We start from the raw sequence: 57,043 nt of genomic DNA, 5'->3' as shown, positions 1-57,043 counted from the left end.
AATACAGCACCGGCTTGCCTTCTTTAAAGCGCGCAATGGTGTCGGCCATCATGGCGGAATAGTTTCCGTGATTCACCGTGACGGTATCAGCCAGCTTATAGGCTTCGTTCTGGTGATTGATAACCGCTTCACAGCCCCAGCCCGGCGTACAGCCCATCATATCGGCTTTGCCGTCGCCGTTGCTGTCGAACAGTTTGGCGATTTTGGGATCTTTTAGCTGCTCAACATTGGTAATGTGATACTTGTCAGCGGTTTTTTTATCAATCAAATAACCCTGTGCAGCCCCGGTAACATACACACCTTCACGATAGAATTTCTTATCGCCACCCGCCGCGGCATACATATCGTCATGCAGCGGCTGCCAGTTCACCGCGATAAAAGTCGCATCGCCAGAAGCAATGGAGGTGTAACCGACGTTGTAATCGACTTCGCTTGGTTTATTCACGCTATACCCAAGCTTTTCCAGCGCGCGGCTGACGAGCTCTGTCTGGAACGTTTCTTCAGAAATGGTGCTTTGAATCGGCTGAACGGTAATGCCCTTACCCGGTAAATCAGCCGCAAAAGCGCTGGTGGTAACGAGTGTGGCAAGCGCCGTAGCTAAAATAGTCGTGTGTCGCATCGTTAATCCTTGTGTCATGGTGATGGGGCGAGAGGCGGCATATCAATGCCGCACTCAGGCTTATTTAATGAAGGGGCGAGTCAACAAACCGATTGGGCCGGAGTTATACCAGCGGCGGTTGCCACGGCTGCGTGAATCGCGGCCAATGGACTGCGTTAAGCGGTCAAGAATAATGGCAAGGATAACAATGCCCACGCCGCCGACGGTCGCCAGACCCATATCGAGGCGGCCAATCCCGCGCAGCACCATCTGACCCAGGCCACCCACGGCAATCATCGAGGCGATAACCACCATCGAAAGCGCCAGCATCAGCGTCTGGTTAACGCCCGCCATAATGGTTGGCATTGCCAGCGGGAGCTGAACTTTGAATAGCATCTGACGAGGGCTGGCACCAAACGAACGCGAGGCCTCAATCAGATCTTCCGGGACCTGTTTAATGCCCAGAATCGTCAGGCGCACAATCGGCGGCAGGGCAAAGATAATGGTGACCACTACGCCCGGCACGTTGCCGATCCCGAACAGCATGACGATTGGCACCAGATAAACAAACGCGGGCGTGGTTTGCATCGCATCAAGCAATGGGCGAATTATCTTCGCGGCCCGTTCGCTGCGGGCAAGCCAAATCCCTAGCGGCAGGCCGATAACCATGCAGAACAGCAGCGCGGTCAGTACCAGAGCGAGCGTCACCATAGCCTGTGACCAGGCACCAATCGCGCCGATCGCTATCAGTGAAACCAGCGTCGCGATACCCATTCCGAGGCTCGACATCTGCCACGCAATCAGCGCGAACAAGATGATAGCAACCGGGGCAGGCATGCCCAGCAAGAAGTGCTGGAAGCCGCTGAGGATATAATCCACCGGCACGCGAATGCCCTGGAACAGCGGGCGAAAATGCATCACGACCCAGTCGATGCCGCTTGTCACCCAGCTATCGAGCGGAATAAGCGTTTTATGGAAAGGATCGAGAAGAGTGAAATGCTCGGCCTGCGGCGCAGGGGCGGCATTCAGCCAGTCTGCGCTGCTTGCGGCTGGCGTTGAAGCCGCCTGGCTTCCCCACGCATCGGCGCTTGATGCGGCCTGTTGTGTTGTTGTGTCAGCTGTTGCTGCGCTACCGGTATCCCACGGATTTGCTGCACTCATTGGTTTGCCCCCTCACGATCTAACGCCTGTAGCAGCACCCCTTTTGAGATGATGCCCACGTACTGACTCTCTTCCCCAATCACCGGAACCGCACACGGCGCCTGGCCGACATGGGTTAGCAAGTCACTCAGTGAGGTTTCTGCGCTAACGGCGGCAGGGGATTCGAGGTAAGCACGTTCCAGACCTGCGCCTTCTGCGAGTGCGGCTTTCAGCGAGTCAGTAGAGACAATGCCGAGGAATTTTTGCCCACGCTCAATAACATAACCGTATTCACGGTCTTCATCCTGCAACAGTTTCAGCGCGGAACGCGGGCCAAAACCGGCGGTTTTACGCAGCAGGCCGGCAGGGCTTCGACGCGCAATATCTTTCGCGCTAAACACCTGGCTAATATCCACGCCGCGGAAGAAGGTGCGCACGTAATCATTGGCCGGGTTATTCAGGATTTCATCCGGCGTACCGACCTGTACCACTTCACCGCCTTGCATAATGGCAATGCGGTCGCCAATACGCATGGCTTCATCCAGGTCGTGAGAAATAAAGACAATGGTACGCTGGTGTTTTGCCTGCAATTTAATTAGTTCATCCTGCATTTCCGTGCGAATTAATGGATCGAGAGCAGAGAAGGCTTCATCCATCAATAATATATCGGGATTAATTGCTAACGCACGGGCCAAACCAACGCGCTGCCGCATACCGCCGGAAAGCTCATCCGGGTAGGCCTGAGCATAATTTTCCAGCCCCACCTGGCGCAGCGCCTCAAGCGCTTTTTCCTGCCGTTCTTTAACCCCGACTCCGGCCAATTCCATGCCGAATGCCGTGTTATTTAACACCGTCATATGGGGCATCAGAGCAAATGACTGGAATACCATCGAGATTTTATTTTTGCGGACTTCACGGAGTTCTGCCTCTGATATTCTGGCAATATCGACACCATCAATCAGCACCTGCCCACGGGTTGGTTCAATCAGGCGATTGAGAAGGCGAACCATGGTGGATTTACCGGAACCCGATAACCCCATGATGACAAAAATCTCGCCTTCTTCAATGGCCAGACTGGCGTCTTTTACGCCAAGCGACAGCCCTGTTTTCTCCAGTAATTCAGCTTTTGAAATACCTTTCTCAATATATTTGAAGGCGCGCTGTGGATGTTCGCCAAATACTTTATATAAATTCTTTACTTCAAGTTTAATTGCCATGCAATAAAGTTATTCCTGTATTTATATATTTATACATAATTCCTGCTGGAAATATTCACTGCATATACCCTAACATACTCAGAATCTGAGACAACCCTCGATTTTCGCTATATGCAATATCCGCGTGGCCAGTGTGGGCTGAATTTCCCATGAATAAAGGGCTGAGAGCAAATCAGCCAGGGGTGATATTTTTTGTAACGGCAGGAGAAATTTCCCTGCATAGCGTGAGATTTCGGCGGAAATGTAAGAGATTATTTTGTATGATTTACCGGAAATAAAGGCCGCGAGATCTCGTCAAATATTCGGGTGATTTTGCGGCGTTAAATAGCAAATATAAAGGTTTTAAAAATCCCAGTCTTCGTCCTGTGTTTCCACCGCCTTTCCCATCACATACGACGAACCTGAACCTGAGAAAAAATCATGGTTTTCATCAGCGTTGGGCGAAAGCGCGGCCAGTATCGCCGGGTTAACCTCTGCCATTTCTGGTGGGAACAGCGCGTGATAGCCCAGGTTCATCAATGCTTTATTGGCGTTGTAGCACAGGAATGCTTTCACCTCTTCTTGCCAGCCCACGCCACCATATAGCGCATCGGTATACGCCACTTCGTTATCGTAAAGATCCATCAGCAAATCGAGGGCGAAATTCTGTAACTCGGTCTGGCGTTCAGCGCTTTGTTGGGCCAGCACTTTCTGGAATTTATAGCCGATATAATAACCATGCACCGCTTCGTCGCGAATAATTAAGCGAATGAGATCTGCGGTGTTGGTCAGCTTGCCGCGACTCGACCAATACATCGGCAAATAAAAGCCTGAATAAAAGAGGAATGATTCCAGAAATACACTGGCGATTTTCTTTTTCAATGGGTCCGCGCCATGATAATGGGCGAGAATAATTTGTGCCTTACGCTGCAACGGCTGGTTTTCTTCACTCCACGCATAGGCGGCATCCACATCCTTCGTCTGGCAAAGCGTGGAGAAAATCGAACTGTACGAACGCGCGTGTACCGCTTCCATAAAGCTGATATTCGACAGCACCGCTTCTTCATGGGGCGTAATCGCATCGTTCATCAGCACTGGCGCACCCACCGTATTCTGAATGGTGTCGAGCAGCGTCAGCCCGGTAAAAACGCGAATGGTGAGCTGTTGCTCTTCATGCGTAAGGGTCTGCCAGGCCGGGATATCGTTCGACAACGGGATCTTCTCCGGCAGCCAGAAGTTGCTGGTCAGGCGGTTCCACACCTCGAGATCTTTTTCGTCTTCAATCATGTTCCAGTTGATGGCGCGCACGCGGGTTAGCTGAGTCATCTTCTCTCCTTATAAAGCGCAGGACACGCAGCCCTGCACTTCGGTGCCTTCCAGCGCCATTTGACGCAGGCGAATGTAATACAGCGTTTTAATGCCTTTCTTCCAGGCGTAAATCTGCGCCCGATTAATATCGCGCGTGGTGGCGGTATCGCGGAAAAATAGCGTCAGCGACAGGCCCTGATCGACATGGCGCGTGGCCTCGGCGTAAGTATCAATGATTTTTTCCGGGCCGATGTCGTAGGCGTCCTGGTAAAACGCCAGGTTGTCATTGGTCATAAACGGAGCCGGGTAATAAACGCGTCCGGTTTTGCCTTCCTTGCGGATCTCAATACGCGACACAATCGGGTGAATGCTTGAGGTCGCGTGGTTGATATAAGAGATAGAACCGGTTGGCGGGATCGCCTGCAGGTTCTGGTTATACAGCCCAAATTCCATGACATCGTCGCGTAACTGCTGCCACTGCTCGCGGGTGGGGATTGCCACGCCCGCTTTCGCAAACAGTTCGCGTACTTTCTCAGTTTTTGGCTGCCAGTTTTCTTGCAGATATTGGCGGAAATATTCACCGCTGGCATAACGCGATTGCTCGAATCCTGCGAAGCGCTGTTTACGTTCGCGAGCCAGCAAATTTGAGGCGCGGACGGCGTGCCAGGTGACGGTGTAGAAATAGATGTTAGTAAAATCCAGCCCTTCCGGGGAGCCGTAAGCTATACCTTCGCGCGCCAGATAGCCATGCAGATTCATCTGCCCGAGGCCAATGGAGTGGGAGGCGGCGTTTGCGGCCGCAATCGACGGCACTGAACGAATATGGCTGAGATCGGAAACCGCCGTCAGGCCACGAATCGCCGTTTCTATGGTTTTGCCAAAATCGGGCGAATCCATGGCGTGGGCAATATTCAGCGAGCCGAGATTACAGGAGATATCTTTGCCCACCTGCGCGTAATCGAGGTTTTCATCATAGGTCGAGGGGCTATTAACCTGCAGAATTTCCGAACACAGGTTGCTCATATTAATGCGCCCGCAAATCGGGTTGGCACGGTTTACCGTGTCTTCAAACATGATGTACGGATAGCCGGACTCAAACTGAATTTCCGCCAGCCGCTGGAAGAACTCACGCGCGTGAATAAAGGTTTTGCGGATGCGTTCATCAGCCAGCATTTCTTCATAGCATTCGCTAATTGCAATATCGCTATACGGCTTGCCGTAAATCCGCTCGACATCGTAAGGCGAGAACAGCGCCATCGGTTGATTATCCTTCGCCAACTGGAACGTGATATCCGGGATCGTCACGCCAAGCGACAGAGATTTAATGCGGATCTTTTCGTCAGCGTTTTCGCGTTTGGTGTCGAGGAAACGCAAAATATCCGGGTGATGGGCATGAAGATAAACCGCGCCCGCCCCCTGGCGCGCGCCCAGTTGATTAGCATAAGAAAACGCATCTTCGAGCATTTTCATCACCGGGATCACGCCGGATGACTGGTTCTCAATGCGCTTAATCGGAGCGCCTGCTTCACGTAAATTTGAGAGTAAAAACGCTACGCCTCCGCCGCGTTTTGACAGCTGCAATGCCGAATTTATCGCGCGTCCAATGGATTCCATATTGTCTTCAATACGCAATAAGAAACAGGAAACCAGTTCGCCGCGCTGCATCTTTCCGCAGTTGAGAAAGGTGGGGGTCGCAGGCTGGAAGCGCCCGCTGAGCATCTCTTCCATTAACCGTAGCGCCAGCTTTTCATCCCCCCGGGCCAGGGTTAGCGCCACCATGCACACGCGGTCGGGGAAGTGTTCCAGAAGCTCTTTACCGTCGTAAGATTTTAACGCGTAGCTGGTGTAATACTTCCACGCGCCGAGGAAAGTCTGGAACTGAAAGCCGCTGCGCTGCGCCTTCTCAACCAGCTCAATCACAAAACGGCTCGGGTAACGTTGCAGCACCGCACTGTCGTAATAGCCTTCAGCCACCAGCCAATCCAGGCGCGCCTGTGGAGTAGCAAACTGGCGCGAGCGGGGCAGGACATATTGCTGATGGAATTGCTCCACCGCCAGTTTGTCTTTCTCAAACTGGATGCGGCCTGCGGAATCATACAGATTCAGCATGGCGTTAAGCGCGTGATAATCCGCGTTTGCGTTTGCGTTCGCCGTCAGGCGGATAGCCTCTGTCGTTGCCAAAATTCGTTCACTCCCTTACGCACGTTTTCAAGGTCCTGCCCGGTGCCGAGTAACTCAAAACGATAGAGATACGGCACCTGGCATTTTTGGGCTATCACATCGCCCGCCCGGCAAAACCCTTCGCCGAAGTTTCGATTACCGCTGGCAATCACGCCGCGCAGCAAGGCCCGATTATTAGGGTTATTTAAAAATCGGATCGCTTGCGCGGGAACGGCACCGGCAATGCCGCCGCCGCCATAACTCGGCACAATCAGGATGTAAGGCTCCGTCACTTCCAACCGTTGTTTGAAATCCAACGGAATGCGCAACGCGGGCAATCCCAGGCGTTCGATAAAACGCAGAGTATTTTCCGAGGTGCTGGAGAAGTAGACGAGATTGCTCATGCTGTGGCCCGGGGGCGCAGGCGGTTAATCATATCCGGGCGAAACCCGCTCCAGCTTTCCTGCTCGGTGATCACAACCGGCAACTGGCGATAACCCAAAGCACGCAAATCGTCGGCCGCCTCCGGGTTTACATCGAGATTAATCATCTCAAACGTGAACCCACGGCTTTCGATAGCACGCCTGGTAGCATGGCACTGAACACAGTCATTTCGAGTGTATATGGTAATGCGCATGATTCGTATTCTCTCTGTGGTTGAGAATACGAATACTAGATGTGGGTTAAAAAATTATCAACCACGCAATATATAGTATTTTTAGATAAGACCAGCAAAGGTGATGAGCGGGGCGTGAAGCGATTAGCGGAGGCCAGAAAATAAAAACCCCGGAATAAATTCCGGGGTCAGACGCATCTTTGTTATCACTACACTTGTAGCGACTCTAGCGACGCGATGCTAACAACGCACCGATGAAGATACCGACAGCGGCGCTAATCCCCACGCTTTGCCACGGTTTGTCGCGCACATAAGTGTCGGCGCAGCCCATTGCATCGCACGCTGCCTGTTTGACTCGGGTGCGACCGTGAAGGCGAGCACGCGTCTCTTTCAGCAGAGACTCCGCTTTTTTACGGGCGGCTTCACCTTCTTCCTTAACATCGCTACCGAACGATTTAAGAACCTCTTCCAGCGTGTCCGCCAGCTGGTTCACGTCACGGTTAATATCATCAACGCCTTCGTCTACATCATTTCGATTTACGCGGTTAAACATTGGTTTCTCCCTTTTTGCGATGTACAACTGAGTGTAGACCATAATTTTTAGTCATGGCTCAGCTCAGGGCCTTTATGGACTAATCTGAAAGCGCTGCTAACGGGGTATAAGGTAAGGTTGCGCAGCAACAGAAGATGACGAGGAAAAATTATGTATCTACGACCTGATGAGGTGGCCCGCGTTCTTGAAAAAGCCGGTTTTACTATGGATATCGTGACGCCAAAAACTTACGGATACCGCCGTGGGGAAAACTACGTGTATGTAAACCGGGAAGCGCGTATGGGGCGCACGGCGCTGATTATTCACCCGACGTTAAAAGAGCGCAGCCAGACGCTGGCCGATCCGGCGACGGACATTAAAACCTGCGATCATTACCAGCAATTTCCCCTCTATCTGGCAGGCGATACCCATCAGCATTACGGTATTCCGCACGGCTTTAGTTCACGTATTGCCCTTGAGCGTTACCTGTCTGGCTTGTTTGGCGAGCGCTGATCTGCAACAGGCGTTGCCGCACTTACGCTGCAACGTTATCAAAGCTCCACATTTGCGTTCCGCTAGCTAAACCGCAGGCTGGAAGCCACAGGTGCGGAACGCCCCGGCAGCTTTATCCTCAATTGATGGCGTAAATAATTTTCTTCGCGATTTAAGTGTTCCCTTATTCCGGTCGTTTTACTTTGATGAAGTGTGAAACTCTGGGGTCAATGGCATCAGACCCGTAGTATGGCGTGTTGAAAATGGAAGTTAGACATGGAAGTTAATAAGAAGTCCAGCACCGTGAATCGTTTGCTAACCGTGCTATTTGTAGTGATGTTAATTCCTTTTATGCTGGTCTCGATCTGGTCGTTTGACCATATCCGTAAGGGGAATATTGAAACATTTGATACCAATCTGATGCGCTTTACCCATAATACCGCTATGGAAAGCGTTAACCGGCAGTTAGAAGAGATTGGTCTTGTTTTCCAGATTCTCAATAGCCGGATGACACACGAAGGAGCCAGGATTTTTATTAATGAAGAGCACGGTACTCCTCATTCAATTATTGCCTCAATAGTTAATACATTATCCTTTTTTGATGCGGCGATAGTTTCAGATATTGACGGAAACTATCGTACTTATCCCGGCATTAAAAAAGATGACTATTTCCCACTCCAGCGCCCCTGGTACCCGACGATTAAACATCAGAAGGGGATTTATTATTCTGAACCGTACTCAGATGTTCTTGCTTTGCCAACCGACTTAGAAGGCCGGGCGATTACAGTTAGCATGAATCTTTTTGATGAAGAATTGCAAAAATATGGCAACATAGCTTTCGATCTTGATATGGATGCGATGAGCTCAACGCTGAAAAACGTGGTAGTGCCTTTCGACGGTAAATTTCTTGTCGCCGCGAAAGATGGCACTATTATCATGAGCGACAATATTAATAAAATTTTCCGCAATACGGTCCCATTAAAATGGGTTAATAATGCTATCAACATTGAAGGGGAGTTTTATGATGAAGAATCTAATAGTTATATCTTTTATCATTCATTTTCGAATCCAGATTGGGTAGCGTTTACTATTGTTAATGGGGGAAAGTATGATGATTTTATTAACAAAGCGCCACAGACGTTAATTTTTATTATTTCATTATGCTTGATAATTTATATTGTCTTAATCTGCTTGTGTCGTGTCTACATCAGAGAGATCATTGGCCGTCTGTATATGGGCGTGCATGGAATTAACTATGATGGCCAGTCACAAGATTTGGAAAAAATTTATAAAAATATTAAAAGTAGCCAGTTAGAGCTTAAAGAAGTGCGCCGTATCTCTGGTGAAGATGCGTTGACTGGGATCGGCACCCGGCGCAAGTTTGATGACCGCATGGCTGAGTTAATTAACAGCGAAACTCCTTTCTATCTGGCGATACTGGATCTCGATGATTTTAAAAAGATTAATGATACTTTCGGTCACGCGGTTGGCGACTCGGTGCTCAAATATGTCAGTAAAGCCGGTAAAGCAATTATTGAACCCGAATATGATATTTATCGTTTTGGCGGTGAAGAGCTGGTGGTGTTGTTCCCGGGCGGTGAATATCACCTCTATTTCGATTTACTCGAAACCTGGCGTGCCACCATCTGCCAGCGCCAGTGGCGCGAAACAACATTAAAAGTCTCCTTTAGCTGTGGCATCGCCCGCTGGAAAATGGGTGAAACCTCACAGGAGATTATCACTAAAGCAGACAAAGCATTATATGAGGCGAAGCGCGCAGGGAAAAATGCCATTCGCACAGCAACTGATTAAATAATGAGGTGAATGATGCAGAAAGGGTCCGCTTCATATTTAGTCTTTATCAAGCAAGGAAAGTAACATGACGGTTGAGAATGAGGATATTAGAACCCTACTGGCTAATATTGCTGAGGGCAAGCCAGCGCAAGCTCTGACCGTCTATTTACAGCCCATTATTAATATGGTTGACGGGCGCTGTCAGGGCGCAGAGGCGCTGGTTCGGGGAATGGTGGAAAATAAGCTAATCTTCCCCGACCGCTTTATCGGTCTGCTTGAGCAGAACAGTGATATCCGTAAAGTGGGGGTTTTTGTGCTGCAAATGGCGATCCATTTCGCCATTGAGAACCAGCTGCATCAGCAGCCTGATTTCACCCTGAGCAGCAATTTTTCACCGATTGAGATAAACGATCGTGCGGTGGTTGAGAAGATCAAAGCCATTACTGAACGGTCGGGTTATCCACGGCATAAAATTACAATTGAAATCACTGAAACTGAGGTTGCCCTGAGCGATTGCGGGCAGGAGAATGCCCGCTGGTTACAGCAGCAGGGTTTTGTGATCGCGTGGGATGATATACGTAATCTGGATGATTTGAAGAAAAACAGCCAGCAGTTTTGCAGCGATGTCATCAAGCTGGATCGTAGCCTGCTTAATCAAGAGTGCCTGAGCGTGACGCAAGAGATTATCGCACGCTGCCAACGTAAAAAATTACAGCTGGTTGCCGAAGGGGTGGAATATCCCTGGCAACGGGAGTGGTTACTTGAGCAAGGCGTAACGACCTGCCAGGGATATTATTACTCCCCTCCGGTGGCGCTCCAGACTTTTGCCCAGCGCTATATTAGTTAGCGTAATTATTCATCTCTGGATACCTGCCTCTACCCCGGCATCATATATAGGTAAGCGAATGATCGACATTAGTTCCAGTACCATTTTAAGAAAAATAACCCATCGTGATTACTCAAGCGTGGTAGATTTTTTTGTGCAGCCGATTTTTAATTTGTCGAGCTTCCAGTGTGTCGGTGCCGAGGTGTTGTTGCGTGGCGTCCATCGCCACAATATTATTCAGCCCGCACAGTTCTTACAACAGCTGGAAGAAAATGACGGCATCATTAATGTCGGAAAATACATCGTCGGTAAAGCTTTTGAGTTTATGCAGCGCGATATCCTGCCGATAAAGCCTGATTTTTTCTTTAATATCAATTTGGCTACCCATCAGCTTAATGATGAGGATTTTTCTGAGAGTATTTTGCAGCTGCAAAGCCAGTATCAAATTCCAGCAACCTCCGTGACTTTTGAGATCACACGTTCTGCAGAAGCGCTGGCTGAAACGGGTGAAAAGAACATTCAGCAGTTACAGGATGCGGGTTTTACTTTCGCCTGGGATGATGTTGGCACCCTTGATGATGTACAAAATAAGATGGCGCAGGCGGCCTGTGACTTTATCAAATTAGATCGCGAATGCCTGAAAAATGGGCATAGCGAGAAAACCCGGGAGCTTATTGCCGAGGCGCATAACATTGGCATCTCAATCATTGCTGAGGGGGTGGAAACGATGGCGCAGACTTCCATGCTGTTAAAACATAACGTCATGCTGGCCCAGGGGTTCCTCTTTTCCCGTCCGGTGAAAAAAGGTGAGTTTTTGCAGGCTTATATTCTGAAATAACCCAACGCTGCATATCTCAGACGCTGGGTTGTTACGGCTGAAAAGAAGGAAAATCAAGCAATTGATTTTCCTTCTTTTTTATCGCAGGCATCGATTCGTTTAGTGAAACAACCGGCTGAGATTACGCCAGGGTGCCGATGATATTGAGATCGGCTTCATCAGGCACTTCGTTATAGGATAAAACGTGCAGGCCGGATGCAAACAGGCGCCCATAGCGAGAAATTAGCGGGCGTAATTGCGGTGTAACCAGCAGCAATGGTGCCATTCCCTGGGCCTTCATATGCTCCTGAATCATCGGCATGGTATTTTGTAATTGCGTCAGAATATTCGGGTCTACCGGGAAATTATCCAGCCCCACTTTGCCACTCTGCTGGGCGTGATTGAGCGCGTTGAGCAGGATATTCTCCAGCTCATTATCCAGGGTATATGCCTGCAGGCTGCGTTTGTCGCCGTTAATATTGTGAATAATGGCGCGGCGTAGAGCAAAGCGCACATCTGATGTCAGCAGTACCGGGTCTTTCGTCAGCGCCACGCTTTCGAGCAACGTTGCGGCAATAGTATTAATGTCTTTTAGCGAAATCTGCTCCAGCAGCAGCTGACGATAAACGCGCAGCAGCAGGCTGTAGTTAAGCTGCTGGACAAGATCCTCTGCAAGCTTAGGAGCCTGCTGGCTCAGACGATGATGCAGATGAGTGATGTCATCATAATTAAACAGTTCAGGCAGGTAATTGCGGGCGATTTTATTAACGTGGGTCGCCACCACGCTGGCGCAGTCGACCACCTGATAGCCCAGATTCAGCGCCTTTGCTTTCTGCTCCGGTAAAATCCAGGTGATGGCCATGCCATAGGCCGGGTCCGTATCCAGCACCCCGTCAATTTCACCATACAGTTCAGCCCCGGGGATCGCCATCAGCTTGTCGGCATGAACTTCCCCCGTGGCAATACGAATCCCGTTGATATGAATGGCATATTGCGAAGGTTTAAGACGGAAGTTCTCGCGGATGCGAATTTCCGGCAGCAGCACGCCGCAGGTTTCGGAAATCACCTGACGTACCCCGCGAATACGCTGCGACAGCGGGCTGCCCCGGGTGGCATCCACTAAGGTCACCAGCTTGTAGCCGAGATTCAGGCCAATAGGCTCTACTTGCGGAATGCTGTCCCAGTCAATAACCGGCGCGTTGTCGTGAGAGATGGCCTCATTGATGGCTTCAATTTCCACTTCCGGCTGCGGGGCCGATACCCGCTTACTCTGTTTCCACGCGGCGAAAATGAGCAGGGCGCTGAAGCTCAGGAAGGCAATGTGCGGCATCCCCGGAACGATTGCCAGCACAAACATGACAAACGCGGCGGTATACAGAATGGAAGGGCGCGCCAGCAGCTGGGCGTTAATCTCGGTGCTGATGTCGTTACCGTCACCAACGCGGGTGACGATAATCGCCGCGGCGGTGGAAAGCAGCAGCGACGGGATTTGCGCTACCAGGCCGTCACCGATCGACAGCAAAACGTACTGCTGGAAGGAGTGGCCGACGTCCAGGTTATGGGCGAAGACGCCGATGCAGATACCGCCAATAATGTTGATTATCAGGATCATGATCCCGGCAATCGCATCGCCGCGCACAAATTTCGAGGCGCCGTCCATCGCGCCATAAAAATCTGCTTCGCCGGAAACATCTTTACGACGGATGCGCGCTTGCTCCTGGTTGATCAAACCCGCATTGAGGTCCGCATCGATAGCCATCTGTTTGCCTGGCAGCGCATCAAGCGTGAAGCGGGCAGAAACTTCAGAAATACGCTCCGCACCCTTGGTGACCACCACAAAGTTGATGATCATCAGGATGATAAACACCACGAAGCCGACGACGAAGTTACCGCCAATCACCACCTGGCCAAAGGCTTCAATCACCTTACCGGCGGCCCCTTCACCCTCGTGCCCGTGCAGCAGCACCACGCGCGTTGAGGCGACGTTAAGGGTCAGACGCATCAGCGTGGTAATCAGCAGGATGGTCGGGAAAATGGCAAAGTCGAGCGGGCGTTTACTGTTAACGGAAACCAGTAAAACAATTACGGCCAGCACGATGTTAAAGGTGAAAAGAATATCGAGGATCAGTGGCGAGAGCGGCAGCATGACCATCGCCAGCACGCACAGCAGCAGCAGAGGAACCCCCAGGTTGCTTTTGCGTATCAGATTGTAGTAGTTGGTAAATTTACCGTTTGCCATCTAATTTCATTACCTCTTTTGGGATGTCCATATGCTTATTGAGCTGCGGCTTGTTAGCGCTACGTCCTTGTCGCCACTCTTTAATTTGCATCACGTAGGTGAGCACGTGAGCAATGGCGCGAAATAGCTGAGAAGGAATCTGTTGGTTAACGCGCGTGCTGTAATAAATCGCGCGGGCGAGCGGGGGAAACTCCACCACTTCAACCTGGTGTTGGGCGGCGACCTCGCGGATATATAGCGCGATATCATCGGTGCCTTTGGCGAGGATAAAAGGCGCCTGCGCTTTATTCGGGTCATATTTCAGCGCCACGGCGTAATGCGTTGGGTTAACTAAAATCACATCGGCCTCAGGCACCACTTTATTAATCTGCCCCTGCGCCATCTGCCGCTGCAGCTGGCGTATCCGGCCTTTTACCTGTGGGTTTCCGTCGTTATTTTTATGCTCATCGCGCACTTCTTGCTTGGTCATACGCATTTTTTTCATAAACATAAAGATGGATAGCGGCACGTCAATAAAAGCAAAGACTACGATCACGCCCAGCAGCCACCAGAACGACTGGCGCAGAATCAGCAATCCCTCTTCAATTCCCTGACGTAACCATATTCGCTGCAAGCCTAACAGTTCGGGTAAGTTATCCTGAATCAGCGACCATAACACCGCCATTAGGACGCTGCATTTGAGCAGCATTTTCAGCACGTCGACGTAGTGGCTGGAAGAAAACATACGTTTCAGGCCGCTAATCGGGCTGATTTTTTTAAAGTCCGGCAGCAGCTTATTGGGCGTGAAGTTCCACCCGCCGGGGATAAGCGTTGAAATCACGCAGACAAATGGGATCGGCACCAGCGTCAGAATAAATTTCAGCAGCAGCCAGACATGGTGCAGCAAAAATTGTTCGAGTGCGGCATCGTCGTTCAGTTTGCTGGCCATCGCGCTGACCGAAAAAAAGGAGTCCTGAACCAGCTGTTGGTAGTACGGGAAGAAGATCATCAAGGTGATAAGCGATGTGACCAGCCCTGCCGCCATGGTTAAATCTTTTGAGCGTGGAATATCCCCTTTTTCACGCGCCTTGCGAAGCTTGCCATGGGTGGCCTTTTCGCTTTTATCTCCTGAACCCGACATCAGTAAATCCGTATCGAATCAAGTTTGCCGAGAATGTAGTTCGTCAGATTGAGATAGTGCTCGGGAATATTGCTCACCATTAATGCAAGGCAGAGCAGGCCGAACAGCATGCTAATCGGAAAACCTAACGAAAACAGGTTCAGGGTAGGGGAGATACGGTTCAGTAAGCCAAACGAACCCTGCACCATCAGCATCACAAAGCCGGTCGGCAGCGCAATAAGCACGGAGGAGGAAATCAACCAGCCGAGGCTTTGCACCAAGGTTTTTAGCGTCAGCGCGGCGATGGCCTGCCCCGGAGGCCAGTAAGTGAAGCTTTTATAAAGGATGGTAACCAGCAGCAAATGCCCGTCCATGGTGAAAAAAAGCAGCACGCTGTAGACAAAAATGATTTGTGAAATCACCGTGGTGGAGTTGCCGTTGCTGGGGTCGTTCATCATCGCCATGCCCAGCCCCATATTCATCGAAAGAATATGCCCGGCGGTCTGGAGCACCACAAAAACCAGCTGCAGCATGGCACCAAATAAAAATCCCCACAGAATCTGTTCGCCGATGAGCATAACGCTGCGCATGGAGAGCAATTCGGTTAACACCACCGGCTGATGCAGCATCGGGGCGATGACCGCCGTGAGCGAAAGCGCAAGGCCAATTTTGATGCGCCGGGAAATCGATCGCTGATCGAAGACCGGACTAAAATGGATAAACGAAAGAATGCGCACAAACGGCAGAAAGGCGGCCATCAGGGGAGCGATCAGTGTCTGGATGTCAAAGCCCATAGTGATTTAGCCAACCAGCCGTGCGGCCTGATGAAAAATTTCAATGGTGAAATCAGAGAGTTTGATCAGCATCCATTTTCCCGCCACCACCAGCACCAGCAGGGTCACCACCAGGCGCGGTAAGAAACTGAGCGTTTGTTCGTTAATTTGCGTCGTTGCCTGGAAAATACTGACGACCAGCCCGACCAGCAGGCTTGGCACGATCGCCACCACGGAAATCACCAGCACCAGCATGATGGCGCCGGACATGATTTCGCCGGCGGTATCCATGGTCATCATCCGGAAACTCCCTGTACGCTGGTGGTCAGCGTACTGACAATCAGGTTCCAGCCATCGCAAAGCACAAACAGCATCAGCTTAAAGGGTAATGACACGATCAGCGGCGACAGCATCATCATCCCCATCGCCATCAGAATACTGGCAACGATCAGGTCGATAATCAGGAACGGAATGTAAATCATAAAGCCTATCTGGAACGCCGTTTTCAGCTCGCTGAGCACAAACGCGGGAATGACGATACTGAGATCCATCTGCGTGGCATCGCCTTTTTCGCCGGCGATAGTCATGATCTGCGCCATTGACGTCTTACTGGTTTGCGCCAGCATATAGTTCTTCAGCGGCACTTCCGCGGTACTCAGCGCCTGTTTAAGGGTGATCGCATCATTCTGATAAGGAACAATGGCCTGATCGTAAACCGTGGTCCAGACCGGCCGCATAACCAGCATGGTGAGCGCCAGCGCGATACCCGTCAGGATTTTATTGGGTGGGCTCTGCTGCAGGCCCATTGCCTGGCGCAAAATAGCCAGCACAATAATAAAGCGCGTAAAGCAGGTCATCATCAGCACCATGATCGGCAACAGGCCGAGCAGGGTCATCAGGATCAGAATTTCAATCTTGACGCTATAGTCCTGGCCGCTGCCGTTGCTGGTCGTGCTCAACAGGGTAATATCCCCGTTAGCCGCCAGCAGGTGAGGCGAGATCAGCAGCCCGGTGAACAGCAGCAGCCCCAGGCTCGTGGAGCGTAAAGTGTGGCTCATTGCGTTAGCTTGCCTAAATCATGGTTGCTGAATTCAATAATACGCAGGCCGTACTTATCATTGAGCACCACCACTTCTGCCTTGCCGAACTGGATACCGTTGACTTTCAGATCCAGAGGCTCGCCGGCCATTTTGTCCAGTTCAATCACGCTATCGTTGGTAATGGTCATCAGCTCGGCAAGAGAAATGCTCACCGACGCCACTTCTAAAGTCAGATTGACGGGAATACGGCTGAACAACGCCATTTTGCGCAGCTGCTCGCTGCGGCTTTCGGTGGCCGGTTTTTCAACGGGTCGGGTGGCGGACATCTCTGCATTCTGTTCCGCACTTTCCGGCAGCTCGATTTCGTCCAGATTAAAATCTATGGACAGGTCATTTTGATCACTCATACTTCATCTCTGGAGTTTTTATCATTAAATTCAGATAGATATAACCGTCCTCGTTCTTCGGCGACGACTGAGCTAAAAATCTGTTCTTTTTCGATAAACACCGGTAGCGGTTCATTTAACGAAACGGGAATAATGTCGCCGGGCCCAATATTTAACAGTTGGGCGACGGTAATATTAATGGATACCAGACGGCCGGTGAGGGTTAACGGCATATTGGTAAACATGTGCTCTACTTGTTCAGGAGAGAGGTTTTTAGCCTGTGGCTCACTACTCTCATTGTCGGCACGCGAAGTAGCCAGTAGCAGATCAACGTGATGCGCATCCAGCAAAATTGAAAAACAATATTCATCATAGCCTTCCAGCCAGAAGCGAACGGAATAGGACCATTGATGAATCACCGCAGTGTAATCGTTTTTTAATTCCAGGGTTTCATTTAAGACTTCCTGAACCATAATCAGCTGCAGTAGCTCATGACCCAGTTTTGTTTTTAAACGGTCTTCGGTTTTCGTCACCGGCTGGGTGAGATCTAAAGAAACAGGGTTGCCTTCTTTGCTCAGCCCGTAATAGGTGTGCAAAATACTCAACAAAAACTTGCGGTTAATTTCGAAGCCAATATTTCCATGGGGGGTGGAAAAAATTTGTGCATTCTTGTAATGACAATCAATATCAAATGTCATGTTATTCAATAACGCATTGAGGCGGTATTTTTTTAAAAAGAAAATACCTACCCTGGCTTCGAGGTTGTCGAATTTGGCACTGATTATTTTGGGTATCTTATGATAGGCCCGGCCGAGCTTGCTGACATCCAGTCGAGTGAGTTCAGGACAATCAGCGGCCTGATAAACACGAATTCTTGGCGATGCGTTCTGCATGATTTGTCCATTATCATTCAGGGTGCTGACGTAAAGGTTTTTTTACCTTTTGGCTCCGCTGTGGCGTGTGAGTAAATATCCATTTATCACCATAATTCGCCATTGCAATTGACCTGTGCAGCATAATATTACGGCCGTAGAGTATGTCTGCAGCTAATGTTTAGTTCAAGGTGCTGGCGATCATTAAAAAATTAATTATTTAAGTTATTGGTTAATTAACGACTGTTGGTTAATTTTTAAGTGATTGATTTTTATGTATTATGTTGTCGGTGTTGTTAATTGTTGTTTAATGAATATTAATGAGGAGACAAGCGGCTAGCGGCAAGTGTACCGTGGTTGGGAAAATTCCTATTGGGTTTTCCAGTTCAACACTTCTATACATTTTTTATGTGCTGTTGACCAGGATGGTCGGTTAGCCACTGCGGCTTTTTTAACGCGAAGGGAAATTTGTGGGCTCAGATATGAATGGTTTCACTCAGGATAGCATTGCTAACAGTCATAGCTTTATTGCTCATGCCGCTGCCAGTGTGAATGCTTTTAATTTGGCAAAAAGAGTCGCCGAATTTAATGTTGCAACAATTATTACTGGTGAAACTGGAACCGGTAAAGAGTGTATTGCACGTACCATTCATCATTATAGCGTGGGTCAGAATGCGCCTTATGTCGCCGTCAACTGCGCGGCAATTCCTGAAACCATGCTGGAATCTATTTTATTCGGCCACGTCAAAGGCGCATTTACCGGGGCGCTGAGCAGCATGCCGGGCAAATTTGAGCTGGCAAATAATGGCGTATTGTTGCTTGATGAAATTGGCGATATGCCGCTGAATCTGCAGGCTAAGCTATTACGGGTTTTACAGGAGCAGGAAGTTGAGCGCCTGGGGAGCCATAAAAAAATTCCTCTCGATATTCGTGTTATCGCCTCGACCAATAAAGACCTGCTTAACGAAATTTCCGAAGGGCGTTTTCGCCAGGACTTATACTATCGTCTGGCGGTAGTGCCTATTCATGTTTCCCCGCTGCGGGAACGGCCAGAAGATATTATTCCGCTGGCGCTGAGCTTCATCAAAAAATATCAGACAAGACACCAGCAAAATAAAAAACTCAGTGAAGACGCACGCTTTGCTTTATTGAAATATTCATGGCCTGGCAACATCCGTGAGCTGGAAAACGTCATTCAGCGCGGGCTGATTCTGAGCAGCAGCGAGATTATTCACGCTGCGGATTTGTCGCTACCGGTTCAGCATGCCAGCGCATCGGTGCACCATCAGTGGAGCGAAAATCGCGCCGCTGTGGCTCCTGTTGCCGATGCGATTCGCGGCGTTAAAGTCCACGGGCGGCTGGCTGAGTATCAGTACATCATTGATTTACTTAAACAACACAATGGAAATAAATCGCGGACGGCGCAATCACTGGGCATCACGCCGCGAGCGTTGCGCTACCGTCTGGCGACAATGCGTGGCGATGGTATCGACATGAGCTGCTACGCCTGAACGCGATAAGTTTCACAGGAAGAATTATTAAATGGATAAAATTCAGTCGGTTGCTATCTCTCCCGCCCAACTCTCGATGCTGCAAAAAATGCAGCAAAACGCGCTGAGCGCCTCTCAGGGTTTTATTGCCCCTGCACAACAGATCGGCGGTGAGCTGCTTGCATCACCGGCCTCCTCCTCTTCGGGTTCATTTAGCCAAATGATGAATGAAGCCGTGAATCGCGTAGATATGATGCAGCATACGGCTTCAGCGAAGCAGACGGCGGTGGAAACGGGCATCAGTGATGATTTAACGGGGGCGATGGTTGAAAGCCAGAAAGCCAGCGTCGCTTTTTCGGCGATGGTGCAGGTGCGTAACAAGCTCACCTCCGCCCTCGACGAAGTCATGAATATGGCCGTGTAAGGTTACGATGTGATTGATAAATTAAAACAAAAATTCCCGATGAGCTTCGAGAGCGGACTTACGGGAAACAAGAAAAATATGCTGCTGGGCGCTGCGGGGCTGATCCTCGCCAGCGCCATTGTCACATCGCTATGGATGACCAATCATAACTACGTGGCGCTGTTCGGTTCCCAGGAAAACGTGCCGGTAAAACAGGTGGTTGACGTGCTGGGGAGCCAGGCCATTGATTACCGCATCGATCCTGCCAGCGGCATTATTATGGTCGATAGCAGCAAGCTGGCAAAAGCGCGTATGGCGCTGGCGGAGCAGGGCGTCACCGCGATTATGCCCGGCGGCTATGAGCTGATGGATAAAGATGAATTACTGGGCAGCAGCCAGTTTATCCAGAACGTGCGTTACAAACGCAGCATCGAAGGCGAGCTGGCGCAGAGCATCATGGGGCTTGACCCGGTTGAGTCGGCAAGGGTGCATCTTGGGCTGATGGAGTCCAGCTCGTTTGTACTGACTAACCAGCCGGAGAGCAGCGCCTCGGTAATGGTGCGTTTACGGCCCGGAAAGCAGCTTAACCAGCAGCAGGTTTCCTCCGTGGTGCAGCTGGTTGCCGGTAGCGTGCCGGGCCTGAATGCGGGCCAGGTGCGGGTCGTCGATCAGAGTGGCAATCTGCTTTCTGAAGGTATTGAAACCGAAAGCGGCCAGATGGCGGGTATTAGCCGGGTTCGGGACATCAGCCAGCAGATCAAAGGCGAAACCGAGAAGAATATTGCCAATCTGCTTAACTCGCTGGTTGGGCAGGGTAACTTCCGTACCAGCGTCGTGCCTAAGGTCGACTTTAGCGCCGTGGAGGAGACTCAGGAGCGTTATGCCGGCGACCCACGCATTAGCGATGAAAATATTAATCAGGAAAACTCCACCGATGAACTGGCGATGGGGATCCCTGGCTCTCTGAGCAACCGCGCGCCAACGGCAGCTCCCGCTGCGACTCCGGCTCAGCCTGGAGCGGCAACGGCCGCGACTACCACTCCGCAGGCGCTGTCGAGCCGCAGCCAGACCCAGCGTAAATATGCTTATGACCGCGACGTGCGCCACATTAAACACCCGGTCTATAAACTTGAAAAACTGTCCATTGCCGTAGTGCTCAACCAGGATGCCCCTGCGCTGGCGAAATGGACGCCGGAACAGTTCACGGCCCTGAATAAGCTCATTGAAGATGCGGCTGGCATCGACAAGCAGCGGGGAGACTCACTGACCCTCGATCGCCTGGTCTTTACGCCAACTGGCACCATCGACTCGCCGTTGCTCAAATGGTGGCAGGACCCGGATATCCGCGATTGGGGACAGATGGGGGGCATTGGCTTCCTCGCCCTGCTCCTGCTGCTGCTTGGGGTTCGCCCGCTGGCACGGCGTTATTCAACAACCTCCGGGCAACAGATTGCTGCCTTAGCGGATGAAACCAGCGGCGTGCTGCTCGAAGGCGATACTTCCAGCGAAGATGACTCCCTGGTACAGGCGTTGCCGAAGTCCTCCTTCCAGGTTGAGGACAATCTGCCGCCACAAAGTTCAGGGCTTGAGACGAAAGTGGAATTCTTACAGACGCTGGCGCAGAGCGAAACCGAGCGCGTAGCTGAAGTGTTAAAACAATGGATAAATAGCAATGAGCGAAATAGCGCAGCCGCAACCACAAGCAAGCAAGAGTAATCGCACCCCGGCCAACGGTGCCAATAACGGGCGCAGTCGGCTGGAGCAGGCGGCTATTTTACTCCTCAGCGTTGGCGAAGAGGCCGCCGCAACGGTAATGGCGAAATTAAGCCGTGAAGAAGTGGTGCGCGTGAGTGAAACCATGGCGCGTCTGCACGGTATCAAAGTCACCCATGCCCGCAATGCGATGAATAATTTCTTTCAGGATTACCGCGAGCAGAGCGGGATTAACGGCGCGTCCCGCACCTATCTGAAGAATATTCTCGATAAGGCTCTGGGCAGCGAGATTTCGCGCAGCGTGATTAACGGTATTTATGGCGATGAAGTGCGTTACCGCATGGCGCGTCTGCAATGGGTTGATACGCCGCAGCTCGCCAGCCTGATTGACCAGGAGCATTTACAGCTACAGGCCGTGTTCCTCGCCTTCTTGCCGCCGGATGTGGCCGCCAGCGTGCTGGGCTGCCTTGAAGAGTCGCGCCGCGACGAAATCATCTACCGCATCGCGCGCCTGGACGACGTTAACCGCGATGTGATCGACGAGCTGGACCGCATTATCGAACGCGGCGTAGCGGTGCTGTCGGAACATGGTTCAAAACTGGTGGGCATTAAACACGCCGCGGACATTGTTAACCGTATTCCCTCCAACCAGCAGGAGCTGCTGGAGCAGCTACGTATTCGCGATGAAGATGTGGTTAACGAACTTAAAGATCAGATGTATGAGTTCTTTATCCTCAGCCGTCAGACCCCTGCGGTTCTGCAACGCCTGATGGACGAAATTCCGCTTGAAGAGTGGGCGGTGGCGCTGAAAGGCACCGAGCCGGTTCTGCGCCAGGCCATCTATAGCGCGATGCCAAAACGCCAGGTACAGCTGTTACAGAGCACCGGAACGCGTTTAGGCCCGGTTCCGGCAAGCCGTGTTGAGCAAGTGCGCAAAGAGATTATGGCCACGGTGCGTGAACTGGCGGAAGAAGGCGAAATTGAGGTGCGCCTCTTCTCTGAACTGACGATGGAGTAAGGCATGAGCCAGCAGACCAAATCACGCTTTGCCAAACCGCTGACCTCAGCCGCCACCCCAAGGCCGAGAGTACATAAATTTCCGCCGCTGCACCGCAGCCGCCATCTGCTTGATGCCACGGCGGGTGAGAATGGCTTTGCCGCCCCTTTCCTGGATAACGCCAGCCTGCAACAGCAGCTTGCCGACGGCTTTCAGGAGGGGATGAAGCAAGGATTCGAGCAGGGGCTGGAAGAGGGGCGCGGCGAAGGCTATCAGGAAGGCGTACGTTTAGGCTTTGATGAAGGCATGCGTAAAGGCCATGACGAAGGCAAACTCGCAGGGCATCAGCTGTTTATGGATGCCGCGCAGCCGCTCGACTCCATCACTGAACAGATCAAAGAGTACCTGGCCGATTATGAATCACGCCGGCGTAATGAGCTGCTGCAGCTGGTAGAAAAAGTCACTCGCCAGGTGATCCGCTGTGAGCTGACGCTGCATCCTACGCAGTTGCTGACGCTGGTGGAAGAAGCGCTGACCAGCCTTGCTAAAACGCCATCACAGCTGAAAGTGAGCCTGAATCCGGAAGAGTTCCGCCGTATCAGCGAAGCGGAGCCAGAGCGTGCAAAAGAGTGGGGCCTGTGCGCCGATCCGCAAATGCTACCGGGGGAATGCCGGGTGGTGACTGAAACCACAGAAATGGATATTGGCTGTGAACATCGTATGCAGCAGTGCATGGATGTGCTGAAAGAAACCCTCCTGCCGGAGACGCAGGATGCATAAACTGGATTTCGAACAGGCGCTCAAATCGATCGAGAATATTAACCTCGCCCGTGTAGCGGGGCGCCTTGTTCGAGTCAACGGTCTGCTGCTGGAGTGCGTAGGCTGCGTGCTGGCGGTGGGGCAGCTGTGCCGCATAGAGAGCCACGACGGCAGCATGATGGATGCGCAGGTGGTGGGGTTTGACCACGAAATCACCCATCTGATGCCGTTTAAGCATCCGGTGGGGCTGATTGCCGGGGCGAAAGTCTACCCGGCGGAAAAAGAAGAGTCGGTGCTGGTGGGCATGCAGTGGCTCGGTCGGGTGGTTAACGGCCTGGGCGAGCCGCTGGATCAAAAGGGAAAGCTGCAGGGTGAAACCCCGCTTCCCCGGCATATCGCACAAATTCATCCCCTTACCCGCCGCTCGGTTGATGAACCGCTGGATGTCGGCGTGCGCGCCATTAATGGCCTGCTCACGATTGGCAAAGGCCAGCGCGTTGGCCTGATGGCGGGCAGCGGCGTGGGGAAAAGCGTCTTGTTAGGCATGATCACCCGCTATACCCGTGCCGATGTGGTAGTAGTGGGGCTTATCGGCGAACGTGGCCGCGAAGTGAAAGAGTTTATCGAACACTCGCTTGGGGAAAGCGGGCTGGCGAAATCGGTGATTGTTGCCGCTCCGGCTGATGAATCGCCGCTGATGCGCCTGAAAGCCACCGAATTATGCCATGCGATTGCCAGCTATTACCGCGACCGTGGGTTAGATGTTTTGCTGCTGGTGGATTCTCTGACGCGCTATGCGATGGCGCAGCGTGAAATTGCGCTCTCCCTTGGCGAGCCTCCGGCCACCAAAGGCTATCCACCCTCTGCGTTTGGCCTGATCCCAAAGCTGGTCGAAAGCGCGGGCAACAGCGAAGGGCAGGGGACGATGACGGCGATCTATACCGTGCTGGCGGAAGGCGACGATCAGCAAGATCCGATCGTCGACTGCGCCCGTGCGGTGCTTGATGGCCATATTGTGCTGTCGCGCCAGCTGGCGGAAGCGGGCCATTATCCGGCCATCGATATTTCCCAGTCGATCAGCCGCTGTATGTCGCAGATCGTGACGAACGATCACCAGCGCGCGGCGCGTACCGTCAAACAGCTGTACGGCGAATATATGAATATCAAGCCGATGTTACCCCTGGGGGGCTACGTCGCGGGAAGCGATCCGTTAGTGGATCGAGCGGTTGGCATAGCGCCCGCCATTCACCACTATTTACAACAGGAAGTTGGCTTTGGGGCGACGCTGGAAAATACCATCGAAGATTTGCAGTCGCTGGTGCAGCGTTCATAAGCCCGGAGAAGATGAGGTAAAGGATGCCAAAAACCATCAGCACGCTCGAACAGCTGGTACAAATTCGTGCCCGCACGGTGAAAGATCTGAGCGGCAAATTATCTTCCCAGAAGCAGATGTGCCAGCGCTATGAAAACAATATCCAGGCGCTGAATAATCTGGCGGTCACGCCTGCAAGCCCCGGAAATACCCATGCCGCAATGATGACCAATCAGGCGCAGTACAAGAAAAATATTCAGCGCATTATCAACTGGCAAAAGCAGGAGCAGGCGCTGGCGGATATGAAAATGCAGGAGATCCAGCAGAACTTACTGCATGAGGCGCGCCGTGAGCGCGGTTATCAACTGGTGCTTGAGCAGCGGCGGGATAAGTTTGCCGATGAGGCAACGCGTAAAGAGCAAAAAACCACGGACGCAATGTCTACGCAGAGCTGGATGCGTCGCCAGCGTCAGAGATAACTCATGAAGTCGACAAAAAATAGACCTAATTTGATGGGGTCGCTACTAAATAAACAGCTATCAAAGCAGGCTCAGGAACGGAAACCATTTGTGAGCGTTATTTCTCCAAGCTACAACCGGAGAGATTTTTTGCCATATTTGATTTATCAATTTTATTACCAGGACTATCCAGCGGATCGTCGTGAGCTGATCATTCTGGATGACTCTGCTGAAAGTAATGAAGACTTGGTCAATATGCTGACGATGAACAATAGCGACAATGTGCGTTATATTCATAGTCCGCGTCGTTTGCAGTTGGGTGAAAAAAGAAACATGCTCAACGAACTGGCCACGGGTGAGTATATAATTTGTTTCGATGATGACGATTATTATCCTGCGAATAAGGTTAGCTACCAGGTCGAACAAATGATGCACCATAAAGCGGTGTTTTCTGGCTGTGATCAAATTTATATATGGTATAGCCACCTCGATAAAATTTATCGCACCACCTCTTTAGGCAAGAATCATGCTTTAAACGGCACTTTTGGTTACCACCGCAATTACCTGAAAAAACATCGTTACCGGGACGCAGATATGCTGGCCGAGGAAGGGCCGTTCCTGAATGGTTTTACTGCACCTGTGCTGCAAGTGGAGCCACGGAACGCGATTCTTTGCGTATCTCATAGTGCCAATACTTACGATAAAGACTTTGTTTTAGGAACCTGTGAAGCCGTAGATTTAACGCTTGAGGATTTTGTTACTGATGCAAATTTGCTCACGCATTACCGTCGTTTGAGCCATGCTCCTGTTACACAACCGGTTAACTGGCAGGTATTTGAGCAGATAATTGTTCTGCAAAATAGCGGTGACACGAATACCGAAACGATCAGGCATAGTCTGGTAGATTTTGGTATCAAACCGCAACAGTTAATTTTCCAGCAAAAGAGCCCGGATGAGTTAGAGACTCATCTCGTGGTATTGAAATGGGCTAAAGAACAAGAGTGGAAAAATATTCTTATTATTGATGGCGCTATTCAATTTGTGAAAAAAGAAAATTTCGTTAAAAATGTAAATGGCTTACTCAATAATATTGAATCAATTGACTGGAAAGTCATACTGCTGGGCGCGCAGCATGATTCATTACGACCAATGCAATCCCTGCCGGGCGTCGCTCGTATTACGGGGGCTGATTGTGCTTGTGCGTATGCCGTTAATTCAAGCTATTACCAGGCTCTGATAGAACTCTACACCATGGCTAAAGACGAAAAGGCATCCTTAAATGCCGCCTGGCAGATAAAAATGAAAGAAGATCTGTGGTTAGGTTTCTATCCAAGCTTTGCGTATTTGTCACATCAGGGGAATTGTACCGACGTTGTCGGTGCGGACATAACCCATACTTTTTCAGAAAAAACATAACTAATTTACACGTTATATAGGAGAGTATATAAATGGAGCTTATTGATAATTATCAGCCTGAATATGTTAAAAGGTTTAACGCCGATCATGAGAAATGCAGATGTCAAGCTTGCAAAAGTGGAAAGGAAAATTTCCCAATTGTAAATTTGCGTTGGAAAAATCAGCATCGGCAAAGTCTTTCTATATCATGTTTAAAGGCAGCAAAAGAAATTTTGCTAAACCCCCAATCATTTATTTTACATGAAAGTAAAATTTCCAGTGAGTCATCTTTATTATTAAATACTAGTTTAGAGATGATTAATCAGTTGTGTATAAATTTTGCTATCTATCCCGGAATCTCATTAGAACATAAGATTTATCTAATCGGTGTTTTGTTGAGTAAAGTACATAAAGACAATAGTAAAATTACTTCCGATATAAGTATGCTTGATGAACTTTCTCGCAATTTATATTCATTGGCAGATAATAACCAAATTCAACAGCAGATGAATCAATTGCCAGAAATCATTCAAATTAGATTACAAGCGCTAAAGGAAATTGGTAAGATAAAATTAGATATTAATCTTCCTTTTGAACATAAAATGGCATTTATGTTGAAGCTAAGTGAGCTAACGATCTTAAATGATGAACGTCTCACTGAACGACTACATCAGATCCAGGTTGCGTGGGAACACGGTGATGAATTTTTTAAATCAAATCAAGAGATTTTCAATAACCTATTGATTTATATGATATACAATACTACATTTCCTGATTCTAATGAGAGCTATGGGGCCTCTTTTTTTTATTTGGCAGAACATATTTTTCGCTTAAAAATGATTATTGCTATTTACTGTGAAGAAATAGCATGTTTTGAAAAGGAGCAAGTTGTTGCTTTAATTAGTGCTTATTTTGAATGGAATGAGAGAGTGAAAACTATTGAAGTTAATATAAATCAGGATTCTGAAAATCTTTTACTCAGTGGTTTCGCTTTATTATGATTATCATGCGGGCACAATATGCCCGCTATTGAATAATAGCGTAGGATGATCTCTGCTATCAGAATAATTAATGTTATGCGAATGTAATTTTTTGTTAGGTAAGCATCAGATAAACACAATATGCTAATGTATCCAATTAAAATTTTTGTTAAATATTGGATCGCTTTAAGCAGCATCAGATTATGAATGATTTTTGTTGTTTGTCTTTATTATACATTTCCCATTTATTAATAAGGCTATGTTACATGAACGTTGACCCCAATTTAAAAAATCTTGCAATTGATGATAAAATTAAAGTTATAAAAGATGAATTTAGCAATGATGTATTTAACATTTTGGAATTTACTCACAATTACAAAAAGGTAAAACTATTTCATCTTGATGATGACTATCTCCCATCACGCATAATTGCTGATAAAAAATTTTATGAGTGTGACTTTTTGAATTTTTTTAGCTTTTTCAATGCAGATGATCATTTGGTTATAGATGTTGGAGCTAATATTGGAAATCATAGTATATACTTTAGCTTGGTAAAAAATTGGGATGTTATCGCTTTTGAGCCTGTGCGGAAAAATGCACTTTGCTTTTCTATAAATGCAGATTTGAATAATGTTTCAGAAAAAGTAACTTTATTGGAAACTGCACTGGGAAAATGTGAAGGTTCTGTTTTATTGTCTAAAAGTATTGGTGATAATAATGGGACGTTTAGCCGTGATGCTAATAAAAATAACAGTACCATAAAAGTTTCGATTATGGTACTTGATGATATTTCTCAGATAAAAAATAGTGAGCGTTCTATAGGATTGATTAAAATAGATGTTGAAGGTATGGAATATGATGTTTTGCAAGGAAGTGTTAATACGCTAAAAAAACATAAGCCAGCCTTGGCTTTTGAATGTATCACGCATAAAGATTATACTGATATAATGAATTTACTTTCACCACTCGGATATTTTCCAGTAGAGGTACTTAATGCTACCGCTACGTTCATTTGCCTCAATAAATATAATAACATACATATGGAAAAAGTTTCTGAGTATCTCACAATGTATACTGAGCAGCGAAAAATACAAGAATATAAAATGTTCTAACCCTATATATAAGGTGATATTTATAATATTCAGTTAATAATGGTAAGTAATTGGTGGGTCTAATATTTTTCGGTAATCATCATTTATGCTGAATAGCATGTGAGAAACTATCCCAAAAGGAATTTTTAGTTACTGAATAAAAGGCAGTTTTTGAGAGTAAACTATGGTAGACAGTAAGTGGAAATCAGCGATAAATCCGGGAAAAAATGGATGTTCTTATTCCTGAGCACAAATAAGAAAGTCGAAAATTATGAAGCGATGCTGCTTTTTTCCTGCGGCGCTATTGTCTGGAATAAAATCCTATTGGGATGGTGTTTTATACCTTTTTATATGGAGGTAATAAGCTATGAAGGTGTTGCGATTAAATTGTTTGATGGGAATTAATTTTCTCTTAGAATATGTGCGTGACGTATAAAATTAGCTTCTCATATTGAATTGCATGAAAATGTCATTAGAGTTTTTATAAAGATAATATGTTGTAATAATTATAGGTTTTGTTGTCTCAGCGTATACTCATCTATTTTTTTGACAACAAAAGAAAAAGAGAAAAAAAGGTTTAAGTTTTTTTCTCTCTGTGTCGCCGGTAATAGGTATGTCTCATATCCGCTAGCTTTCTGCGGTTTACTCAATACCTCTTAGAAAATTAAAATGTGGTCTGATAAATGAGTTTACAAAGCGTTATTGCGGCTGATATGCCGATAGAGTCCTTACTCGCCCTCGTCGATGAAAGTGTGAAAATTAGAGCACCACTGCGACTCGAAGGTGCAAATTTAGACAAATTTTCCATAGTTTCATGGCACCTGAATCAAAAGGGTTATGCTTGTATCGGGCAAACCGATCAGCCCAGTACTTATCATTTCGTTGCATTAGGTGAAGGTAAACAACGCATTGTTGTTAATGCTACCAATGATAATTTCCATTTTATGCAGCCAGTGATGCGGCTTATGCGTGAACAAGGGCATTCCGTCAGTGAACTCTCTAGTGCCAATCTTACTCAGCAAGCGTTGCTTAATGCGCTGCGCCATTGTGATGTCGCATGGTTTGAGTGGGGTGACTCGGCAATCATCGCTGCCAGTCAACTACCTAAATATTGCCGAATTGTTTGCCGAATTCATAGATATGAACTTTATGGTGATGCGATTGCGCAAATAAATTGGGAAAACGTCGACGAAGTTATTTTAGTTAGTCAGGCAATGAAGAAACGCTTTATATCGCTGTTGGGTTCTAAATTACCCCAATATCTTAAAGTGACTGTACTCGCCAATCTGACAGGTCATCAGCCTGTTACACATATATCAAAAAGACGTAATCCATATTACATCGCCTGTGTGGCCCGTTTTGCGCCGCAAAAAAACCTGGTGATGCTTCTACCTATTTTGCAAACACTCGCCAAGAAAGACCCACGTTATAAGCTTTTTATTGCCGGACGGATTGAAGATCAGTGTCTGTACGACAGTTTTTGTCAACTCATTGATATTTATGGCCTAAAGCACAATATCGTCATTTGTGGCAATCTTGCGGCGTCAGAGATGGCAGCATGGTATTCAGACAAGTCGTTTTTGTTGTCAGTAAGTTATAATGAATCTCAGGGTATGGGGATATTCGAGGCTATGCTGGCTGGGTTAAAACCAGTCGCATTCCACGCGCCCGGTGGCCTGAGTGAATATTTACCCGCGAACTATCTGTTCACATCGATTGATGAAGCGGTCACGCATATCAGCGAGGGCAACCAGGCTCCAAAAAACTATGCGCAAGAGGCCCAGACACTGTTACGCCAACAAGAATTGCCTGATGAATATCTTAAAATCTGGCAACCGGTAACGACGCTATCGCCGTTATTTTCAATTGTTATCCCCTGCTATAACAGAGAGCGATATGTTCTTTCGGCTGTCAGCTCAGCGCTGAATCAGCGTGACCACAATTTTGAAGTCGTAGTTGTGGACGATGGTTCTTCGGATGCCAGTTTGGACTTACTGGCTAAGATTAATGATCCTCGATTACGTATTGTTGCTAAACCGCATACCAATGCCCCGGACACACGTAACCGTTGTATAGCCGAAGCCAAAGGGGAATATCTGGTTTGGTTAGACAGTGACGATATTCTTCATGAAAATGCACTTTCTCACTACCGCACACTCTTACAACGCTGGTCACGAGTAGATGTTATTTCGTGTGCAATGGAATCGCTTGTTGGCGAGAAAAAGTATTACTCCCTTTATAATTACGCGCCGGCGAACTGGCTATCACAATTGCCAAACGGCAACTTTATTACTAACCCTGGGAGTTGCGTTCTTCGTTCACTTTATGGCGATGTGGGAGGCTATGACACCACATATTTACGAGCCCATGACTATGAATTCTGGTCTCGTGTTGTGGGGCGTGCCAGCGTGGCTTTTACCGCTCATTGTAATATCTCTTATCGCCTGCACGACGGTAATCTTACTGGTATGGGTAAATCGACAGATACGACATATGAATATCGCATCTTTGAAAATATCCTGAAACGTTACCGCCTGGAAGCATTATTCCCAGGGAAAGCATGGAAAGAAATAGATAGTTTTATTCAGGAGCGTCGGAAGATGCTTTATGCTGAAACTGGGGTAGATAATGTGACTATTATTCTGGATGCGATTAATACACCGCTTGATACTTTGCTTGATCATATTCAGCTGTTGGGTATTCAGGAGGATAAAAAATTTAATATCTTAGTTGTTACGGATAAAGAACTGCCACTCACAAGCCTCCCGGTTTTGTTTATGCAATCCTTTGATTCTCAACGTATTAAACATTATTTGGGCGAAAAGTTACCGAATCTTTATCACCGCGTATTCGCGCTACAACCCAATATCCATAACAGCCCGACACTGATTTCTGAGCTAAAACACACGATTCTTCATGGTGTTCAAATCGCGGAATCTTTCCGCCATATCCCCTTTTAAATTATTGGAATAAGCAATGACAAATGCTACATTAACTTTTGAACACTCGGCACAGTATTGGGACGATCGTTATCGGTTACAAGGAAACTCAGGTGCAGGTTCATACGGTTGCCTTGCTGATTTTAAAGCAGAAATAATTAATCATTTTGTTGCTGAAGAGAATATTCAATCAGTAATGGAATTTGGCTGTGGTGATGGTAACCAATTGTCGCTCTCTCGCTATCCTTGTTATACAGGTTTTGACGTTTCCGAACATGCTTTGCAGCGGTGTAACAACCGATTCGCTAGCGATTCGACAAAAAGCTTCTATTCGGTCAATCAGTGGAATGGACAACAAGCTGAATTAACTCTTTCACTTGATGTTCTTTATCATCTTATTGAAGAAAATGTCTTCGAAAGATATATGGAAACATTATTCTGTGCAGCAAAACGATTTGTTATTATTTACAGTTCCAACGACGAACAACTGAACCTGTTGCTCGGAGGACATGTTAAACATGTTCGTCACCGTAAATTTACTGATTGGATAATCAGCAATATGGCCGATAAGTGGGGTTTTCATAATCTAATCCCTAACAAGTATCCCTTTGACATTAATGATCAAAGTAATACATCATTTGCAGATTTTTATATTTTTAGTCGGATGCATGAATAGGCAGATAAAATGGTAATTAAAAAACTAACCCTGCCTAGCTCTGGAGTTTATTTAGCATGCAGTTTTCATTGATAAATATCAGTTTTCAATGAAGCCAGTTACTATCCATTATGTATTCTTGATTTCTAAATAGGAAATAATGACTTTGACCATAGACAACCAGCGATTAATTAATTCCATTATTGAACAGTATATGGAAATGGCTCATAAGCAAAAAGAGCAATATGAGAAATTGATGCCAAAAATAAAGCTAGAGCAGAGCAATATTGCAAATTGCCAGCTTCTGTTAGATCGTGAAACGTTGCTTGAAAATATGCCTAAAAATGCAGTCGTTGCCGAAATAGGTGTCGATTCGGGAGCGTTTAGCGATAAAATACTTCGTATTTGTACGCCGAGTAAACTTTATCTGGTCGATGCATGGCATACCCAACGTTATCATGATGGTCTTTTTAACCAGGTTACCGATAAATTCAGAGAGCAACTTGACTCAGGCTGTGTGGAAATAAAACGGGGTCTATCCATTGAGATGGCCAGCGATTTTGCCGATCAATCTCTAGACTGGATTTATATTGACACTGACCATTCTTATGAAACTACCATTCGGGAACTTTGCTTGTATGCTCCAAAACTGAAAGTGGGGGGGATAATTTCTGGACATGATTACACTATGGGTAATTTTATAAAATGGTATCGTTACGGTGTCATCGAAGCCGTTCATCAGTTTTGCGTTACTTTTGGCTGGGAATTGATTTTCATAACAGCAGAGACAATCGAAAATCAAAGTTTTGCCATCAGAAAAATTTCATAGAAAAAGTATTCAGTACGGAGTCGAAATCATGATTATATGTCCAGTTGCTGAATGAAAATTAATTCTTAATTTTATTGTTTGCATCTTTTGATGATAAATGTTGCTTTGTTGATATTGATTTAATTTTTTTCGATCTTAAACATAACTGTGTAAATGATAAATTTTATATTATGAAATGTTTAATATTAATGATTATAAGAACGGAGAGTGAATATTCATGAGTATTAATCAGTATCACTGCCCATTGTGCAGTTTTAAAGGTTCATTTCTAACATTCCGTAATCGCCAGTATGCGCTTTGTCCTCGGTGTTCTAGTCTGGAAAGGCACCGATTACAATTTATGATTTTACAACACGTTCTGGCAGATAAAAAAACTTCTGAAATGAAAGCACTGCATTTTGCTCCAGAGTCCGCATTTCGGACATGGTTCTCCAATATTTTCGGGGAATACAAAACGGCTGATATAGAGATGGAAGGGGTGGACTTTAAGGTTGACATTCAGGATTTGCCATTTGCTGATCAGCAGTTTGACTTTATTTTTGCTTCACATGTTTTAGAACATATTCAGGATGATATGAAAGCAATTTCAGAAATACACCGAATACTAAAGCCTGGTGGAATTGCTATCTTACCGGTACCTATTGTATGTGATAAAACAGTTGAATACGCTGCTCCAGACCCTGCTGAGGATTTTCATGTTAGGGCGCCTGGCATGGATTATTATGACCGCTATGAAGCGTGTTTCTCAATATGGGAGTATTATAGCTCAAAGAATATTTCTGATATTTATCAACCGTATGTCTATGGTTCATCAGTGAAAGATCACCCGCTGCGCGTTGATGCCGAGAGGCTCATGGATGTTGTTCCTGTAGTCTATCGTTGAGTTTTCTTTGCAATTAATTAACGGATTTGTAATTTTAAATGCCGAGTCCTTAGTCATTACTCGGCATTCTTCCAACGGCAGATCGTTCAAAAATTAATGAGCAGCTTCTGTTTTATTAAATAAGCGCTCTGTGACTTCCCTAATTTAATTTAGCGTTCCAGGGAGGTAATACTCGGCCATATATTAAATATGGTTATCGTCAGATCAACTCTATGCCTTTTTACGTTTTACACATAATCTATTAATCTTGGAAGTCCTGATATCCGTAATACACTGAAAAATAAGATGCTTAGATATTAAAAATATGCAATATTATCATCGGTGTTTTTTAGTATGAAATTTATGTATCATCATACTGAATCCCTAATTCAATCTCTCTCTGGCTAATGTCTGATTTATTATCGGGTTCGGTGAACATCTGAGCGATTACGTTCTGATAGTGGCAGTTAAATAAAATTATTTATAGGAGGAGATGTGTTTTATTTTTATGGATGATAAATTCCGCTGCCTGCTTCACTATTATTGACTAGATTAGCGATGATATCTGCTTGCATTTGTAGCACCATACCATTTCTTTCATTCAGGAGCTGACATGTTTTGGCCTGGTGCTGAATATCTTGCAGCAGAACAGATATTTTATCTTTTTTATCTTCATCCAGATGACTAAATAATTTATTAAGCCCTTCAACACTTGCTGTTACACCCAGAGATAATAACGTTGATGTTCTGCGTTCTGCGCTTTCTGATAATAAGTTATAAATTTCAAGCAATTGCTTACTCATTTTTTCCAGCTGTTCACTATCGCGCTCCAGCAATAGCGTGCGCTGTTCTTCGAGCAAATTTTTAAGCGAGATATAGCGCTGCCTGTCCTGCACCATATCCTGCAACAAAGCGGTCATCCGTTGGCCTGCTGTTTGCATAATCATTACCGCTGAAAGTATTTCTGAATTGAGAGCGTCAGGTCATCAAGATTGACGTGCAGCTGACCGTTGCTAAGCGCCTGCTTCATTTCCGCTACCCGCGCCATATCGATCTCTGGCAGGTTTTGTAATGCTTTCTGCGCATCGCCCAACACCGGGTCAATGGCGGCAACAGGGCTGCTGCGCAAAGGCGCCGTGGATTTTGTTTCGCCGATCTCTTTGGTCGCGCTGCTGGTCTGCGTCGGCTGGATTGGCGAGTAGTGGTGTTGATTAATTTTCATATTCTCTCCCGAGTTAAACCAGAAATCGTCTGTAAGCATTTGCTTGTATCACTGTAAAGCGGCGTCAAGGGCAGCAAACTTTAATCGCCGTGAGAAAAATAGCGTTTATCTTGCCGGGGCGATGATGCGCACCACTCCCGGAGAGACAACGACCGCATCGACAATACGCTGGCTGCTGGTATTGCGCACCCGAATAACTTCCCCTTTTCGCCCCTGCTTTATCGCTTCCCCGCTGGTGCTGGCCTCAATGCCTTCCAGCCGCGCGGTGATTAAAACATTCTGCCCGCGCTCCACCATTACAGGCTGCTCCAGCAGGGCCGGAGTGACAATTTGTGAGGCGTTAATACGCCGCTTCACCGTCTGCCCGGCCGCATCCTGCGGGTTGGTCAGGAACAGGCCGTTTAACGGTGCGATATCCTGAACCTTGAGCACCACATCCTGGCTGTCAATCACGCGCCCCCGTTCCAGCGTATGCATGGCAACCACCACCGGCAGATTCACCGCCGTTTTGACCGCAACGGTCAGCGCCCAGCCCTGTTCGCCCGGGCATATGATGTCATAGCGCAGGCGGTACAACATACGCTTGCTGCCAGGCGTTGGAGTGGCAACCGGGGTTTTCGGGCACTGCGGCAGCGCGGTGGCTTCCGGCGGCAGAACGGTTTCAGGCTGTACGCCATATTTGCCCCAGCCCTGGCCGCGCGCCATGGTGCGGATTTCCGCTTGTGCGGCTTTGCTGGCGGCTTGCTCAATCTGAGCGGCGGCGCTGGGTACGGCGCCGTGTGCCGTGCCGCTGACGATGCTTAGCCCGATAACCAGCAGGGGGAAGTGGTTCTTCCTCATAGGTGTGTCTCTGTGTGCTATATGTTGGAAAATCATGTTGTTATAAACATGGCATGAAAATTGCTATTAAATGATTCCTCTTCGAGAAATCTGTGCCGGGCGTACAGAGAGGAAGCAAGACTGTAAAGGAGTGACAGTGAGCATTAGTTTTGACAAGGCGTTGGGCGTTCATCCCCAGGCATTACAGCTCCGACTGACCAGGGCCGAGCTGTTATCCACCAACCTTGCCAATGTGGATACCCCGAATTTTAAGGCTAAAGATATTGATTTTGCCGCGCAGATGCAACGTGCAAAGCAGTCGTTGTTTCCGGGGAGCGGCACAGAGGTGAAATATCGCCTGCCTTATCAACCGTCTGCGGACGGTAATACGGTGGCGCTGGATGTGGAGCAGGCTGCATTCGCCAAAAACAGCATGGATTACCAAATGAGCCTGACATTCCTGAAGCTGAAGTTTTCGGGATTGCGGGCTGCCATCGAAGGCAAATAATTCGTTCAGGAAGAAAGTATGGCTTTTACGGACATTTATCGAATTTCCAGCTCAGCGATGACGGCGCAAACCGTCCGGCTGAACACCATCGCCAGTAATATGGCCAACGCCGATGCCGCATCGGCCAGCGAAGAGACGGTGTACAAAGCACGTCGCCCGGTCTTTGCATCCATCTACCAGAATAGCCAGCTTGCCGGGAATAACGCCTTTGCCGGCGCCCGCGTGCAGATTATGGACGTGGTGGAAACCGGCCAGGCGGTTTCCCGCTATGAGCCGCATCACCCGATGGCCAACGGCCAGGGCTACGTTTATTACCCGGACATTAATGTGGTGGAGGAGATGGCCGACATGATGTCCGCCTCTCGCGGCTTTGAAACCAGTGCTGAAGTGCTTAGCAGCGTTAAAAGTATGCAGCAAAGTTTGCTGCGTCTCGGTGAGGGGTAATTTATGAATGTGATGGATACGTCAACTTACTCCCAGCAAAGCGCCGGAAGTTCTGTTTCCCCTAACGCGCAGTCCGCCTCGGGTATGAACGATATGTTCCTGAAGCTGCTGGTAGCCCAGGTACAAAACCAGGACCCGCTCAATCCAACCGACGGCACGGAGTATGTCGGGCAGTTGGCGCAGCTCTCCCAGGTGCAATCGATGGAGAAGGTCGCCAGCCTGATGCAAAACAGCAGCATCATGATGGATAACCTGCAGACGCTGACCACGGCCAACCTGGTGGGGCAGAACGTGATGGTGCAAACCGATCGCGTGGAGCTGCAGGGCGATTCAGTGCTCAACGGCCGTTTAACGCTTGAGCACCCCGCTGCATCGGTTACGGTGCAGGTGAAAGACGCCACCGGAACCGAACATAAGATTGAACTCGGCCGCCAGCAGGCAGGCCTGGTAGACTTCACGCTGGATGCCAAAAAGCTGGGTTTACCGGAAGGGAAGTACACATTAAGTGCCGTGACCGATACTGCCGAGCAGTCAATTCCACTGGAAATTGGCGGCACGGTAAGCAACGTGCGTATTCCGCTAAAAGGCGGCGTCACGATGCTGAAAATTGCCGGACTTGGAGAAGTCCCGTACAGCAGCATCAGTCAGTTTGGTGGACAGGCTTCCGGCAGCCGCCGGGCGTAACAACTTTTGTCATCAGGATGAAATCATGAGTTTTAGCATCGCAACGTCAGGTCTTAACGCTATCAGCCAGCAGCTGGGGGCCATCAGTAACAATATTGCCAATACCGGTACGGTGGGATACAAATCCGGGCGCGCCGAGTTTTCCGCGCTCTATGCGCAGTCCCAGCCTCTGGGCGTGGGCGTCACCGGCATAACACAAAGTATTACCCGCGGCGGCAATATTATTTCCTCCAGCAACTCGCTGGATCTGGCGATTTCAGGGAATGGATTTTTTGTGGTGCGCGACAGTACCGGCACCACCTCTTATACCCGCGCCGGGTATTTCGGTACCGATAAAGACGGCAACCTGGTGAATAACCTGGGAATGAATATGCAAGGTTACCCGGTTGATGCTAACGGTAATTTGCAGGTGGGTACGGTCAGCAATCTGAGTATCAGAAGCGGTTCAATTCCGGCAAGAGCAACAGAACAGATTAATTTTACTGCTAACTTTGATGCCAACGCAAAAGCGATCCCAAAGACGGATGCTCAAGGTAATGCCATCGACTTTAATGAGAAAGACGAAACAACTTACAACAATACTTACACCACACAGGTCTTCGATTCTCTTGGCCGTGAGCACACGCTTACTCAGTATTTTGTTAAAGATAGTGATAACCAATGGACGGCTCACCTGCGTCTTGATGGGCAGAAGTTAACTGCACCGGCAGATTCAAAAATAGCGGTGGAGTTTAGTGATTCTGGGCTTCTTCTGAAACCTGCTGGTATGACCGATCTCAATGTTGCGATTAATGGAGCAAGTCCATTAGCTATTGAGATGAGCTATGCCGGCACCACCCAGTATGGCTCCGACTTCTCCGTCAGCCGCAACCAGGGCGACGGTTACGCATCGGGTGAGCGTACCGGGCAGCAGGTGGATGAAAAGGGCAACGTCTATGCCACCTTCTCCAACGGCGAGCGCATGTTGCAGGGGCAGCTGATTATCGCCAACTTTGCCAACCCGAACGGTCTGCAATCGCAGGACGGCACCACCTGGGCGCAAACCGGGACTTCCGGCGCGCCGCTGATTGGCGCACCGGGCAGCGGCCTGCTGGGCTATATCAAATCTAACGCGCTGGAAGAGTCAAACGTCGATTTGACCTCTGAGCTGGTGGGGTTGATGAGCGCGCAGCGCAACTACCAGGCCAATACCAAGGTGATCAGCACCAACGACAATATGATGAACGCGTTGATGCAGGCGGTGTAATGGACCATCTTATTTATACCGCGATGAGCGGCGCCAGCCGCAGCCTGATGCAGCAGCAGGTGCACGCAAATAATCTGTCAAACGTGAACACCAGCGGCTTTCGTGGCGATTTGGATAAAGCCATGTCCTCGCAGGTACAGGGCAGCGGCTACGACTCCCGCTACGTGGTGCAAAACGCCAATGGCGGCGTGAATATGGCTTCCGGCTCGCTTGAGGAAACCGGGCGCGACCTGGATGTTGGCATCGTTGGCAATGGCCTGATTGCGCTCCAGTTGGGCGGCCGGGAAGTCTATACGCGCAACGGGCATATCAATGTCAGCCCGGATGGCGATCTCACCATTAACGGCCAGCCGGTGATGGGCGAAGGCGGGCCGATTGTGCTGCCGCCTTTCGCGCAGGTTTCCATAGCCGGTGACGGCACCATCTCCATCGTCCCGCAGGACGGGGACATCAACGCATTAATGGATGTTGACCGTATCAAACTGGTGGACGTGGCGACAGACCAGCTCAGCAAAGATAAAAACGGTTTTCTGGTAAGCAACAACCGTATTGAGCCACGCAGCGAAGAGATAACGCTGGCCAATAAACATCTGGAAAACAGCAACGTTTCTGCCATCAGCGAAATGATCTCAAGCCTCGCCCTGAACCGCAGTTTTGAGGCGCAGGTAAAGATGATGAAAGTGGCAGAAGATCTGGCCCAGGCCGGTAATCGCGTGATCCGCAATACCTGATTTGACTCTTAAGGGAATAAAGTATGAATCCAGCATTATGGATCAGTAAGACCGGCCTTGCGGCGCAGGACGCCAAAATGAATGCGGTTTCCAATAACCTCGCCAACGTCAACACCACCGGCTTTAAGCGCGATCGCGTGGTGTTTGAAGATCTGTTCTATCAGAACATGCGTGCGCCAGGCGTGCAGGCCAACCAGGATACCGCCACCCCTGGCGGTATGCAGTACGGCAGCGGGGTAAAGGTTGTCGGCACGCAGAAAGCCTTCACCGTGGGCAGTATGCAGGTCACTAACCAGAAAATGGATGTGGCTATCACCGGGCAAGGCTTTTTCCAGATTGAAATGCCGGATGGCACCGTGGGCTATACCCGCTCGGGCAACCTGCAGGTCAACAGCGAAGGTGTGGTCACCACCGCACAGGGGCAACCTTTGATCCCTCAGATCGAACTGCCGGTGAATACCAAAGAGGTCAACATCGCCAAAGACGGCACCGTTTCTGTGCTGGTGGCCGATGAGGTCGACCCGGTCGAACTGGGGCAAATCACGCTGGTGAATTTTGTTAATCCGGCCGGTCTCTCGGCAATCGGCGGCAATCTGTATCGTGAAACCGTTGCCAGCGGCGCGCCAGTGGAAGGCGTTCCCGGGGAAGAGGCATTAGGGCAGCTGGAGCAGGGCACGCTGGAAGGCTCCAACGTGCAGGTTGTGGAAGAGATGGTGGATATGATCACCGTGCAGCGAGCCTATGAAATGAACGCCAAAATGGTCTCCGCTGCCGATGACATGCTGAAGTTCATCACGCAGACGCTATAAAACGCAGGGATTGCGCGGAATAAGTGAAGGGAAATGAAAAATAAAATGCTGATTGGGCTGTTCGCCCTGGTTTTAACGGGTTGTGAAAGCCCTGCGCTGTTCGTGCAGAAAGATGATGCGGCCTACGCGCCGCCGGAAGAGGCCGCGGCGGTGACGCCTGCCGTTGCGGGCGGGGGGCTGTATAACAGCGGCTACAGCTGGTCTTTGGTTCAGGATCGTCGTGCCTACCGCGTGGGGGATATTCTGACCGTTAACCTGGACGAATCGACCCAGTCTAGCAAGCAGGCCACCACCAATTTTGGTAAGGAAAACGACGTGACGATAGGGGTGCCGGAGGTGTTCGGCAAAACGCTGGATAAAGCCAGCGGCTCTATCAGTGGCGATCGTAACTTCAAGGGGGCGGCTAATTCCGCACAGCAGAACATGCTGCGCGGAGCTATCACCGTTGCGGTGCATAAGGTGCTGCCCAACGGCGTCATGGAAGTGCGCGGTGAAAAATGGCTGACCCTCAACCAGGGCGACGAATATATGCGCGTGTCGGGGCTGGTGAGGCCGGAAGATATTTCGCCCGCGAATACCATTTCTTCCCAGCGTATCGCCAACGCCCGCATCTCTTATGCCGGGCGCGGAGCTTTAAGCGACGCCAACGCGGCGGGATGGCTGACGCGCTTCTTTAATCATCCACTGTTCCCGCTTTAATCAGGAGAAACCCATGCGTATCGTAATGTCAGGTTTTTTGCTCCTGGTGGCCTTTATCGGTCAGGCTTATGCCGAACGCTTAGGCAATATTGTGGATATTCAGGGTGTGCGTGGCAACCAGCTGGTGGGATACAGCCTGGTGGTCGGGCTGGACGGCACCGGGGATAAAAACCAGGTGAAGTTTACCAGCCAGTCCGTTACCAACATGCTGCGCCAGTTCGGCGTGCAGATGCCGGCCAAAATTGACCCTAAGGTGAAAAACGTTGCCGCGGTGGCGATCAGCGCCACGTTGCCGCCGATGTATGCCCGTGGGCAATCCATTGATATCACAGTCTCTTCTATTGGCGATGCCAAAAGCCTGCGCGGCGGCACGCTGCTGCTGACCCAGCTACGCGGTGCCGATGGGGAAGTGTACGCCCTGGCGCAGGGCAACGTGGTGGTGGGCGGTTTTAAAGCCGAAGGTGACAGCGGCTCCAGTATCACTATGAATACCCCAACGGTGGGAAGGGTGCCCAATGGTGCCAGCGTTGAGCGCGAAATTCCGACCGACTTTCAGGCCAATAGCCAGGTGGTGCTCAACCTGAAGCGGCCTAGTTTTAAAACCGCCAACAACGTGGCGATGGCCATTAACCAGGCATTTGGCGCGATTGCCACGGCGCAAAGTGCCACCAACGTGATGGTGCGGGCACCGGAACAGCCGGGGGCGCGCGTAGCCTTTATGTCCACGCTTGAAGATTTGCAAATCACCAGCGGCAGGCAACAGCCGCGCGTGGTCTTTAACGCGCGCACCGGCACCATTGTTATTGGTGATGGTGTGGTGGTGCGTGCCGCTGCGGTTTCTCACGGCAACCTGACGGTCACGATTCAGGAAACGCCGCAGGTTAGCCAGCCCGCGCCGTTCGGCCAGGGCAACACCGTAGTGACGCCAAACTCGAATATTAATGTTGACCGCGAACGTGGACAGATGGTGTTGATGCCGGCTGGCACCAGCCTGCGTAGTATCGTCAATACGCTTAACAGCCTCGGGGCCTCGCCGGATGACACCATGGCGATTTTGCAGGCGTTAAGCGAAGCCGGGGCAATGGATGCCGAACTGGTAGTCATTTAAGGAGATAAGATGATCGATTCGCTGACGGCACGCACCAGCGCCATTCCGGGTGACTTTACCGGCACGCAGAAAGCCCAGAATCTTGGGCAAGCGGCGGAACAGTTCGAGGCGCTCTTTTTACGATCGATGCTAAGCCAGATGCGCAAAGCTTCGGATGTGCTGGCGGAAGGGAGCAATCCCTTTTCCAGCAAGCAGCAAAATATGATGCGTGATTTTTATGATGACAAGCTCGCATCAATGTTAGCCTCCCAGCGCAGCAGCGGAATTGCCGCGCTGATTATTAAACAGCTGGGGCCGCAGGTTGAGGGCATGGAACGCGCCCTTAAGTTAACAGGGGAAGGGGTCGCTTTACCTGCTAAAGAGCAGGAGCTTGCTCCATCTATTCTCCCCGTGACGCGATAAGTGCAAGGAAAACATGAATATCATCAATATTGCTTTTAGCGGTGCGCAGGCTGCGCGGCAGGGAATGAGCACCACGTCGATGAACGTGGCGAACTACCTGACGCCGGGTTATAGCCGCCAGGGGATCATTCAGAGCGCGATTGGCGCCAACGGTGACAGTTTTTCCGCCGGCAATGGCGTGCGGGTCGACAGCATTCGCCGTATTTCCGACCAGTACCTGGTCAACCAGGTCTGGCACAGCAATACCCGCGCCGAGTACTATTCCGCCGGGCAAAAATATCTCGGGGCGCTGGAAAGCGTGATCGGCACCGACAGCACCAGCCTCGGCGGCGGCCTGGACAAATTTTTCGCCGCCCTCAATGCGCTGACCACCCAGCCGGATTCACCGGCTCTGCGCCAGCAGCTGCTCAATGAAGGGCAGTCTCTGGCGACCCGTTTTAACAACGTTGACAGCTTTATCAGCAGCCAGAAAGTTTCTATCAATACCCAGCGTGATGCGCTGGTGGGCAACGTCAATGTGCTCAGTAAAAATATTGCCAGCTACAACCAGCAAATTGCCGACCAGGAAGCCACAGGCGGCAACGCCAGCGTGCTGCGCGACCAGCGCGACGAGCTGGTGAAAGAGCTCAGCAGTATGGTGAGCGTAAAAGTTTCTGAAGATGCATCCGGGCGCTACAACGTTTCGCTTAACGATGGCCAGCCGCTGGTAAATGGCCGCCATTTCGGGCAGCTCAAGTCCACCATGAATCAGCAGGGCGAGCAGGAAGTTTCGCTGGAGTTCCTCAATACCACTTTTGGCGTCTCAGCGGCGATTGGCGGGCAGCTGGGCGCGCTTAACGATTATGAGCAAGGCACGCTAAAAACCATGCAAAGTTCGGTTCGCGATATGGCCGAGCAGTTTGCTAAAGAATTTAACGCGCAGCTGGCCAATGGCTTTGATCTGAACGGTCAGCAAGGTAAGCCACTGTTTGTCTTTGATCTCAGCAGCGGCAAAGGAATGTTGCAGGTAAGCGATCTGAAACCAGACGAGCTGGCGCTCTCTGATAAAGCCGACGAAAGCGGCAACGGCAATAATCTGAAGGCGCTAATTGATCTGAAAAACAAAGATCTGCCCATTGGCAATATGGGCAATATGAGCGTGAATGAAGCGGCCGCCGCCATTATCAGCACCGTGGGGATTGCCAGCCGCCAGAATAAAACCGAGCTGGATGCCGCAACCGCCGTTTCATACCAGGCGCAAACCCAGCGCGATAATCTGAGTGCGGTTAACCAGGATGAAGAGGCGATGAACCTCCAGGTTTATATGCAGGCTTACCAGTCCAACCTGAAGGTTATCGCCACCGGCAACCAGATTTTCAGCGATTTGCTGATGCTGTTCTGATAACGGAAAAAAGGAATTTACCATGCGTATCAGCAGTCTTTACCACTCTTCCGCAATGCTGCACCAGATGAACAACAACGGCGCGCGCCTGAGCAAACTGATGGAGCAGATGGCGACGCAAAAACGCGTCAATGTGCCCTCTGACGACCCGGTGGCCAGCAGCCGTCTGGTGCAGTTAAACCGCGAGCAGTCGGCAATCGACCAGTACCAGAGCAACATCACGCGCCTGTCCGGCAACCTGTCGATTCAGGAATCCCACGTGACGGCGTTAAGCGAGCAGCTGCTGGCGCTGAATGACAAACTGCTGGCGGCCAGCAACGACACCTATAGCGAGAAAGATATGGGGGGATTCGCCAATGAGATGTCACAAATGCTGGAGTCGCTGGTGTCGACGATGAATGCCAAAAATGAAGACGGGCACTACATCTTTTCTGGCACCAAAACCAATACCCAACCGGTGGTTTTTGATGAAGCCTCAAAAACTTATCTCTATGCCGGAAATGATGCCAGCCGTGCCACGACGGTGGCAAACGGTATTGAGATTGCGGAAAACACTAATATTAGCCAGGCCTTTTCCGGCAGCAATAACGATCTCAGCATGCTCAATTTGCTGAAAACCGTCAGTGACAAAATGGCCACGCCAGGTGCGGATTACCGCGACGATTTAAAGCTGCTGTTGGGCGAGGCTAAAAAATCCAGCGATAGTATCGCCTCGGTGTATACCGAGCTGGGCGGCAAACAAAATCGCCTGACGCTTATCGGCGATGCCCATTCAGATGTTAAAATTTCCCACGAACAGGTTATCCAGGAGCTTTCAGCGTTGGATGCTGCCACCAGCTACGTTAATATCCAGATGTATACGCAGGCGGTTCAGGCGTCGAACAAATCGTTCATGATGATAAGCCAACTTTCCCTCTTTAATCAGATGTAACCATTATGCAGGTTGGATTAAACCCGTCAGGACTACCTTTAAGCACTCCTCTTAACAGTGGAGGAGTGAAGAGCACGGCTGCGGTGAAGCAGCCGCCGGCGCTGCGCGATCGCTTTAGCGAAAACCGCTTCCCGGAATCGCCGCTCATCTCCACGCGCCCGCTGCGCTATAACGTTCAGCTTAACCAGCAGCTGACTTCCGTCCAGCAGGCGGATAATTATCTGTCGCAGGTGGAAAACCAGCTGCTGCAGCTACGCTATGCGGTAAATCACGGTTCATTGCGTGGAGATACGACTCATGAAGCCGCGCGTTCACTCTCCACATTGCTGAGCAACCGTTCGGCTATCAGCGCGGGTACCGTGAACCGGCATCTGGCCGTGGACCCGGAACAGACCGCGCAGGTGAATTTTACGCTTCCCGCCGCCCAGCGCCTGCTGCAAAGTGATGAAAGCGAAACGCTGATTTTTTCCCTTGCCGGCACGCGCCGTGAAATGGTGGCGGTAGCGCTGGAAGCCAGCGCTACGCCGCGCCAGCACGTGATGCGTCTCAATCAGGGACTGGGGTGTTTTGGCATCCATGCCGCTGTGGATAAGCAGCAGGCGCTGGTATTTAGCGTGGATGAAAAAGTGTGGCCGCAGGTCAGCAGCCAGCTAAGCGTGCGTGGGGAAGGAAAGCGATTTTCCGCCAACGAGTTTACGGCGCTGCTGGCGCGCCCGGAACCCGCGGTTACCGATACCCTTAGCCAACTGGCGCAGCAGCCCACGCTGATGCGTGAGTATCAGGGGGAAGTACAGCACGCGCTCGAACAGCTCACCCAGCAGCGGGGGCAGCTGTACAATCATCAGGATAATGTGCGCCGACGCATCAACGAGATGGCGACGCAATATCAGCCCACCCAGGCGCTGGAACACGCCAGGGCGCTGCGCGCGCACTTGCAACATAGCCAGCAGGATTATGCGGCCACGGCCAGAGCGCTGGGTGCGCAGGCGAATTTACAGCAGGGGACGGTCAGTAATTTGCTGCGCTAATAGCTCTTTAGCTATCCAGCGGAAATAAATACATGATCCCGCTTTGCCCAATGACCAGCGGTTTTTTGTTAATGGTCATTGGGTAGACCCAGACCATGTTATGGTTCAGAAAGTCGATAAAACTGTAAATCAGCTGATAATTGTTCGGGTTGCTATAGCGAATCGGCACATAATCGTAGAACACACGGCCGTTTTTGCGCCGGATTTCATTAAGTCTGCCCCGCAGCATAAACATTTCATCATCTTCACGCGTCAGCGTGACCAGCAGCGCCTCATCCATATCCAGAATTTGCGCATCGTAAACTTCTTGCCGATCGGACATTAAATCGTAAAAGCCAAACTGCATTCGGCCTTTAATCGGGGCGCTTTTTGCATTCACCGCACCGGCGTGCAGGTGCAGCACGCAAAACAGGATGGCAATAAGAATGGCAGCCAGGCTGAGATTAAGGTTTTTTACACGGAGCCAGTTCATCTATTTTTCTCACGGTCTCATCATAAAGAGTATTCGTTAATTTCAGGTTATCTGTTCGCCAGTGGTAAATCGACATCGCCAGCTGCTGGCTTGCGCAGGCCGATTCAATGGAAAAGGTGTAGTTCAGCATCTGCTCATCGGCGCGGTAATAAACCGACATCCAGGCGTCTCTGGCGATCAGTTTTTGATTCAGATTTTTCAGGGCGGTTTTAAATTTCAGCACGTCTTCATCGCCCATTTCATCTACGGCGGCGGCAATACGGAACACGCGAATATTGCTGTACTGATTTTTTTCATGCTCCCGGGCGACCATCTCATCGGCGCTGGTATAAAAAAAAGCAAACCAGCTGCTGGCTATTATCAGCGCAATCAATAACAAACTAAGCATGACCGATAATGTGCGTTTGCTGTTGCGCAAGCGCTGGATGACAGAGGGTGCCACAGGGTGATTAGGCTTAGCTGGCGCAGCGGGTAGCGCATGGCTGAGTTCTGCCGGTGGCGTAATTTCAGCCTCAGGCCATTGCGGATCGTCAGAAGAGGGCGCAGGTTGTGAAGCGCTCTGGCTTTCTGGCTCCAGCAGCTGACAAAAATCCAGGTCCAGCAGGTAGCCTTTTTTCGGGATGGTTTTGATCACCCGCTGGTGTTTACCGTCATCTTCCAGCGCGGAACGCAGCGCGTGAATCGCATTCGACAGACTGTTATCCCCAATCACCCTGCGTTCCCAGACCAGGCTGGTAAGCTCATTGCGTGATAGCGTTTGCCCGGCATGCTGCATCAGACAGTCCAGCAGCTTGAGCTGGTATTCACCCAGGCGCCGCACTTCACCGGAGTGGCGATGGACAAGGGTACCGGACGCGTAATCCAGCAACCAGTTATTAACAAAATAGAGGGGTTTGCTCATAAGTTTCAAAATATCAGGCGTGCTATATCATTAAGAGGTGGAAAATCGGGTTGTTATGCTTTTTAAGCGCTTTGTCGCGGTTAACTATTTTAAATTTTAATCAGAAGAAAATTTCAATCGCTAAGAATAGGGGCGTTTTTGCCTGCATATTATATTGGATGCGCAGAAAATATGCATTAAAATAAAAAGCCTTTAAATACAGTTTGTTATGATTATTCTCCGTATGCGGTAGAGCCTGTTGTTAACTTAAAGATAAGCTTTGAAATTCGGCGGGGAGGTTTTTATTTTTCAGGGTTTAAGTTTGTTGTTTAATGGGTCGCAATGTTATTTAAAATATACCTTCAATTAACAACATTCACTTTTTTGACCCGGCTTGTTTCCATTTTCCGCTGTTTTGCTCTCAGGTGAAAAAATTTTGTCTTCATATGAATATTTTTTTCATTCAGGTTTAATTTCTTACCGGGTGGTGTCGTTTTCTCAGAGTACACAGGCAAACAGAGCCTGACAGCATAATCCTCAAGGAGAGAACCAATGGCACTTTCAATTTTCACCAGCGGCGCGGCAATGTCTTCCACTAACGCCCTGAACAAATCCAACAGCATCCTGTCCACCGCGATGGAGCGCCTGGGCACCGGTAAACGCATTAACTCTGCGGCTGATGATGCGGCTGGTCTGCAAATTGCCACCCGCCTGCAGGGCCAGGTTAACGGTATGAGCGTTGCTCAGCGTAACATCTCTGATGCAACTGCGATGCTGCAGACGGGTGAAGGCGCGTTCGAAGAAGTCACCAATATTATGTACCGCATGAAAGACCTGGCGACACAGGCGGCGAACGATACAAACAATAAAAACGATCGTGGTGCTATGCAGGCAGAATTCACTGCATTGACGGATGAGCTGAATAATATCTGGGCCAATACTGATTTTGCTGGAACCAAACTCTTTAGCGCATCGGGGCTTGCTAAAACGAACGGATTAAGCTTCCAGATTGGTTCTTCCGCAAAAGAAACGATGACCACCTCTGGTATGACCTCTTCAATTGCTGACCTTAGTAAGGTACTTAGTAAGGGGGGCGTAAGCGGGCTTAGTAAGCTGAGTTTGAACGCTGGAGCAAGTGCTACTTCGGCGATTACCTCGTTACAAGGCGCTATCGATCAAGTAGCTGGTGTTCGCTCCAATATGGGTGCAATGATCAATCGTCTTGGCCATACCGCCGCTAACTTGTCAAATATGCAAGACAATACCACGCTTGCATTGGGCAACATCCGGGATGCAGACTTTGCAAGCGAAGCCACTAATATGACCCGCAACCAGATGCTGGCGCAGACCAGTATGTCGATGCTGAAGCAGGCGAACAGCATGTCCGGCATGGTAATGTCCCTGCTGGGCTAATCTCTCCTGATGTAAAAACACCGCTTCGGCGGTGTTTTTTCCGCTTCCGCTAGTGCGGAAGATAATTTTCCCGCCTGTTTATAACCCGCTGAATTTAATCAATATAAAAGTTGGCATAACTATTGCTATTAACAGCCTCAGGACATAGCAGTATGCCAGGGAGGAAGGATGACCGATTTTAGCAGTATTGACCCGCAGTCAATGGCAAAACAGCTTGCCGGCTTTGACGTGCAGACGCTGCAAAGCCAGCTGAAAACGCAAAAAGCGCGCTTAACCGCGCAGCAAAACGCGCTCAAATCCCTGAAAAGTGGTCTGACGGATTTCCGTACCTCGCTGACTAATCTCAATAAAACCACCAGTGGGATGCTGAAAACCAGCGCCAGCATGAGCGTTGAGAATATGGCCAAAGCGACCACTACCTCCGATGCGCGTAAAGGCACCTATAGCCTGTTTATCGAGCAGTTGGCCTCTTCACATCAATTGGCCTATAACGACCTGAAAGATGATGACGTTAAAAATGCGACTGGCAGTATGACCATCGAGATCAACGGTAATTCCATTGCGATTGATATGGATGGCGTGGATAGCCTGGCTGGCCTGGCAAAAGCGATTAACGGCATGGATGGCAACCCGGGCGTAACGGCCTCGCTGGTGCGTACCGGCGGCGAAGTGCGCTTAATGCTCAGCAGCGATAAAAGCGGTGAGGAAAATGCGATTACGTTAAGTGGTGGCCCCTCCGCAATGACCAGCAATGTGAGAACCATATCGGCAGCTCAGGATGCAAACGTCTGGCTCGGTGATCAGAACAACGGGATGCTAATCACCAATAGCACCAATACGCTGACTGACCTGATCGATGGCGTCACCCTCGAATTAAATCAGACCCATAAAGCAGGCGACGCGCCACTGCGTATTAATGTGGGTGTTGATACCACCGAAACCCAGAACCAGGTTAATAGCTTCGTTGAGGCTTATAACAAACTTATTGGGACGCTCGGTTCGTTAACCGCTTCTGGTTCCAGCAGTACCGATCGCGGCGCCTTTGCTGGAGATGCCAGCATCAGCGGGTTGCGACGCGAATTAAATGACATGTTGCGCACCTCTATTGACGGGCTGGATATTACCCAGTTTGGTCTGTCTGCGGATAAAGACGGCAAGCTTACGCTCGATAGCGACAAGCTTAAAGAAAAGCTGACTGACGACCCCGGTAAGCTTAATGCGCTGTTTAACGGTAGTGATGGCTTACTGAAAAAAATGGACAAATCTCTCGACAGGCTGCTGAGTATTTCAAGCGGCGACATCAAAAGTCGCGAAGAAACTAACCGCCGCCGTGAAAACGAATTAAGCGACCGCAGCGACAAAATTAGCACCCGCTATGATACGGCCTATAACCGCTATTTACAGCAGTTCACCCGTATGCAGAGCGTACTACAGCAGATGAACAACACCGCCAGCATGTTTGGTTTAGTCTAAGGAAGAAATAGCTATGTATGGAAACACCCAGGAAGGGTACGGCGAATACTATCAGTCTGATATGGCGGCACAGGTGGCTGCGGCCACCCCCCATCAGCTGGTGCTAATGCTGTTCACCGGTTTAACCGATGAGCTGGTACGGGCGAAAAGCCATATCGAGGCAAAACGCTATGAGCGCAAGGCCCAGAGTATCAATAAATGCATCGATATCCTCAACGCCTTAACCAGCGCGCTGGACTATGAAAAAGGCGGCGAGCTGGCGAAAAACCTCGCCAATTTATACGACTACTGCGTTTATCGCCTGTACGACGGCAGCAACAACCTCTCCGTCTCCGCGATTGAAGAAGTTGAAACCATCCTCGGCGAGCTGCGCGAAGGGTGGGATGAAATGGGCAAACGCCATGGATGATTTGCAGTTAATTGACTGGCAAACCCGCGCGCTGCTGGCGGCGGGTCAGCAGCAGGAGTGGGAAAAAATTCAGCAGCTCGATAGCGATATCGCCGCCATGCTGTGCAGCCTGTACGGCCGTGAGGTGGGGGAGCAAAAGCGTGAAGCGCTAAATAAACTTCAGCAGGCCCATCGTAAGGTGCATCAACAGGTGCGCCAGCAGCGCGATGAGCTAAGCCAGGATATGCTCCAGCAGCGTAACCAGCGCGAAGGGGCGCTTTCCTACGCCATGTTTGCCGGGCAAGAGATGGCTGAAGGGCTGGCCAGCAATGAGTGATTTCCTCGCCTACACGCCAACCGATACAGGAAACTTACCCCAGGCTGCACACCCGCACACCCTTTTGCCTCAGGCGACAATGACGCTGCCGGAAGCCGAAGAGTTGCAGGGCGTTAATACGGACGGCATGATTTTTGAAGAACTGCTGTTAGCCACCGGTTCTGAAGCTATCGCCACGGAAGCTAGCCTGGCAGGCGTTGAAGAAGACAGTACGCTTGAGGCGATGTTGCCGGATCTGCCCGAAGAGCAGGTTGAACAGATGGCCCAGCAATTCCTGGCATCTTTAATCAACCGGGATGTGCCGATGCTGATGACATCGCCATTGGTGGTGGCAGCAGGTACGGTGCCACAGCCTGTTTCCCTTACGCCTGATGCGCAATCCGTTACTGATAACGCGGAGCAGGTTGCGCTGGAAGCACAGGATGTCAAACCGGCGCTTGTGGCCGGGCAGCGGCATGACCGGGCAGCTTCGGCTGAACCCACCGAAATGGTGCTGCCTAAAAAGGTACACACGCCTGTAAGTGTCGAGAGCCTGCGTATTGCCGGGCTAAACACCGCCGTTGCTGGAAATATGTCTGTTATTTCAGCCGGGCAACCGCAGGCTCAGGTTAATGCGCCTGTGCGCGTGGATGGCACCGGCCAGGCATTATCAACCCAGCTACAGCACGCTTTAGGCGAGCGCCTGAATTTGCAAATTAACAACCAGATTCAGCATGCGACTATTCGCCTTGATCCGCCGGATATGGGGCGGATCGAAATTGTGGTGCAGATTGAAGCGGGAAAAATCCAGGTGCAAATCAATGCCGGACAAAGCGACGTTTATCGCGCTTTGTCGCAGGTGAGTAACGAGCTGCGCCAGGCGCTGACGGAACAACATTTTGTTGAGGTTGACGTTCGCTTATCCAACCAGGCCCATCAGCAACACTCGGATCAGCGCCAGCCTAAACCCGGTGCTGAAAATCAGCTGATTCTGGCTAACGATCGGCCTGACTCCACGCACGATACCCGCTCCCGGGACGATAAATCTATTTTGATGACGGTGTAAGAGAAGCAATAACTTTATGACGATTAAAACTTTTTCAATGGGTCTGGCCATCGCCATGGTTTCTGCTGTTCTGGCAGCGGTGATGGCGGTGGTGGGAGCACAACACTTCGCGCAAGCGGCCAGTGCTAATGCTGCCACCACGCCGCAAACTCAGTCGGCATGGCAAAAATTCACCCATATGTTTTCTTCGGCAGAAGAAGAGACTCAGGTGCTGTTTGTGGAAATTAACAACATCATGGTCTCCCTGAAAAACGACGGTGGCCAGGCGCGCTATATGCTGCTGGAACTGGCATTAACCGCGAAAACAGAGGAAGCCGTGAAGCAAACTGAAATGATGATCCCGGCGATCCGCGGGGCGACCGTCGCGCTGTTAACCGAAAAGGATTACAGCCTGGTGCGCACTTTAAGCGTGAATGACCTGCACGACGAGCTAATGGGGGCCTATCAGGCACGCTTTAAGCAGCTTAATTCCCGGATACCCTTTGATGATGTGATCATCAGCAAAATGCTGTTGCAGTAAGGCAGAAGAAGGAAAGCACAATGGAATGCAGCACCTTTATCTCCAGTGAAACGCTAACAGCCGCGGAAGAGTCGCGTTACGTTTCACAATACCTCCCGCTGGTAAAGCGGGTGGTGAAACAACTGGCCTGGCAGGCGCAAAGCGTTATCGACAGCGAAGATATGCAGCAGATCGCACTAATGGGTCTGCTTAGTTCGTTACGCCGTTACGGCAGGCCAGACGAGCAGTTCGGTGCCTTTGCGGCGCACAGAATTCGCGGTGCGATACTCGACGAATTACGGGTGCTGGACTGGCGCCCGCGTCGCCTGCGCCAGAAAGTACACAAGCTTAATGATGCCATCAGGGAGCTGAGCCGCAGGCTGGGCAAAGAGGTGGATTTCGAGGAGATAAAGCAGCATCTGGCGATCACCTCGGAAGAGTACCAGGAGTATTTATTACTCGACAGCGCCAGCGCGCTGCATAGCCTGGATGAGCTGCTGACAACCGACACTGATTTCAGTTTCAACAGCCGCAATCTGGAAGATGAAATTATTATTAGCGACTCGCTGCGCGCGGCGCTTGCCGGCCTGGATGAGCGGGAACAGCTGATCCTGAGCCTTTATTATCAGCATGAAATGAGCCTGAAAGAGATCGCGCTAGTGCTCGATCTCACCGAGGCCAGAATTTGCCAGCTGAATAAGAAAATTACCCAAAAAATTAAAGACGCCATCGAGCAGTGAGACAAGCATGCAAAAATTATTAGGATTAGCGATCATTTTTGGCTGCGTAGTCGGCGGCTTTATTGAATCAGGCGGGCGACTGGCCGCGTTTTGGGTGCCGGGGGAATTAATGATTATCATCGGTGCCGGGGTGGGGGCCATGGTGCTGGCCAACCCGAAACCGGTGCTGATTGAAATGTGGCGCCAGGTCAAAAGTGCGATACGCAAAAACAGCTATACCGCTGATTACCAGCGCCAGCTGCTGATGCTGCTCTATGAGCTGCTGGAGCTGGTGCAGGACGGCGGGCTGAAGGTGCTTGATGCGCATATCGAAGTGCCGGAAAAGAGCGAGCTATTCCTCAAATACCCGCTAGTGCTCGAAGATCATGCTCTGATTACCTTTATCTCCGATAACTTCCGCCTGATGGCGATGGGTAAAATCAACGAACACGAGCTGGAAGGTATCCTCGAGCAGGAGCTGGGGGCGATGGAAGAGGAGCTGCTCAGGCCATCGCGCTCAATGCAGCGTACCGCTGAAGCGATGCCGGGCTTCGGCATCTGCGCGGCGGTACTGGGGATTATTATCACCATGCAGTCCATTGACGGTTCTATCGCCATCATTGGGGTGAAAGTGGCGGCGGCGCTGGTGGGAACCTTCCTCGGCGTATTTATCTGCTACTGCCTGCTTGACCCCCTGGCGAACGCCATGGAGCAACAGACCAAAAAACAGATGGCGGCCCTTGAGTGCGTACGTACCGTATTAGTTAATCAGGTGGCGGGAAAACCGACGCTGCTGGCCGTTGATGCCGGGCGTAAAATGCTGCCAATGGATACCAAACCGACCTTTGCCACCCTGGATGGCTGGGTCAATGAACTGATTGGTGAAGGTTGATGCGTAGCAAGAAACAAGCGCATACCACCATTATTAAGCGCTCTGCCCGTCGTGAGCACCATGCTCCGCACGGCGGCGCGTGGAAAGTGGCCTTTGCCGACTTTACCCTCGCCATGATGGCGCTGTTTATGGTGCTGTGGATCATGAGTTCGGTCACCGAAGAAGAGCGCAAAGAGGTGGTTGCCCATCTGACCGGGGAATCGATTTTTGACGGCATGGTGATGTCTCCGCTTTCGTCCGGCGGGCAGGCGATGAACGGCCCGAATATGATTATTCCCGGCAAACAGGGCGGCGCGCCAACCACGGAAGAGATCGCCCAGCAGCTCGAAAAGCTGGATCTGGCAAGCAAGGCCACTGAGTCGCTCGAAGATGTGAATAAACGTTCGCAGCAGGAGATGATCGAACTGGCGCGGGTGATTATGGAAATCACTAAGGCTTTCGATGCGCAATCTAACCTGGATATGGAAATTGTGCCGCAGGGGCTGCGTATTCTGGTGCAGGACGATCAGAAGCGGGAGATGTTCCAGCGCAGCAGCGCTATTCTGACGCCATTCTTCCAGCGTTTACTGACTCAGCTGGCGCCGGTATTCAACAAAATTGATAACAAAGTGATTATCACCGGGCATACGGACTCTTCTATGTACCGGGATCAGACACGTTACAACAACTGGAACTTATCCGGCGACCGTGCGCTGGCGGCGCGAATCTCGTTAGAGCAGGGCGGTATGGTGAAAGATAAAGTGATTCAGGTGAATGCGATGGCGGACAGAATGCTGCTCAAACCCGATCAGCCTTTAAGCGCCGCCAACCGGCGCATTGAAATTATGGTGCTGACCCATGCTGCCGCAGATTCTCTGTATCAATTCTTTGGTACGCATGGAATTGATGTGGCGCGGCCTGCGGACAGCGCTCAATCCGCTCAGTAACGATTACGTAATTTGCTTTCCCGGCGGCATCAAGGATTCCGCCGCTGTCTTTGAGAGGAACTCATGTCGGTTATCGCCCAGTATTATTACCGTCAGCAAGCTAAAGTAACCCCGCCGGCTGCGGATAAACCGGCTGTTTCTGCTGCTGCGAACCCGGCACCCGCGGCGAAAGCTGCAAGCACTCACTCTACCGCTGGCGCTTCGTTTCAGCAGGCGCTTTCGGCTTCGCAAAAGCAGCAGGCAGAAAGTATCAACGCTGCCGGGACCACGGTTCGCAGCGAACCCGCGCGGCCAAAACCTGCCGCCAGCACCACGCCCACCCTCGAACAGCTGGTTAAATTTGCCAGAAGCCAGGGCTGGAGTGAAAAGCAGATCGCTTTAATGAAGCGTTTATCGCTGCGCAAAAATAGCCGTACCGGCAAACCCTGGAGTGAAAGCGGGCAGCCCGTTTTATCTACCGCCAGCCGTCAGGTCCGCGAGCAGGGACTGGTGGCAGGAAAAGGTGACGCAGGGAATATTCGCGGTATACGTAATAACAACCCAGGCAATATCGAGGCCAGCGAGTTATTCGAGTGGCAAGGGCAAACCGGTAACGATGGCCGTTTTGCCACTTTCTCCTCCCCGGAACACGGTATTCGTGCCTTAGGGATGAATCTGCTCTCTTATCATCGGCGCGGGCTGGATACCATCAGCAAAGTGATCTCCCGCTGGGCGCCCGCTCAGGATAACAATGACACTTCTGCTTATATCAATAAAGTCAGCCAGGCGTTGGGCGTATCGCCGCATGAACGCCTCGACCTCACCGCGCCGTCAGTATTAAGCGCCCTGAGCAAAGCGATTATCCGCCATGAAAATGGCACCATTCCGTTTGCAGAAAGCGTTATCAGCAGCGGGGTATTTTCTGCCCTCGGGTTACAGAATTTGCCGGGCGTCAGGCAAACGGCACAGCGTATAGCGCAGCCGATATCAGGCCAGTCGGTATTTTCTCTCCAGGCCAGCGCCATGAACCCGCTGGAATTAAAAGCCTTGCGCCAGACCCTGAGCAAGCAGCTACAGGCGGCAAAAATTGTTCTCCAGTCGGGTGGCGAGGCGACAAACATTCCCAGCAAGGCTGAATTAGTTGCGGCATGGGGATATACCGAAGGTTCCCGACGCTTTGAAGAGGTAAAAATGGTATCTCTATCACATTCTCGTAAAGCAGGCGTTTAAACCACCACGATTGCGCTTAATTTGCCTGCTGATTGTGTCGTAGTACTGGATTGTACCCATAAATAATCTGGATATTACATCATGAAGATAGACTCGACGCCCTATCATTACGGCTCTGGCTTCAATGTTGACGGTTCACAGGAGGCTACGGGCCGCAAACCATTAGGCTATACCCAATATAGCGGAACGCTTTGCCAGCAAAGCGGGGTGTGGGGTGCGGCAGTGAATGCGGCGACCCAAGTCGTGACCGTTGAGAAAGGAAACATCATGCCTTATCACGCCGGCCAGACGATTAACTGGCAATTAATGGATTACAGCGTTAACGAAAATATTATAAAACCCTCGCCGAATATTTAGCCTCCAACTCTTCTTTATTTATATTAATAAGGCCTCGAACAATTATCGGGGCTTTATTTTTTATTTTATTGCGAGCGGGCAACATTAAATTGCGGCTGGATTGCTTTTGTTTAAATTAAATAATGCGATAAATTACTCAATAATTATTGAGTTGTTCTGGTGGGCGTTACCCGCCGGGAAAGATATTGCAGCGATTAAAAACTAGCTGATAAAGTCGTTAATTGGGTCGATGCCGAAGCCGCTGGCCACGTTATCCCGGTAGGTAATGAAGTAGCTGTTGGGTGCTTTCACGCCATCCGGGCCGATGATCTCCAGCCCGCGATTCTGCGAGTCGGAGCGTATATAAGCGTTGTTGCAGATGATCGCGATACTCCCGCCATTATCTTTCGGGAAGCCGTCCGGCAGCACCCAGCCGTTTTCCACCACCCATGAGCTGCCGTCTTCCATCAGCAGGGTGCTCTGCACGCTGTCCCGGGTGTCGATACCCCGGGCGGCCAGCAGGCGCTTCTGCCCGACGGCGTAGACCGATTTCACCTCCTGCCCGCTGAGATAGCGCACCAGGGTAATAGCAAAACACCGCCCCAGCGGCTAAACTATCTCAATAATGATATAAATTGAGGTAGATTGATGAAGCCGCCCGCGCTTTTGCC

General features: G+C 49.9%; 61 protein-coding genes and 2 pseudogenes (1 of these 63 cut by a window edge). 42 read left to right on the top strand and 21 right to left on the bottom strand.

Annotated elements, in window-relative coordinates; translation table 11 throughout:
- From proX to EHN07_RS05955, 8 genes are all read right to left on the bottom strand, one after another.
- Positions 1-619 carry the 5' portion of a glycine betaine/L-proline ABC transporter substrate-binding protein ProX gene (gene proX / locus EHN07_RS05990; RefSeq protein ID WP_124023274.1) on the bottom strand. The gene continues 374 nt to the left of window position 1, outside the view, so 619 of the gene's 993 nt are visible here — the first part of the coding sequence; it begins with the start codon at positions 617-619; the stop codon falls past the left edge of the window.
- Positions 620-679: 60 nt separating this feature from the next.
- A complete protein-coding gene (proW, locus tag EHN07_RS05985; RefSeq protein ID WP_124023273.1) occupies positions 680-1,759 on the bottom strand; it encodes a glycine betaine/L-proline ABC transporter permease ProW in 1,080 nt (359 codons plus the stop codon).
- Positions 1,756-2,955: a glycine betaine/L-proline ABC transporter ATP-binding protein ProV gene (proV, locus tag EHN07_RS05980; protein WP_124023272.1), complete on the bottom strand. Its 1,200-nt coding sequence runs from the start codon at positions 2,953-2,955 to the stop codon at positions 1,756-1,758. Before proV ends, proW begins: the two co-directional genes overlap by 4 nt.
- Positions 2,956-3,297: 342 nt before the next feature.
- On the bottom strand, positions 3,298-4,260 hold the full coding sequence (gene nrdF / locus EHN07_RS05975; RefSeq protein ID WP_124023271.1) for a class 1b ribonucleoside-diphosphate reductase subunit beta: 963 nt from the start codon (positions 4,258-4,260) through the stop codon (positions 3,298-3,300).
- Between the two features lie 9 nt (positions 4,261-4,269).
- Positions 4,270-6,423: a class 1b ribonucleoside-diphosphate reductase subunit alpha gene (nrdE, locus tag EHN07_RS05970; protein ID WP_124023270.1), complete on the bottom strand. Its 2,154-nt coding sequence runs from the start codon at positions 6,421-6,423 to the stop codon at positions 4,270-4,272.
- Positions 6,396-6,806 carry a class Ib ribonucleoside-diphosphate reductase assembly flavoprotein NrdI gene (gene nrdI, locus EHN07_RS05965; protein ID WP_124023269.1) on the bottom strand — a complete coding sequence of 137 codons (411 nt, stop codon included), beginning with the start codon at positions 6,804-6,806 and terminating at the stop codon, positions 6,396-6,398. The genes nrdE and nrdI overlap by 28 nt, the downstream gene beginning before the upstream one ends.
- Positions 6,803-7,039: a glutaredoxin-like protein NrdH gene (gene nrdH / locus EHN07_RS05960; RefSeq protein WP_124023268.1), complete on the bottom strand. Its 237-nt coding sequence runs from the start codon at positions 7,037-7,039 to the stop codon at positions 6,803-6,805. The genes nrdI and nrdH overlap by 4 nt, the downstream gene beginning before the upstream one ends.
- A gap of 205 nt (positions 7,040-7,244) precedes the next feature.
- Entirely contained in the window at positions 7,245-7,571 is a 327-nt protein-coding gene (locus EHN07_RS05955; protein WP_124023267.1) for an ElaB/YgaM/YqjD family protein, read from the bottom strand.
- 150 nt (positions 7,572-7,721) lie between these two features.
- Between EHN07_RS05955 and EHN07_RS05950 the strand changes: the two genes are divergently transcribed.
- The 4 genes from EHN07_RS05950 to EHN07_RS05935 all read left to right on the top strand — a co-directional run bounded on the left by EHN07_RS05950 (position 7,722) and on the right by EHN07_RS05935 (position 11,500).
- A complete protein-coding gene (locus EHN07_RS05950; RefSeq protein ID WP_124023266.1) occupies positions 7,722-8,063 on the top strand; it encodes a DUF2002 family protein in 342 nt (113 codons plus the stop codon).
- A 255-nt stretch (positions 8,064-8,318) separates the two neighbouring features.
- Positions 8,319-9,854 (top strand): sensor domain-containing diguanylate cyclase, encoded by a 1,536-nt coding sequence (locus tag EHN07_RS05945; protein ID WP_124023265.1) that lies wholly within the window; start codon positions 8,319-8,321, stop codon positions 9,852-9,854.
- 67 nt (positions 9,855-9,921) lie between these two features.
- On the top strand, positions 9,922-10,683 hold the full coding sequence (locus tag EHN07_RS05940) for an EAL domain-containing protein (protein ID WP_124023264.1): 762 nt from the start codon (positions 9,922-9,924) through the stop codon (positions 10,681-10,683).
- Between the two features lie 58 nt (positions 10,684-10,741).
- Positions 10,742-11,500 (top strand): EAL domain-containing protein, encoded by a 759-nt coding sequence (locus EHN07_RS05935; protein ID WP_124023263.1) that lies wholly within the window; start codon positions 10,742-10,744, stop codon positions 11,498-11,500.
- A gap of 121 nt (positions 11,501-11,621) precedes the next feature.
- On the opposite strand, the gene EHN07_RS05930 is transcribed toward EHN07_RS05935, so the two are convergent.
- From EHN07_RS05930 to EHN07_RS05900, 7 genes are read right to left on the bottom strand one after another with little or no spacing between them, the layout of a single operon-like run.
- Positions 11,622-13,718 (bottom strand): flagellar biosynthesis protein FlhA, encoded by a 2,097-nt coding sequence (locus EHN07_RS05930; RefSeq protein ID WP_124023262.1) that lies wholly within the window; start codon positions 13,716-13,718, stop codon positions 11,622-11,624.
- Positions 13,705-14,841 (bottom strand): flagellar biosynthesis protein FlhB, encoded by a 1,137-nt coding sequence (gene flhB / locus EHN07_RS05925; protein WP_124023261.1) that lies wholly within the window; start codon positions 14,839-14,841, stop codon positions 13,705-13,707. The genes EHN07_RS05930 and flhB overlap by 14 nt, the downstream gene beginning before the upstream one ends.
- On the bottom strand, positions 14,838-15,611 hold the full coding sequence (fliR, locus tag EHN07_RS05920) for a flagellar biosynthetic protein FliR (protein ID WP_124023260.1): 774 nt from the start codon (positions 15,609-15,611) through the stop codon (positions 14,838-14,840). Before fliR ends, flhB begins: the two co-directional genes overlap by 4 nt.
- Before the next feature lie 6 nt (positions 15,612-15,617).
- Complete coding sequence (fliQ, locus tag EHN07_RS05915) at positions 15,618-15,890, bottom strand: flagellar biosynthesis protein FliQ (RefSeq protein ID WP_167467291.1); 273 nt, start codon at positions 15,888-15,890, stop codon at positions 15,618-15,620.
- A complete protein-coding gene (fliP, locus tag EHN07_RS05910; RefSeq protein ID WP_124023259.1) occupies positions 15,887-16,648 on the bottom strand; it encodes a flagellar type III secretion system pore protein FliP in 762 nt (253 codons plus the stop codon). The genes fliQ and fliP overlap by 4 nt, the downstream gene beginning before the upstream one ends.
- Complete coding sequence (locus EHN07_RS05905) at positions 16,645-17,037, bottom strand: FliM/FliN family flagellar motor switch protein (protein WP_124023258.1); 393 nt, start codon at positions 17,035-17,037, stop codon at positions 16,645-16,647. The genes fliP and EHN07_RS05905 overlap by 4 nt, the downstream gene beginning before the upstream one ends.
- Positions 17,034-17,909, bottom strand: a complete 876-nt coding sequence (locus tag EHN07_RS05900) for a flagellar motor switch protein FliM (protein WP_124023257.1) — start codon at positions 17,907-17,909, stop codon at positions 17,034-17,036. Before EHN07_RS05900 ends, EHN07_RS05905 begins: the two co-directional genes overlap by 4 nt.
- A gap of 461 nt (positions 17,910-18,370) precedes the next feature.
- Between EHN07_RS05900 and EHN07_RS05895 the strand changes: the two genes are divergently transcribed.
- The 15 genes from EHN07_RS05895 (at position 18,371) to EHN07_RS05825 (ending at position 33,792) form a co-directional block, all read left to right on the top strand.
- On the top strand, positions 18,371-19,399 hold the full coding sequence (locus EHN07_RS05895) for a sigma-54 interaction domain-containing protein (protein WP_124023256.1): 1,029 nt from the start codon (positions 18,371-18,373) through the stop codon (positions 19,397-19,399).
- 31 nt (positions 19,400-19,430) lie between these two features.
- Positions 19,431-19,802: a flagellar hook-basal body complex protein FliE gene (gene fliE, locus EHN07_RS05890; RefSeq protein WP_124023255.1), complete on the top strand. Its 372-nt coding sequence runs from the start codon at positions 19,431-19,433 to the stop codon at positions 19,800-19,802.
- 9 nt (positions 19,803-19,811) lie between these two features.
- A complete protein-coding gene (gene fliF, locus EHN07_RS05885; protein ID WP_124023254.1) occupies positions 19,812-21,497 on the top strand; it encodes a flagellar basal-body MS-ring/collar protein FliF in 1,686 nt (561 codons plus the stop codon).
- Complete coding sequence (locus EHN07_RS05880) at positions 21,454-22,512, top strand: flagellar motor switch protein FliG (RefSeq protein WP_124023253.1); 1,059 nt, start codon at positions 21,454-21,456, stop codon at positions 22,510-22,512. The genes fliF and EHN07_RS05880 overlap by 44 nt, the downstream gene beginning before the upstream one ends.
- A 3-nt stretch (positions 22,513-22,515) precedes the next feature.
- Entirely contained in the window at positions 22,516-23,271 is a 756-nt protein-coding gene (gene fliH / locus EHN07_RS05875; RefSeq protein ID WP_124023252.1) for a flagellar assembly protein FliH, read from the top strand.
- Positions 23,264-24,583: a flagellar protein export ATPase FliI gene (gene fliI / locus EHN07_RS05870; RefSeq protein WP_124023251.1), complete on the top strand. Its 1,320-nt coding sequence runs from the start codon at positions 23,264-23,266 to the stop codon at positions 24,581-24,583. The genes fliH and fliI overlap by 8 nt, the downstream gene beginning before the upstream one ends.
- 23 nt (positions 24,584-24,606) lie before the next feature.
- A complete protein-coding gene (gene fliJ / locus EHN07_RS05865; protein WP_124023250.1) occupies positions 24,607-25,041 on the top strand; it encodes a flagellar export protein FliJ in 435 nt (144 codons plus the stop codon).
- A gap of 3 nt (positions 25,042-25,044) precedes the next feature.
- Positions 25,045-26,436: a glycosyltransferase family 2 protein gene (locus EHN07_RS05860; protein WP_124023249.1), complete on the top strand. Its 1,392-nt coding sequence runs from the start codon at positions 25,045-25,047 to the stop codon at positions 26,434-26,436.
- Between the two features lie 32 nt (positions 26,437-26,468).
- Positions 26,469-27,416 (top strand): hypothetical protein, encoded by a 948-nt coding sequence (locus EHN07_RS05855; protein WP_124023248.1) that lies wholly within the window; start codon positions 26,469-26,471, stop codon positions 27,414-27,416.
- 245 nt (positions 27,417-27,661) lie between these two features.
- Positions 27,662-28,507, top strand: coding sequence for an FkbM family methyltransferase (locus tag EHN07_RS05850; RefSeq protein WP_167467290.1), 846 nt, complete (start codon positions 27,662-27,664; stop codon positions 28,505-28,507).
- 177 nt (positions 28,508-28,684) lie between these two features.
- The gene (locus tag EHN07_RS05845) at positions 28,685-28,891 is read left to right on the top strand and encodes a hypothetical protein (RefSeq protein ID WP_124023246.1); all 207 of its coding nucleotides are present in this window, start codon (positions 28,685-28,687) and stop codon (positions 28,889-28,891) included.
- 278 nt (positions 28,892-29,169) lie between these two features.
- Positions 29,170-31,446, top strand: coding sequence for a glycosyltransferase (locus EHN07_RS05840; protein WP_124023245.1), 2,277 nt, complete (start codon positions 29,170-29,172; stop codon positions 31,444-31,446).
- Positions 31,447-31,462: 16 nt separating this feature from the next.
- Complete coding sequence (locus EHN07_RS05835; RefSeq protein WP_124023244.1) at positions 31,463-32,101, top strand: class I SAM-dependent methyltransferase; 639 nt, start codon at positions 31,463-31,465, stop codon at positions 32,099-32,101.
- A gap of 139 nt (positions 32,102-32,240) precedes the next feature.
- Positions 32,241-32,909, top strand: coding sequence for a class I SAM-dependent methyltransferase (locus tag EHN07_RS05830; RefSeq protein ID WP_244202361.1), 669 nt, complete (start codon positions 32,241-32,243; stop codon positions 32,907-32,909).
- A 340-nt stretch (positions 32,910-33,249) separates the two neighbouring features.
- Positions 33,250-33,792, top strand: coding sequence for a class I SAM-dependent methyltransferase (locus EHN07_RS05825; protein ID WP_208646982.1), 543 nt, complete (start codon positions 33,250-33,252; stop codon positions 33,790-33,792).
- A 485-nt stretch (positions 33,793-34,277) separates the two neighbouring features.
- Here EHN07_RS05825 and flgN read toward each other — a convergent pair whose 3' ends face one another.
- The 3 genes from flgN to flgA form a co-directional block, all read right to left on the bottom strand.
- Positions 34,278-34,712: a flagellar export chaperone FlgN gene (gene flgN, locus EHN07_RS05820; protein ID WP_167467289.1), complete on the bottom strand. Its 435-nt coding sequence runs from the start codon at positions 34,710-34,712 to the stop codon at positions 34,278-34,280.
- Between the two features lie 5 nt (positions 34,713-34,717).
- Positions 34,718-34,993: a flagellar biosynthesis anti-sigma factor FlgM gene (gene flgM, locus EHN07_RS05815; protein WP_124023241.1), complete on the bottom strand. Its 276-nt coding sequence runs from the start codon at positions 34,991-34,993 to the stop codon at positions 34,718-34,720.
- Positions 34,994-35,098: 105 nt separating this feature from the next.
- Positions 35,099-35,833 (bottom strand): flagellar basal body P-ring formation chaperone FlgA, encoded by a 735-nt coding sequence (flgA, locus tag EHN07_RS05810; RefSeq protein ID WP_167467288.1) that lies wholly within the window; start codon positions 35,831-35,833, stop codon positions 35,099-35,101.
- Positions 35,834-35,969: 136 nt separating this feature from the next.
- On the opposite strand from flgA, the gene EHN07_RS05805 reads away from it, so the two are divergent.
- From EHN07_RS05805 to EHN07_RS05750, 12 genes and pseudogenes are all read left to right on the top strand, one after another.
- A complete protein-coding gene (locus EHN07_RS05805; RefSeq protein ID WP_124023239.1) occupies positions 35,970-36,320 on the top strand; it encodes a flagellar basal body protein in 351 nt (116 codons plus the stop codon).
- Between the two features lie 18 nt (positions 36,321-36,338).
- Positions 36,339-36,764, top strand: a complete 426-nt coding sequence (gene flgC / locus EHN07_RS05800; protein ID WP_124023238.1) for a flagellar basal body rod protein FlgC — start codon at positions 36,339-36,341, stop codon at positions 36,762-36,764.
- A 3-nt stretch (positions 36,765-36,767) separates the two neighbouring features.
- Positions 36,768-37,448: a flagellar hook assembly protein FlgD gene (gene flgD, locus EHN07_RS05795; protein ID WP_124023237.1), complete on the top strand. Its 681-nt coding sequence runs from the start codon at positions 36,768-36,770 to the stop codon at positions 37,446-37,448.
- A gap of 25 nt (positions 37,449-37,473) precedes the next feature.
- On the top strand, positions 37,474-38,694 hold the full coding sequence (gene flgE / locus EHN07_RS05790; RefSeq protein ID WP_124023236.1) for a flagellar hook protein FlgE: 1,221 nt from the start codon (positions 37,474-37,476) through the stop codon (positions 38,692-38,694).
- Positions 38,694-39,425 carry a flagellar basal body rod protein FlgF gene (locus EHN07_RS05785; RefSeq protein WP_124023235.1) on the top strand — a complete coding sequence of 244 codons (732 nt, stop codon included), beginning with the start codon at positions 38,694-38,696 and terminating at the stop codon, positions 39,423-39,425. The genes flgE and EHN07_RS05785 overlap by 1 nt, the downstream gene beginning before the upstream one ends.
- Before the next feature lie 23 nt (positions 39,426-39,448).
- A complete protein-coding gene (gene flgG / locus EHN07_RS05780) occupies positions 39,449-40,234 on the top strand; it encodes a flagellar basal-body rod protein FlgG (protein ID WP_124023234.1) in 786 nt (261 codons plus the stop codon).
- A 33-nt stretch (positions 40,235-40,267) separates the two neighbouring features.
- Positions 40,268-40,933 (top strand): flagellar basal body L-ring protein FlgH, encoded by a 666-nt coding sequence (gene flgH / locus EHN07_RS05775; protein ID WP_124023233.1) that lies wholly within the window; start codon positions 40,268-40,270, stop codon positions 40,931-40,933.
- Between the two features lie 13 nt (positions 40,934-40,946).
- Positions 40,947-42,041 (top strand): flagellar basal body P-ring protein FlgI, encoded by a 1,095-nt coding sequence (locus tag EHN07_RS05770; protein ID WP_124023232.1) that lies wholly within the window; start codon positions 40,947-40,949, stop codon positions 42,039-42,041.
- A gap of 9 nt (positions 42,042-42,050) precedes the next feature.
- Positions 42,051-42,335 (top strand): annotated as a pseudogene (locus tag EHN07_RS05765) (rod-binding protein); the annotation flags it as partial.
- Positions 42,336-42,456: 121 nt separating this feature from the next.
- On the top strand, positions 42,457-43,824 hold the full coding sequence (flgK, locus tag EHN07_RS05760) for a flagellar hook-associated protein FlgK (protein ID WP_124023230.1): 1,368 nt from the start codon (positions 42,457-42,459) through the stop codon (positions 43,822-43,824).
- Between the two features lie 22 nt (positions 43,825-43,846).
- Positions 43,847-44,755, top strand: coding sequence for a flagellar hook-associated protein FlgL (gene flgL / locus EHN07_RS05755; protein WP_124023229.1), 909 nt, complete (start codon positions 43,847-43,849; stop codon positions 44,753-44,755).
- A 65-nt stretch (positions 44,756-44,820) separates the two neighbouring features.
- Positions 44,821-45,783: a hypothetical protein gene (locus EHN07_RS05750; protein ID WP_244202360.1), complete on the top strand. Its 963-nt coding sequence runs from the start codon at positions 44,821-44,823 to the stop codon at positions 45,781-45,783.
- Between the two features lie 7 nt (positions 45,784-45,790).
- On the opposite strand, the gene EHN07_RS05745 is transcribed toward EHN07_RS05750, so the two are convergent.
- Entirely contained in the window at positions 45,791-46,255 is a 465-nt protein-coding gene (locus tag EHN07_RS05745) for a hypothetical protein (protein WP_124023227.1), read from the bottom strand.
- Complete coding sequence (locus EHN07_RS05740; RefSeq protein ID WP_124023226.1) at positions 46,227-47,156, bottom strand: winged helix-turn-helix domain-containing protein; 930 nt, start codon at positions 47,154-47,156, stop codon at positions 46,227-46,229. The genes EHN07_RS05745 and EHN07_RS05740 overlap by 29 nt, the downstream gene beginning before the upstream one ends.
- Positions 47,157-47,687: 531 nt before the next feature.
- Between EHN07_RS05740 and EHN07_RS05735 the strand changes: the two genes are divergently transcribed.
- The 11 genes from EHN07_RS05735 (at position 47,688) to EHN07_RS05685 (ending at position 56,393) form a co-directional block, all read left to right on the top strand.
- Positions 47,688-48,548 (top strand): flagellin N-terminal helical domain-containing protein, encoded by an 861-nt coding sequence (locus tag EHN07_RS05735; RefSeq protein WP_124023225.1) that lies wholly within the window; start codon positions 47,688-47,690, stop codon positions 48,546-48,548.
- Between the two features lie 168 nt (positions 48,549-48,716).
- Positions 48,717-50,021, top strand: coding sequence for a flagellar filament capping protein FliD (gene fliD / locus EHN07_RS05730; RefSeq protein WP_124023224.1), 1,305 nt, complete (start codon positions 48,717-48,719; stop codon positions 50,019-50,021).
- Between the two features lie 13 nt (positions 50,022-50,034).
- The gene (gene fliS / locus EHN07_RS05725) at positions 50,035-50,430 is read left to right on the top strand and encodes a flagellar export chaperone FliS (RefSeq protein WP_124023223.1); all 396 of its coding nucleotides are present in this window, start codon (positions 50,035-50,037) and stop codon (positions 50,428-50,430) included.
- Complete coding sequence (locus tag EHN07_RS05720; RefSeq protein ID WP_124023222.1) at positions 50,405-50,746, top strand: hypothetical protein; 342 nt, start codon at positions 50,405-50,407, stop codon at positions 50,744-50,746. The genes fliS and EHN07_RS05720 overlap by 26 nt, the downstream gene beginning before the upstream one ends.
- Positions 50,739-51,791 (top strand): flagellar hook-length control protein FliK, encoded by a 1,053-nt coding sequence (locus tag EHN07_RS05715; RefSeq protein WP_124023221.1) that lies wholly within the window; start codon positions 50,739-50,741, stop codon positions 51,789-51,791. Before EHN07_RS05720 ends, EHN07_RS05715 begins: the two co-directional genes overlap by 8 nt.
- A 16-nt stretch (positions 51,792-51,807) precedes the next feature.
- Positions 51,808-52,311: a flagellar basal body-associated FliL family protein gene (locus tag EHN07_RS05710; protein WP_124023220.1), complete on the top strand. Its 504-nt coding sequence runs from the start codon at positions 51,808-51,810 to the stop codon at positions 52,309-52,311.
- Between the two features lie 20 nt (positions 52,312-52,331).
- Complete coding sequence (locus EHN07_RS05705) at positions 52,332-53,030, top strand: FliA/WhiG family RNA polymerase sigma factor (RefSeq protein WP_124023219.1); 699 nt, start codon at positions 52,332-52,334, stop codon at positions 53,028-53,030.
- A 7-nt stretch (positions 53,031-53,037) separates the two neighbouring features.
- Positions 53,038-53,901 carry a flagellar motor stator protein MotA gene (gene motA / locus EHN07_RS05700; RefSeq protein ID WP_124023218.1) on the top strand — a complete coding sequence of 288 codons (864 nt, stop codon included), beginning with the start codon at positions 53,038-53,040 and terminating at the stop codon, positions 53,899-53,901.
- Complete coding sequence (lafU, locus tag EHN07_RS05695; protein WP_124023217.1) at positions 53,901-54,827, top strand: putative lateral flagellar export/assembly protein LafU; 927 nt, start codon at positions 53,901-53,903, stop codon at positions 54,825-54,827. The genes motA and lafU overlap by 1 nt, the downstream gene beginning before the upstream one ends.
- A 63-nt stretch (positions 54,828-54,890) precedes the next feature.
- Positions 54,891-56,036, top strand: a complete 1,146-nt coding sequence (locus EHN07_RS05690) for a hypothetical protein (RefSeq protein ID WP_124023216.1) — start codon at positions 54,891-54,893, stop codon at positions 56,034-56,036.
- A gap of 81 nt (positions 56,037-56,117) precedes the next feature.
- On the top strand, positions 56,118-56,393 hold the full coding sequence (locus EHN07_RS05685; RefSeq protein ID WP_124023215.1) for a hypothetical protein: 276 nt from the start codon (positions 56,118-56,120) through the stop codon (positions 56,391-56,393).
- A gap of 207 nt (positions 56,394-56,600) precedes the next feature.
- On the opposite strand, the pseudogene EHN07_RS05680 reads toward EHN07_RS05685, so the two are convergent.
- Positions 56,601-56,957 (bottom strand): annotated as a pseudogene (locus tag EHN07_RS05680) (Gfo/Idh/MocA family protein); the annotation flags it as partial.
- Positions 56,958-57,043: the final 86 nt, after the last annotated feature.

This window comes from Buttiauxella warmboldiae (assembly GCF_003818135.1).
Classification (GTDB): domain Bacteria; phylum Pseudomonadota; class Gammaproteobacteria; order Enterobacterales; family Enterobacteriaceae; genus Buttiauxella; species Buttiauxella warmboldiae.
The sequence above is the reverse complement of the archived record's forward strand: the minus strand, read 5'-3'. Positions and strand labels throughout refer to the sequence as shown.

Coding starts and splice junctions, on each gene's coding strand:
- flgE (WP_124023236.1), top strand. CDS start 37,474: ATGAGTTTTAGCATCGCAACGTCAGGTCTTAACGCTATCAGCCAGCAG.
- EHN07_RS05770 (WP_124023232.1), top strand. CDS start 40,947: ATGCGTATCGTAATGTCAGGTTTTTTGCTCCTGGTGGCCTTTATCGGT.
- EHN07_RS05685 (WP_124023215.1), top strand. CDS start 56,118: ATGAAGATAGACTCGACGCCCTATCATTACGGCTCTGGCTTCAATGTT.
- flgG (WP_124023234.1), top strand. CDS start 39,449: ATGAATCCAGCATTATGGATCAGTAAGACCGGCCTTGCGGCGCAGGAC.
- flgH (WP_124023233.1), top strand. CDS start 40,268: ATGAAAAATAAAATGCTGATTGGGCTGTTCGCCCTGGTTTTAACGGGT.
- EHN07_RS05690 (WP_124023216.1), top strand. CDS start 54,891: ATGTCGGTTATCGCCCAGTATTATTACCGTCAGCAAGCTAAAGTAACC.
- EHN07_RS05940 (WP_124023264.1), top strand. CDS start 9,922: ATGACGGTTGAGAATGAGGATATTAGAACCCTACTGGCTAATATTGCT.
- proV (WP_124023272.1), bottom strand. CDS start 2,955: ATGGCAATTAAACTTGAAGTAAAGAATTTATATAAAGTATTTGGCGAA.
- EHN07_RS05850 (WP_167467290.1), top strand. CDS start 27,662: ATGAACGTTGACCCCAATTTAAAAAATCTTGCAATTGATGATAAAATT.
- nrdF (WP_124023271.1), bottom strand. CDS start 4,260: ATGACTCAGCTAACCCGCGTGCGCGCCATCAACTGGAACATGATTGAA.
- flgN (WP_167467289.1), bottom strand. CDS start 34,712: ATGCAAACAGCAGGCCAACGGATGACCGCTTTGTTGCAGGATATGGTG.
- EHN07_RS05720 (WP_124023222.1), top strand. CDS start 50,405: ATGAAATGGGCAAACGCCATGGATGATTTGCAGTTAATTGACTGGCAA.
- fliS (WP_124023223.1), top strand. CDS start 50,035: ATGTATGGAAACACCCAGGAAGGGTACGGCGAATACTATCAGTCTGAT.
- EHN07_RS05840 (WP_124023245.1), top strand. CDS start 29,170: ATGAGTTTACAAAGCGTTATTGCGGCTGATATGCCGATAGAGTCCTTA.
- nrdI (WP_124023269.1), bottom strand. CDS start 6,806: ATGAGCAATCTCGTCTACTTCTCCAGCACCTCGGAAAATACTCTGCGT.
- EHN07_RS05735 (WP_124023225.1), top strand. CDS start 47,688: ATGGCACTTTCAATTTTCACCAGCGGCGCGGCAATGTCTTCCACTAAC.
- EHN07_RS05825 (WP_208646982.1), top strand. CDS start 33,250: ATGATTTTACAACACGTTCTGGCAGATAAAAAAACTTCTGAAATGAAA.
- flgC (WP_124023238.1), top strand. CDS start 36,339: ATGGCTTTTACGGACATTTATCGAATTTCCAGCTCAGCGATGACGGCG.
- flgD (WP_124023237.1), top strand. CDS start 36,768: ATGAATGTGATGGATACGTCAACTTACTCCCAGCAAAGCGCCGGAAGT.
- fliI (WP_124023251.1), top strand. CDS start 23,264: ATGCATAAACTGGATTTCGAACAGGCGCTCAAATCGATCGAGAATATT.
- proW (WP_124023273.1), bottom strand. CDS start 1,759: ATGAGTGCAGCAAATCCGTGGGATACCGGTAGCGCAGCAACAGCTGAC.
- fliH (WP_124023252.1), top strand. CDS start 22,516: ATGAGCCAGCAGACCAAATCACGCTTTGCCAAACCGCTGACCTCAGCC.
- flgK (WP_124023230.1), top strand. CDS start 42,457: ATGAATATCATCAATATTGCTTTTAGCGGTGCGCAGGCTGCGCGGCAG.
- EHN07_RS05905 (WP_124023258.1), bottom strand. CDS start 17,037: ATGAGTGATCAAAATGACCTGTCCATAGATTTTAATCTGGACGAAATC.
- fliE (WP_124023255.1), top strand. CDS start 19,431: ATGGATAAAATTCAGTCGGTTGCTATCTCTCCCGCCCAACTCTCGATG.
- flgM (WP_124023241.1), bottom strand. CDS start 34,993: ATGAAAATTAATCAACACCACTACTCGCCAATCCAGCCGACGCAGACC.
- fliP (WP_124023259.1), bottom strand. CDS start 16,648: ATGAGCCACACTTTACGCTCCACGAGCCTGGGGCTGCTGCTGTTCACC.
- EHN07_RS05935 (WP_124023263.1), top strand. CDS start 10,742: ATGATCGACATTAGTTCCAGTACCATTTTAAGAAAAATAACCCATCGT.
- EHN07_RS05855 (WP_124023248.1), top strand. CDS start 26,469: ATGGAGCTTATTGATAATTATCAGCCTGAATATGTTAAAAGGTTTAAC.
- EHN07_RS05715 (WP_124023221.1), top strand. CDS start 50,739: ATGAGTGATTTCCTCGCCTACACGCCAACCGATACAGGAAACTTACCC.
- EHN07_RS05900 (WP_124023257.1), bottom strand. CDS start 17,909: ATGCAGAACGCATCGCCAAGAATTCGTGTTTATCAGGCCGCTGATTGT.
- EHN07_RS05835 (WP_124023244.1), top strand. CDS start 31,463: ATGACAAATGCTACATTAACTTTTGAACACTCGGCACAGTATTGGGAC.
- fliR (WP_124023260.1), bottom strand. CDS start 15,611: ATGGGCTTTGACATCCAGACACTGATCGCTCCCCTGATGGCCGCCTTT.
- EHN07_RS05740 (WP_124023226.1), bottom strand. CDS start 47,156: ATGAGCAAACCCCTCTATTTTGTTAATAACTGGTTGCTGGATTACGCG.
- EHN07_RS05950 (WP_124023266.1), top strand. CDS start 7,722: ATGTATCTACGACCTGATGAGGTGGCCCGCGTTCTTGAAAAAGCCGGT.
- EHN07_RS05830 (WP_244202361.1), top strand. CDS start 32,241: ATGACTTTGACCATAGACAACCAGCGATTAATTAATTCCATTATTGAA.
- EHN07_RS05745 (WP_124023227.1), bottom strand. CDS start 46,255: ATGAACTGGCTCCGTGTAAAAAACCTTAATCTCAGCCTGGCTGCCATT.
- fliD (WP_124023224.1), top strand. CDS start 48,717: ATGACCGATTTTAGCAGTATTGACCCGCAGTCAATGGCAAAACAGCTT.
- fliQ (WP_167467291.1), bottom strand. CDS start 15,890: ATGATGACCATGGATACCGCCGGCGAAATCATGTCCGGCGCCATCATG.
- lafU (WP_124023217.1), top strand. CDS start 53,901: ATGCGTAGCAAGAAACAAGCGCATACCACCATTATTAAGCGCTCTGCC.
- EHN07_RS05710 (WP_124023220.1), top strand. CDS start 51,808: ATGACGATTAAAACTTTTTCAATGGGTCTGGCCATCGCCATGGTTTCT.
- EHN07_RS05705 (WP_124023219.1), top strand. CDS start 52,332: ATGGAATGCAGCACCTTTATCTCCAGTGAAACGCTAACAGCCGCGGAA.
- flgL (WP_124023229.1), top strand. CDS start 43,847: ATGCGTATCAGCAGTCTTTACCACTCTTCCGCAATGCTGCACCAGATG.
- EHN07_RS05895 (WP_124023256.1), top strand. CDS start 18,371: ATGAATGGTTTCACTCAGGATAGCATTGCTAACAGTCATAGCTTTATT.
- EHN07_RS05930 (WP_124023262.1), bottom strand. CDS start 13,718: ATGGCAAACGGTAAATTTACCAACTACTACAATCTGATACGCAAAAGC.
- flgA (WP_167467288.1), bottom strand. CDS start 35,833: ATGAGGAAGAACCACTTCCCCCTGCTGGTTATCGGGCTAAGCATCGTC.
- EHN07_RS05860 (WP_124023249.1), top strand. CDS start 25,045: ATGAAGTCGACAAAAAATAGACCTAATTTGATGGGGTCGCTACTAAAT.
- motA (WP_124023218.1), top strand. CDS start 53,038: ATGCAAAAATTATTAGGATTAGCGATCATTTTTGGCTGCGTAGTCGGC.
- EHN07_RS05785 (WP_124023235.1), top strand. CDS start 38,694: ATGGACCATCTTATTTATACCGCGATGAGCGGCGCCAGCCGCAGCCTG.
- EHN07_RS05955 (WP_124023267.1), bottom strand. CDS start 7,571: ATGTTTAACCGCGTAAATCGAAATGATGTAGACGAAGGCGTTGATGAT.
- fliJ (WP_124023250.1), top strand. CDS start 24,607: ATGCCAAAAACCATCAGCACGCTCGAACAGCTGGTACAAATTCGTGCC.
- EHN07_RS05880 (WP_124023253.1), top strand. CDS start 21,454: ATGAGCGAAATAGCGCAGCCGCAACCACAAGCAAGCAAGAGTAATCGC.
- EHN07_RS05945 (WP_124023265.1), top strand. CDS start 8,319: ATGGAAGTTAATAAGAAGTCCAGCACCGTGAATCGTTTGCTAACCGTG.
- nrdH (WP_124023268.1), bottom strand. CDS start 7,039: ATGCGCATTACCATATACACTCGAAATGACTGTGTTCAGTGCCATGCT.